63 protein-coding genes and 1 pseudogene (1 of these 64 cut by a window edge) are annotated in these 53,820 nt (G+C 75.9%); 47 read left to right on the top strand and 17 right to left on the bottom strand.

Annotated elements, in window-relative coordinates; all coding sequences use genetic code 11:
* The 6 genes from ygfZ to ACI8AP_RS09885 form a co-directional block, all read left to right on the top strand.
* Positions 1–737, top strand: the 3' portion of a protein-coding gene (ygfZ, locus tag ACI8AP_RS09910) for a CAF17-like 4Fe-4S cluster assembly/insertion protein YgfZ (protein WP_456589170.1). 373 nt of this gene lie to the left of the window's left edge; only the last 737 of its 1,110 coding nucleotides appear in the window; its start codon lies beyond the left edge, outside the window; the stop codon is at positions 735–737.
* A gap of 127 nt (positions 738–864) precedes the next feature.
* On the top strand, positions 865–1,425 hold the full coding sequence (locus tag ACI8AP_RS09905; protein WP_456589169.1) for an RsiG family protein: 561 nt from the start codon (positions 865–867) through the stop codon (positions 1,423–1,425).
* A gap of 130 nt (positions 1,426–1,555) precedes the next feature.
* Positions 1,556–2,500, top strand: a complete 945-nt coding sequence (locus tag ACI8AP_RS09900; protein WP_456589168.1) for an asparaginase — start codon at positions 1,556–1,558, stop codon at positions 2,498–2,500.
* Between the two features lie 89 nt (positions 2,501–2,589).
* Entirely contained in the window at positions 2,590–3,054 is a 465-nt protein-coding gene (locus ACI8AP_RS09895) for a helix-turn-helix domain-containing protein (RefSeq protein ID WP_456589167.1), read from the top strand.
* Between the two features lie 30 nt (positions 3,055–3,084).
* Positions 3,085–3,858, top strand: coding sequence for a hypothetical protein (locus ACI8AP_RS09890; protein ID WP_456589166.1), 774 nt, complete (start codon positions 3,085–3,087; stop codon positions 3,856–3,858).
* A gap of 139 nt (positions 3,859–3,997) precedes the next feature.
* Positions 3,998–4,285 carry a DUF2516 family protein gene (locus ACI8AP_RS09885; protein WP_456589165.1) on the top strand — a complete coding sequence of 96 codons (288 nt, stop codon included), beginning with the start codon at positions 3,998–4,000 and terminating at the stop codon, positions 4,283–4,285.
* A 25-nt stretch (positions 4,286–4,310) separates the two neighbouring features.
* On the opposite strand, the gene ACI8AP_RS09880 is transcribed toward ACI8AP_RS09885, so the two are convergent.
* Both ACI8AP_RS09880 and ACI8AP_RS09875 read right to left on the bottom strand, forming a co-directional pair.
* Complete coding sequence (locus ACI8AP_RS09880) at positions 4,311–4,514, bottom strand: PspC domain-containing protein (RefSeq protein WP_456589164.1); 204 nt, start codon at positions 4,512–4,514, stop codon at positions 4,311–4,313.
* A gap of 74 nt (positions 4,515–4,588) precedes the next feature.
* Positions 4,589–5,428, bottom strand: a complete 840-nt coding sequence (locus tag ACI8AP_RS09875) for a spermidine synthase (RefSeq protein WP_456589163.1) — start codon at positions 5,426–5,428, stop codon at positions 4,589–4,591.
* Between the two features lie 111 nt (positions 5,429–5,539).
* On the opposite strand from ACI8AP_RS09875, the gene ACI8AP_RS09870 reads away from it, so the two are divergent.
* Entirely contained in the window at positions 5,540–5,887 is a 348-nt protein-coding gene (locus ACI8AP_RS09870) for a cupin domain-containing protein (RefSeq protein ID WP_456589162.1), read from the top strand.
* A 7-nt stretch (positions 5,888–5,894) separates the two neighbouring features.
* Here the strand turns inward: ACI8AP_RS09870 and ACI8AP_RS09865 are convergent, their stop codons facing one another.
* Positions 5,895–6,758, bottom strand: coding sequence for a class I SAM-dependent methyltransferase (locus ACI8AP_RS09865; RefSeq protein WP_456589161.1), 864 nt, complete (start codon positions 6,756–6,758; stop codon positions 5,895–5,897).
* Between ACI8AP_RS09865 and ACI8AP_RS09860 the strand changes: the two genes are divergently transcribed.
* A complete protein-coding gene (locus tag ACI8AP_RS09860) occupies positions 6,662–7,843 on the top strand; it encodes a UDP-N-acetylmuramate dehydrogenase (RefSeq protein WP_456589160.1) in 1,182 nt (393 codons plus the stop codon). The genes ACI8AP_RS09865 and ACI8AP_RS09860 overlap by 97 nt on opposite strands.
* A gap of 57 nt (positions 7,844–7,900) precedes the next feature.
* On the opposite strand, the gene ACI8AP_RS09855 is transcribed toward ACI8AP_RS09860, so the two are convergent.
* Both ACI8AP_RS09855 and ACI8AP_RS09850 read right to left on the bottom strand, forming a co-directional pair.
* Entirely contained in the window at positions 7,901–8,395 is a 495-nt protein-coding gene (locus tag ACI8AP_RS09855) for an N-acetyltransferase family protein (RefSeq protein ID WP_456589159.1), read from the bottom strand.
* 2 nt (positions 8,396–8,397) lie between these two features.
* On the bottom strand, positions 8,398–9,183 hold the full coding sequence (locus ACI8AP_RS09850; RefSeq protein WP_456589158.1) for an SDR family oxidoreductase: 786 nt from the start codon (positions 9,181–9,183) through the stop codon (positions 8,398–8,400).
* Positions 9,184–9,266: 83 nt separating this feature from the next.
* Between ACI8AP_RS09850 and mshA the strand changes: the two genes are divergently transcribed.
* From mshA to ACI8AP_RS09830, 4 genes are all read left to right on the top strand, one after another.
* A complete protein-coding gene (gene mshA / locus ACI8AP_RS09845; protein WP_456589157.1) occupies positions 9,267–10,604 on the top strand; it encodes a D-inositol-3-phosphate glycosyltransferase in 1,338 nt (445 codons plus the stop codon).
* A complete protein-coding gene (locus ACI8AP_RS09840) occupies positions 10,601–11,146 on the top strand; it encodes a YbjN domain-containing protein (protein WP_456589156.1) in 546 nt (181 codons plus the stop codon). The genes mshA and ACI8AP_RS09840 overlap by 4 nt, the downstream gene beginning before the upstream one ends.
* Positions 11,143–12,735 (top strand): MFS transporter, encoded by a 1,593-nt coding sequence (locus tag ACI8AP_RS09835; RefSeq protein ID WP_456589155.1) that lies wholly within the window; start codon positions 11,143–11,145, stop codon positions 12,733–12,735. Before ACI8AP_RS09840 ends, ACI8AP_RS09835 begins: the two co-directional genes overlap by 4 nt.
* A gap of 191 nt (positions 12,736–12,926) precedes the next feature.
* Positions 12,927–13,685, top strand: coding sequence for a phosphoglyceromutase (locus ACI8AP_RS09830; RefSeq protein ID WP_456589154.1), 759 nt, complete (start codon positions 12,927–12,929; stop codon positions 13,683–13,685).
* 148 nt (positions 13,686–13,833) lie between these two features.
* On the opposite strand, the gene phoU is transcribed toward ACI8AP_RS09830, so the two are convergent.
* A complete protein-coding gene (gene phoU, locus ACI8AP_RS09825) occupies positions 13,834–14,502 on the bottom strand; it encodes a phosphate signaling complex protein PhoU (RefSeq protein ID WP_456589153.1) in 669 nt (222 codons plus the stop codon).
* A 167-nt stretch (positions 14,503–14,669) separates the two neighbouring features.
* Between phoU and ACI8AP_RS09820 the strand changes: the two genes are divergently transcribed.
* Together ACI8AP_RS09820 and ACI8AP_RS09815 are read left to right on the top strand one after the other, a co-directional pair.
* Entirely contained in the window at positions 14,670–15,872 is a 1,203-nt protein-coding gene (locus tag ACI8AP_RS09820) for a sensor histidine kinase (RefSeq protein WP_456589152.1), read from the top strand.
* Positions 15,869–16,558 carry a winged helix-turn-helix domain-containing protein gene (locus ACI8AP_RS09815; protein ID WP_456589151.1) on the top strand — a complete coding sequence of 230 codons (690 nt, stop codon included), beginning with the start codon at positions 15,869–15,871 and terminating at the stop codon, positions 16,556–16,558. The genes ACI8AP_RS09820 and ACI8AP_RS09815 overlap by 4 nt, the downstream gene beginning before the upstream one ends.
* Before the next feature lie 65 nt (positions 16,559–16,623).
* Here the strand turns inward: ACI8AP_RS09815 and ACI8AP_RS09810 are convergent, their stop codons facing one another.
* On the bottom strand, positions 16,624–16,812 hold the full coding sequence (locus ACI8AP_RS09810) for a DUF3072 domain-containing protein (protein ID WP_456589150.1): 189 nt from the start codon (positions 16,810–16,812) through the stop codon (positions 16,624–16,626).
* A gap of 10 nt (positions 16,813–16,822) precedes the next feature.
* Positions 16,823–17,041 (bottom strand): hypothetical protein, encoded by a 219-nt coding sequence (locus ACI8AP_RS09805; RefSeq protein ID WP_456589149.1) that lies wholly within the window; start codon positions 17,039–17,041, stop codon positions 16,823–16,825.
* An 81-nt stretch (positions 17,042–17,122) separates the two neighbouring features.
* Between ACI8AP_RS09805 and ACI8AP_RS09800 the strand changes: the two genes are divergently transcribed.
* Positions 17,123–18,226, top strand: coding sequence for a GlxA family transcriptional regulator (locus ACI8AP_RS09800; protein ID WP_456589148.1), 1,104 nt, complete (start codon positions 17,123–17,125; stop codon positions 18,224–18,226).
* Here ACI8AP_RS09800 and ACI8AP_RS09795 read toward each other — a convergent pair.
* Positions 18,110–18,928 (bottom strand): hypothetical protein, encoded by an 819-nt coding sequence (locus ACI8AP_RS09795; RefSeq protein ID WP_456589147.1) that lies wholly within the window; start codon positions 18,926–18,928, stop codon positions 18,110–18,112. The two genes, ACI8AP_RS09800 and ACI8AP_RS09795, sit on opposite strands and share 117 nt — an antisense overlap.
* Positions 18,929–19,014: 86 nt before the next feature.
* Here ACI8AP_RS09795 and ACI8AP_RS09790 point away from each other — a divergent pair, with 86 nt between their 5' ends.
* Together ACI8AP_RS09790 and ACI8AP_RS09785 are read left to right on the top strand one after the other, a co-directional pair.
* A complete protein-coding gene (locus ACI8AP_RS09790; RefSeq protein WP_456589146.1) occupies positions 19,015–19,959 on the top strand; it encodes a Ppx/GppA phosphatase family protein in 945 nt (314 codons plus the stop codon).
* The gene (locus ACI8AP_RS09785) at positions 19,959–20,756 is read left to right on the top strand and encodes a hypothetical protein (protein ID WP_456589145.1); all 798 of its coding nucleotides are present in this window, start codon (positions 19,959–19,961) and stop codon (positions 20,754–20,756) included. Before ACI8AP_RS09790 ends, ACI8AP_RS09785 begins: the two co-directional genes overlap by 1 nt.
* A 7-nt stretch (positions 20,757–20,763) precedes the next feature.
* Here the strand turns inward: ACI8AP_RS09785 and ACI8AP_RS09780 are convergent, their stop codons facing one another.
* Positions 20,764–21,330, bottom strand: a complete 567-nt coding sequence (locus tag ACI8AP_RS09780; RefSeq protein ID WP_456589144.1) for a type 1 glutamine amidotransferase domain-containing protein — start codon at positions 21,328–21,330, stop codon at positions 20,764–20,766.
* Positions 21,331–21,389: 59 nt separating this feature from the next.
* On the opposite strand from ACI8AP_RS09780, the gene ACI8AP_RS09775 reads away from it, so the two are divergent.
* The 6 genes from ACI8AP_RS09775 to ACI8AP_RS09750 all read left to right on the top strand — a co-directional run bounded on the left by ACI8AP_RS09775 (position 21,390) and on the right by ACI8AP_RS09750 (position 25,568).
* Positions 21,390–21,653, top strand: a complete 264-nt coding sequence (locus tag ACI8AP_RS09775) for a hypothetical protein (RefSeq protein ID WP_456589143.1) — start codon at positions 21,390–21,392, stop codon at positions 21,651–21,653.
* The gene (gene proC, locus ACI8AP_RS09770) at positions 21,650–22,468 is read left to right on the top strand and encodes a pyrroline-5-carboxylate reductase (RefSeq protein WP_456589142.1); all 819 of its coding nucleotides are present in this window, start codon (positions 21,650–21,652) and stop codon (positions 22,466–22,468) included. Before ACI8AP_RS09775 ends, proC begins: the two co-directional genes overlap by 4 nt.
* Before the next feature lie 330 nt (positions 22,469–22,798).
* On the top strand, positions 22,799–23,152 hold the full coding sequence (locus ACI8AP_RS09765) for a helix-turn-helix domain-containing protein (protein ID WP_456589141.1): 354 nt from the start codon (positions 22,799–22,801) through the stop codon (positions 23,150–23,152).
* Positions 23,153–23,448: 296 nt separating this feature from the next.
* A complete protein-coding gene (locus tag ACI8AP_RS09760) occupies positions 23,449–23,547 on the top strand; it encodes a 30S ribosomal protein bS22 (protein WP_012854759.1) in 99 nt (32 codons plus the stop codon).
* A gap of 10 nt (positions 23,548–23,557) precedes the next feature.
* Positions 23,558–24,664, top strand: coding sequence for an NAD-dependent epimerase/dehydratase family protein (locus ACI8AP_RS09755; RefSeq protein ID WP_456589140.1), 1,107 nt, complete (start codon positions 23,558–23,560; stop codon positions 24,662–24,664).
* On the top strand, positions 24,657–25,568 hold the full coding sequence (locus tag ACI8AP_RS09750) for a lysophospholipid acyltransferase family protein (RefSeq protein ID WP_456589139.1): 912 nt from the start codon (positions 24,657–24,659) through the stop codon (positions 25,566–25,568). Before ACI8AP_RS09755 ends, ACI8AP_RS09750 begins: the two co-directional genes overlap by 8 nt.
* Before the next feature lie 181 nt (positions 25,569–25,749).
* On the opposite strand, the gene ACI8AP_RS09745 is transcribed toward ACI8AP_RS09750, so the two are convergent.
* The 3 genes from ACI8AP_RS09745 to ACI8AP_RS09735 all read right to left on the bottom strand — a co-directional run bounded on the left by ACI8AP_RS09745 (position 25,750) and on the right by ACI8AP_RS09735 (position 28,849).
* On the bottom strand, positions 25,750–26,652 hold the full coding sequence (locus ACI8AP_RS09745) for an HAD family hydrolase (RefSeq protein WP_456589138.1): 903 nt from the start codon (positions 26,650–26,652) through the stop codon (positions 25,750–25,752).
* Positions 26,653–26,763: 111 nt separating this feature from the next.
* On the bottom strand, positions 26,764–27,975 hold the full coding sequence (locus ACI8AP_RS09740) for a DUF5667 domain-containing protein (RefSeq protein WP_456589137.1): 1,212 nt from the start codon (positions 27,973–27,975) through the stop codon (positions 26,764–26,766).
* Between the two features lie 112 nt (positions 27,976–28,087).
* Positions 28,088–28,849 (bottom strand): sigma-70 family RNA polymerase sigma factor, encoded by a 762-nt coding sequence (locus tag ACI8AP_RS09735; RefSeq protein WP_456589136.1) that lies wholly within the window; start codon positions 28,847–28,849, stop codon positions 28,088–28,090.
* 196 nt (positions 28,850–29,045) lie between these two features.
* On the opposite strand from ACI8AP_RS09735, the gene ACI8AP_RS09730 reads away from it, so the two are divergent.
* The 15 genes from ACI8AP_RS09730 (at position 29,046) to ACI8AP_RS09660 (ending at position 43,691) form a co-directional block, all read left to right on the top strand.
* Positions 29,046–30,659, top strand: a complete 1,614-nt coding sequence (locus ACI8AP_RS09730; protein ID WP_456589135.1) for an AMP-binding protein — start codon at positions 29,046–29,048, stop codon at positions 30,657–30,659.
* Positions 30,652–30,894, top strand: a complete 243-nt coding sequence (locus tag ACI8AP_RS09725; RefSeq protein WP_456589134.1) for a glutaredoxin family protein — start codon at positions 30,652–30,654, stop codon at positions 30,892–30,894. Before ACI8AP_RS09730 ends, ACI8AP_RS09725 begins: the two co-directional genes overlap by 8 nt.
* 276 nt (positions 30,895–31,170) lie before the next feature.
* Positions 31,171–31,833, top strand: coding sequence for a redox-sensing transcriptional repressor Rex (locus tag ACI8AP_RS09720; protein WP_456589133.1), 663 nt, complete (start codon positions 31,171–31,173; stop codon positions 31,831–31,833).
* A complete protein-coding gene (locus ACI8AP_RS09715) occupies positions 31,830–33,209 on the top strand; it encodes a glutamyl-tRNA reductase (protein ID WP_456589132.1) in 1,380 nt (459 codons plus the stop codon). The genes ACI8AP_RS09720 and ACI8AP_RS09715 overlap by 4 nt, the downstream gene beginning before the upstream one ends.
* Positions 33,206–34,192: a hydroxymethylbilane synthase gene (hemC, locus tag ACI8AP_RS09710; protein ID WP_456589131.1), complete on the top strand. Its 987-nt coding sequence runs from the start codon at positions 33,206–33,208 to the stop codon at positions 34,190–34,192. The genes ACI8AP_RS09715 and hemC overlap by 4 nt, the downstream gene beginning before the upstream one ends.
* A 91-nt stretch (positions 34,193–34,283) precedes the next feature.
* Positions 34,284–35,828, top strand: coding sequence for a uroporphyrinogen-III synthase (locus ACI8AP_RS09705; protein ID WP_456589130.1), 1,545 nt, complete (start codon positions 34,284–34,286; stop codon positions 35,826–35,828).
* Positions 35,825–36,823, top strand: a complete 999-nt coding sequence (hemB, locus tag ACI8AP_RS09700; RefSeq protein ID WP_456589129.1) for a porphobilinogen synthase — start codon at positions 35,825–35,827, stop codon at positions 36,821–36,823. Before ACI8AP_RS09705 ends, hemB begins: the two co-directional genes overlap by 4 nt.
* A gap of 19 nt (positions 36,824–36,842) precedes the next feature.
* Positions 36,843–37,322: a hypothetical protein gene (locus ACI8AP_RS09695; protein ID WP_456589128.1), complete on the top strand. Its 480-nt coding sequence runs from the start codon at positions 36,843–36,845 to the stop codon at positions 37,320–37,322.
* Positions 37,319–38,686 (top strand): glutamate-1-semialdehyde 2,1-aminomutase, encoded by a 1,368-nt coding sequence (gene hemL / locus ACI8AP_RS09690; protein ID WP_456589127.1) that lies wholly within the window; start codon positions 37,319–37,321, stop codon positions 38,684–38,686. The genes ACI8AP_RS09695 and hemL overlap by 4 nt, the downstream gene beginning before the upstream one ends.
* Entirely contained in the window at positions 38,683–39,315 is a 633-nt protein-coding gene (locus ACI8AP_RS09685; RefSeq protein ID WP_456589126.1) for a histidine phosphatase family protein, read from the top strand. The genes hemL and ACI8AP_RS09685 overlap by 4 nt, the downstream gene beginning before the upstream one ends.
* Entirely contained in the window at positions 39,312–39,887 is a 576-nt protein-coding gene (locus ACI8AP_RS09680) for a TlpA family protein disulfide reductase (protein ID WP_456589125.1), read from the top strand. The genes ACI8AP_RS09685 and ACI8AP_RS09680 overlap by 4 nt, the downstream gene beginning before the upstream one ends.
* Position 39,888: 1 nt before the next feature.
* Entirely contained in the window at positions 39,889–40,728 is an 840-nt protein-coding gene (locus ACI8AP_RS09675; RefSeq protein WP_456589124.1) for a cytochrome c biogenesis CcdA family protein, read from the top strand.
* Positions 40,725–42,341: a cytochrome c biogenesis protein ResB gene (gene resB / locus ACI8AP_RS09670; protein ID WP_456589123.1), complete on the top strand. Its 1,617-nt coding sequence runs from the start codon at positions 40,725–40,727 to the stop codon at positions 42,339–42,341. The genes ACI8AP_RS09675 and resB overlap by 4 nt, the downstream gene beginning before the upstream one ends.
* Positions 42,334–43,296, top strand: a complete 963-nt coding sequence (ccsB, locus tag ACI8AP_RS09665) for a c-type cytochrome biogenesis protein CcsB (RefSeq protein ID WP_456589122.1) — start codon at positions 42,334–42,336, stop codon at positions 43,294–43,296. The genes resB and ccsB overlap by 8 nt, the downstream gene beginning before the upstream one ends.
* Positions 43,297–43,412: 116 nt before the next feature.
* Entirely contained in the window at positions 43,413–43,691 is a 279-nt protein-coding gene (locus ACI8AP_RS09660) for a hypothetical protein (protein ID WP_456589121.1), read from the top strand.
* 50 nt (positions 43,692–43,741) lie between these two features.
* On the opposite strand, the gene ACI8AP_RS09655 is transcribed toward ACI8AP_RS09660, so the two are convergent.
* The gene (locus ACI8AP_RS09655) at positions 43,742–43,954 is read right to left on the bottom strand and encodes a hypothetical protein (RefSeq protein WP_456589120.1); all 213 of its coding nucleotides are present in this window, start codon (positions 43,952–43,954) and stop codon (positions 43,742–43,744) included.
* A 104-nt stretch (positions 43,955–44,058) separates the two neighbouring features.
* Between ACI8AP_RS09655 and ACI8AP_RS09650 the strand changes: the two genes are divergently transcribed.
* Both ACI8AP_RS09650 and ACI8AP_RS09645 read left to right on the top strand, forming a co-directional pair.
* The gene (locus ACI8AP_RS09650) at positions 44,059–44,487 is read left to right on the top strand and encodes an Lrp/AsnC family transcriptional regulator (RefSeq protein ID WP_456589119.1); all 429 of its coding nucleotides are present in this window, start codon (positions 44,059–44,061) and stop codon (positions 44,485–44,487) included.
* Positions 44,480–44,806 (top strand): DUF4229 domain-containing protein, encoded by a 327-nt coding sequence (locus ACI8AP_RS09645; RefSeq protein ID WP_456589118.1) that lies wholly within the window; start codon positions 44,480–44,482, stop codon positions 44,804–44,806. The genes ACI8AP_RS09650 and ACI8AP_RS09645 overlap by 8 nt, the downstream gene beginning before the upstream one ends.
* A gap of 6 nt (positions 44,807–44,812) precedes the next feature.
* Here ACI8AP_RS09645 and ACI8AP_RS09640 read toward each other — a convergent pair whose 3' ends face one another.
* Together ACI8AP_RS09640 and menE are read right to left on the bottom strand one after the other, a co-directional pair.
* Complete coding sequence (locus ACI8AP_RS09640; RefSeq protein ID WP_456589117.1) at positions 44,813–45,682, bottom strand: 1,4-dihydroxy-2-naphthoate polyprenyltransferase; 870 nt, start codon at positions 45,680–45,682, stop codon at positions 44,813–44,815.
* Positions 45,682–46,800 (bottom strand): o-succinylbenzoate--CoA ligase, encoded by a 1,119-nt coding sequence (gene menE / locus ACI8AP_RS09635; RefSeq protein ID WP_456589116.1) that lies wholly within the window; start codon positions 46,798–46,800, stop codon positions 45,682–45,684. The genes ACI8AP_RS09640 and menE overlap by 1 nt, the downstream gene beginning before the upstream one ends.
* Positions 46,801–46,890: 90 nt before the next feature.
* On the opposite strand from menE, the gene ACI8AP_RS09630 reads away from it, so the two are divergent.
* Positions 46,891–47,859, top strand: a complete 969-nt coding sequence (locus ACI8AP_RS09630) for an o-succinylbenzoate synthase (RefSeq protein WP_456589115.1) — start codon at positions 46,891–46,893, stop codon at positions 47,857–47,859.
* Entirely contained in the window at positions 47,856–49,544 is a 1,689-nt protein-coding gene (gene menD / locus ACI8AP_RS09625) for a 2-succinyl-5-enolpyruvyl-6-hydroxy-3-cyclohexene-1-carboxylic-acid synthase (protein ID WP_456589114.1), read from the top strand. The genes ACI8AP_RS09630 and menD overlap by 4 nt, the downstream gene beginning before the upstream one ends.
* Before the next feature lie 85 nt (positions 49,545–49,629).
* Here menD and ACI8AP_RS09620 read toward each other — a convergent pair whose 3' ends face one another.
* Positions 49,630–50,874: an isochorismate synthase gene (locus tag ACI8AP_RS09620; RefSeq protein ID WP_456589113.1), complete on the bottom strand. Its 1,245-nt coding sequence runs from the start codon at positions 50,872–50,874 to the stop codon at positions 49,630–49,632.
* 35 nt (positions 50,875–50,909) lie between these two features.
* Between ACI8AP_RS09620 and ACI8AP_RS09615 the strand changes: the two genes are divergently transcribed.
* The 5 genes and pseudogenes from ACI8AP_RS09615 (at position 50,910) to ACI8AP_RS09595 (ending at position 53,797) form a co-directional block, all read left to right on the top strand.
* A complete protein-coding gene (locus tag ACI8AP_RS09615; RefSeq protein ID WP_456589112.1) occupies positions 50,910–51,629 on the top strand; it encodes a demethylmenaquinone methyltransferase in 720 nt (239 codons plus the stop codon).
* Positions 51,630–51,755: 126 nt separating this feature from the next.
* A complete protein-coding gene (locus ACI8AP_RS09610) occupies positions 51,756–52,460 on the top strand; it encodes a phosphoribosyltransferase (RefSeq protein ID WP_456589111.1) in 705 nt (234 codons plus the stop codon).
* Complete coding sequence (locus ACI8AP_RS09605) at positions 52,450–53,127, top strand: dienelactone hydrolase family protein (RefSeq protein WP_456589110.1); 678 nt, start codon at positions 52,450–52,452, stop codon at positions 53,125–53,127. Before ACI8AP_RS09610 ends, ACI8AP_RS09605 begins: the two co-directional genes overlap by 11 nt.
* Positions 53,128–53,292: 165 nt before the next feature.
* Positions 53,293–53,427, top strand: a pseudogene (locus tag ACI8AP_RS09600) (NAD(P)/FAD-dependent oxidoreductase); the annotation flags it as partial.
* A gap of 235 nt (positions 53,428–53,662) precedes the next feature.
* A complete protein-coding gene (locus ACI8AP_RS09595; RefSeq protein WP_456589197.1) occupies positions 53,663–53,797 on the top strand; it encodes a hypothetical protein in 135 nt (44 codons plus the stop codon).
* The last annotated feature ends 23 nt before the right edge of the window (positions 53,798–53,820 follow it).

The raw sequence follows: 53,820 nt of genomic DNA, 5'->3' as shown, positions 1-53,820 counted from the left end.
GGATGCGGTTCATGCTCCGCGTGGAGCCGGGGCTGGTCACCGACGACTGGGCGGTGCTGTCCCTCGTCGGCCCCGGCGCCGACGAGGTGCTGGCGACGGCGGGGCTGCCCGTGCCCAGCGCGCCGTACGCGGTGGAGCCGGCCGGTGCCGGGTGGGTGCGCCGCATGCCGCCGGTCGGCGACGGGTCGGCCGCCGTCCACGACCTGCTGGTCCCGCGGGCGGACCTCGGGGCCATGGCCGACCGCCTGGGCGCTCCCCTGGCGGGTGCTGCGGCCCACGAGGCGCTGCGCGTCGAGGCCCGGCGGCCGCGGTTCGGCCTCGACAACGACCACCGGACCATCCCGAACGAGCTGGAGTGGCTGAGCACCGCCGTCCACCTCGACAAGGGCTGCTACCGGGGGCAGGAGACGGTCGCCCGCGTGCACAACCTCGGCCGCCCGCCCCGCCGGCTGGTGCTGCTCCACCTCGACGGGGTCAGCGAGGACCTGCCGGGCCCCGGCGAGCCGGTGCTGGCGGGCACGCGGACGGTCGGCCGGGTGGGCAGCGTCGTCCGGCACCACGAGCTGGGTGTGATCGCCCTGGCGCTGGTCAAGCAGTCGGTGGCCCAGGACACCGCGCTGACCGTGGGTGGTTCGACGGCCGCGATCGACCCCGACGACGCCGCGCCGGCGCTCGACGACACCCAGGTGGCGGCGCGGAACCGGGTCCGGGCCGTCCGGTCTGGGACGATCGGCTGAGCGCGCCGCGGCCGTCCGCCTGACGGGTGGGCAGGTCGGGGGCGCTGACCTACGCTCCGGCCAGCGCCCGCCGCTGACCACCGCCGATGCCCGTGCGCCGGGCGTCCCGCACCTGGAGGCCACCCCCGTGAGTCCGAAGCCGTCCCCCGCCGGGGGTGCCGCCGTCGACGCGCTGCTGGACCCGGCGTTCCTGGAGAGCGCCGTGAGCCGGCCCATGGGCGACGTGCGCCGGCTGCGCCGGGAGGCGGAGCAGCAGGAGGTCAACCTCTCCTACACCCGCCGGCTGCTGCAGGGGCGCCTGGACATCGTGCGGCGCGAGCTGCAGCGGCGGGCCGAGCACGACGGGCGCTCGCTGGTCGACCTGCTGCCCGAGATCCTCGCCGAGAAGGGGCGCGGCCCCGCCCACGGCCTCGGCCGCCACCAGACGGTGCAGCCGGCGGACCCGCAGGAGTACGAGTCCTGGGTGCACGCGCTCACCCCGGGCGCCGACCTCTCGGCGATCACCGAGCTCTCCGACGCGAAGCTCGAGGCGGCCGCGCGGGCGCTCGCCGACGCCGAGAAGGGGCTGTCGGAGCGTCGCCGCGGCGTGCAGCAGGTCATGGACGGCCTGGCCGCGGAGCTCGGCCGTCGGTACCGCGACGGCGAGGCCGACGTCGCGGCCCTGCTCGCCGACGAGGGACGCCACTAGGAGGACCACTAGGAGGACCACGCCTCCCCCCATGCCTCGCACGCTCCGCATGGGACCCTGAGGCGTGACCGTTCCAGCCCCTCAGCGCGCTCGCGGCGGTTCCTCCGCCTCACCGTGGCCGGAGAACCCCGTGCTGGTCGAGGTCCGGCGGTCGGGGTTCCTCGAGTCGGTGCACCGGGGAGCGCTGGTGGTGCTGGGCGCCGACGGGGACGTGCGGTTCGCCGCCGGCGACGTCGACCGGCCGGTGCTGCCCCGGTCGGCGAACAAGCCGGTGCAGGCGACCGCGATGCTGGCGGCGGGCTGGACGCCGCGCTCGGCCGAGGAGCTGGCCATCGGTGCCGGTTCCCACAGCGGCGAGGACGGGCACCGGGAGCTGGTCGCCGGCATGCTCGCCGCCGTCGGGCTGGGGTCCGACGACCTGGGCTGCCCGCCGTCCCTGCCGCAGCACGAGGCGACGAAGGCGACCTGGCTCGTCCCCGGGCGCGCCCCCGAACGCCTGGCCATGAACTGCTCGGGCAAGCACGCCGCGATGCTGTCGGCCTGCGTCGCCGCCGGCTGGCCGACGGCGGGCTACCTGGAGCGGAAGCACCCGCTGCAGCAGGCGATCGAGGCGCGGCTGGGCGAGGCGGCCGGTGTGCCGGTCGCGGCCGTCGTCGTCGACGGGTGCGGTGCGCCGCAGCACGCCCTGCCGCTCACCGGGCTGGCGCGCGGGGTCCTCTCGCTGGTGCAGGCGGCCGACGGCTCGCGGGAGCGGGCGGTCGCCGACGCGATGCGTGCCCAGCCCTGGTTCGTGGCCGGCTCGGGCCGCGAGGACACCGACCTGATGCGTGCGGTCCCCGGCCTCCTGGTGAAGGGCGGCGCCGACGGGGTGCACGTGGCGGCGGTGCCGGGTGCGGGAGCGGTGGCGCTGAAGCTGGACGACGGCGGGGACCGCGGGCGGACGCCGGCGCTCGCGGCCGGGCTGCGCCGGCTCGGGGTCCCCGCCGAGGTGCTTGCCCCGTGGGCGCGGACACCCGTCTCCGGCGGGACCGGTGTCGTCGGCGAGGTCCGGGAGTCCGCTGCGCTGGACGCCTGACCGGTCGCCGGCCGGGTGTGGCTGGTATCACCCACGGGTGCTAGCCGCTCCGCTTGCAAGAGCTAGCACTCGGGGTTAGCGTCGAAGGTGTGCAGACCCCTGGTGACTTCGTCCGCGACCAGGTGACCACGGTCCGCGAGAGGGTGGACCGGGTCGCCGGCAGCGTGGCCGACACCGTCGCCGACGCACCGAGCGTCTCGGCGGTCGGCTCGTCGGTGGGTGACTTCATCCGTGAGCAGCGCAGCGCCGCGCGCGTCTCGCTGCGCGAGCTGGCCCGCACCGCCGGGGTCAGCAACCCCTACCTGTCCCAGGTGGAGCGGGGCCTCCGCAAGCCGTCGGCGGAGATCCTCGCGTCGATCGCCCGGGGCCTGAAGATCTCGGCCGAGACGCTCTACGAGCAGGCGGGGATCCTCGACCGGCGTTCCGGGAACCCGGACACCGTGGCGGCGATCCGCAACGACGACGCGCTCTCCGAGCGGCACAAGGCCGTCCTGCTCGAGCTCTACGAGACCTACGTCCGCGAGCACCGGGCCTCGTCCCCGGCCGCCGGCTGACCCCCTCCCCCCACTCCTGAGGAGTTCCGCATGACCCCCACGCAGACCGTGAAGCAGTACGGCGAGTTCGCCGTGACCCAGGGCCGCACGCTCGCCGAGCAGGCCCGCACCCCGCTGCTGGCCTTCGTCGGCGCCGGTGACCTGGCCGTCGAGCGGGCCCGCACCGTCGTCGCGCAGTTCCGCAGCACCGCCGAGGCGCTGCCGGGCGAGGCGCAGGTCCAGGCCGACCTGGCCGTCAAGGAGGCCCGCACCCGGGCCGCCGAGGCCGCCGGCACCGCCCGCACCACCGCCCAGCAGCTGGCCGACGCCGTCCGTCCCGAGGTGCTGGCCAGCACCGTCGCCGGGCTGGTCGAGACCGCCCGCACCCAGGCCGCCGCCACGGTGGAGACCCTGGCCGAGCGCGGCGCGGTCGTCGTCGAGGACCTGCGCCGCCAGCCCGGTGTCCGCCGCGTCGTCCGTCGCGCCGAGCGGGCCGTCGACACCGTCGAGGACGCTCTCGAGGACGCGCTCGAGGACGGCGCGGAGGCCGTGGTCGAGGCCTCCAACGAGGTGACCTCGGTCGCGCAGAAGACCGCGGCGAAGGCCACCAAGGCTGCGGCCAAGGCCGAGGACAAGCTCGAGGACGCCGCCGACGCGACCAAGGACGTCGCCGAGGAGGCCGTCGCGGCACCCAAGGCCAAGCCCGCCAAGAAGGGCACCTCGGCCGCCCGCAAGTCCCCGGCCAAGGCCACCTCGGCCCGCGTGACCCGGGCCCGCGCCGCCAAGCCGGCGGACCCGACCGCGGTGCCCACCAAGAAGAACTGACGCCACGGCGCCACCGACCAGGGCCCCGGAGCCGCGATCAGCGCTCCGGGGCCCTGTCGCGTCCGGCGAGCCCCTCCCTTCGGGCGAGTCTGCCGGTTCGCTGGTCCGGCGGACGGCGGGGCGCGGGTAGGCTCGGGGCATGGGCGTGTTCGACGGATGGCTGCTGCTCATCCTGTACTGGGCGTCCCTGGGGCTGACCGCCTGGGCGTTCGTGGACGCCCTCATCCGGCCGGCCGCCGGGTACGTCGCCGCCGGCAAGCTGACCAAGCCGGCCTGGGCGGCGATCACCGGCCTGGCCCTGCTGGTCATCTTCTGGCTGAAGACCCCGCTGTCGCTGCTCGGGCTGCCCGCGGTCATCGCGGCGATCGTCTACCTGGTCGACGTGCGTCCCGCCGTCGGCGGGATGCGCCGCGACAACACCTGGTAGCAGGCGGCCGCCCCGTCGTCCCGGCTCAGGGCCGGTCGTCGGCCGGGATGATGATCCAGAGCAGCAGGTACGCCACGAACTGCGGGCCCGGGAGCACGCAGGAGAGCACGAAGGCCACGCGCAGGCCGCTGCGCGAGAGCCCGAAACGTCGGGCGATGCCGGCGCAGACGCCGGCGACCATCTTGTGGCGGGTGTCCCGGCGCAGCCGGTACGGCGCAGGTGTCGTCACGCGGCCAGCCTAGGTCCGTGCGACGAGTTCGTCTCGTCCTTGTGGCCTCGGGTTCCGCGCAGACGGTCGGGTGGTCAGCGGCCGAACACGCCGGCGGGTGGCTCGGGCGAGGGCTGCGCATCGGCGTCGAGGACCGGCCGGGCGTTGCCCGTGAACCGGTCCAGCTCGATGCCGTCGACCACGCGCGACGGCATCGGGTCGCGGGTGCACGCGCGGCTGAGCTCCGCGAGCGGCAGCTCGGCGTCGGAGGCGACGGCGACCAGGTTGCCGAAGCGCCGGCCTCGCAGGATGCCCGGCTCGGCGAGCAGGCAGACGTGCCGGAAGGCGGTGCGGAGCGTGGCGACCTGGCCGCGTGCGAAGCGCAGCGGCGGCCCGTCGGCCACGTTGGCGGCGTAGACGCCCCCGGGCCGGAGCGCCCGCGCGACCTGGCCGGCGAACTCGACGGTGGTGAGGTGGGCGGGCGTGCGGGCGCCGGCGAAGACATCGGTGACGACGACGTCGGCGCTGTCCGCATGCAGCGCGGCGAGGGCCTCGCGGGCGTCGGCGGCCCGCACCCGCACCCGGGCGGCGCGCGGCAGCGGCAGGAACTCGCGCACCAGATCGGTGAGGGGCTGGTCGATCTCGGCGACCCGCTGGCGCGACCCGGGGCGCGTGGTGGCCACGTAGCGGGGGAGCGTCAGCGCGCCACCGCCGAGGTGGACCACGTCGAGCGGGGCGCCGGGCTCGGCGGCCAGGTCCAGCACGTGGCCGATCCGCCGGACGTACTCGAACTCCAGGTGGGTGGGGTCGGCGAGGTCCACGTGGGACTGCGGGGTGCCGTTCACCATCAGCACCCACGAGCCGTCGCGGTCGGCGTCGGCGAGCAGCTCTGCGGTGCCGCCGTCGACGGGGACCGGCCCCGGGGGAGTCCTCACCGGTGCGCCGTCCCCATCCGGCGCTCCGCCGTCCCCGCTGACATCGCAGGCCATGGTCCCACCTGCGTTCCCGGGGGGGCCCTCGGCGCTCGGGCGGCTACCGTCCCCGACGTGCGCCGGGTCGAGCTGCCGCCGCGGGAGATCACCGCCTTCGGCAGCCGTGGGGTGTCCATGGTCTCGCCGGCCCGGGTGCCGGAGCCGGTGCCCGGTTTCGCGGTGCACCTGGTGACCTTCGCGGCCGGCGCGGTCCTGGGCCGGCACGAGACGCGCCTCTGGCAGTTGTTCGCGGTGGTCTCCGGGGAGGGCTGGGCGGCCGGCGCCGACGGTGTCCGGGTGGCGCTGGCGGCGGGGGACGCCGTCCTCTGGGAGCCCGGCGAGCTGCACGACAGCGGATCGGGCACCGGGATGGCCGCCGTGGTGGTCGAGTGCCCGGTGACGCCGGTGCCGGACCAGGGCTGAGGCCCGCTCAGACTGGGGCGACCGCCGACCACCGCACGGTGATCTCGCCGTGCCGCCAGCGCCGGCTGGAGCCCACCAGCGGCCACCCCTGCGCGCCCAGCGCCTCCACCGCCGTCGTCCAGCGCTGGCGGGGGCCGAAGGCGCTCATCCCGGCGGCGGCGGCCCAGGCGGCGTCGAAGGCGCGCAGGAACTCGTGGACCGGCTGGCCGGGCACGTTGTGGTGGATGAGCGCCTTGGGCAACCGCTCGGCGAGATCGAACGGCGTCGCGATGTCGGAGACGCGCGCCGCGAGCGTCAGGGTCAGGGGGCCGTCGGCGTCCAGCGCCACCCAGGCCGAGCGCCGCCCCCACTCGTCGCAGGTGCCCTCGACGATCAACCCGCCGGGGGCGAGCGCGCCGCGCATGGTGTCCCAGGCGCGCGCCGCGGACTCCTCGTCGTACTGGCGCAGCACGTTGAAGGCCCGCACCAGGACCGGCCGCAGCCCGGCCAGCTCGAACCCGCCCACCCGGAAGTCCACCCGCGGCGGATCCCGGTCGGCGGCCACGGCCGCCACCCGCGCCGGGTCGATCTCCAGCCCGACGACCTCCAGGCCGGCGACCTCCGGGCCCAGCCGCTCGACCAGCTCCAGCGTCGTCACGGCGGAGGAGCCGTAGCCCAGGTCCACGACGAGCGGACGAGCGGCGTCACGCAGCCGCGGCACCTGCGTGGCCACCAGCCACCGGTCGACCCGGCGCAGCCGGTTGGCGTTGGTGGTCCCACGGGTGGGCAGGCCCAGTGCCCGCGCCCGCCCCGCGGCCAGCCGGGGCGCCTTGCGCTGCGGCTGAGGGGACAGCGAGGCCCGGCGCTTGTGGTCGTTGCCCGGCTCGCTCACCGGGTGCGAGCCTAGTCCGGGCTACCGTCGTCCCCGTGCAGGTGCGATCCGGGGTCCCGCTGGCGGAGCTGACCACCCTGGCCGTGGGCGGCCCCGCCGAGCGGCTGATCGAGGTGGAGACGGCCGCCGAGCTCGTGGCAGCGGTCCGCGACGCCGACGAGTCCGGCCGCCCGCTGCTGCTCATCGGCGGCGGCTCGAACCTCATCGTCCCGGACGAGGGGTGGCGGGGTGACGTGGTCGCCGTCCGCTCCCGCGGGATCGAGCGGACGGGCGATCGCCTCACCGTGCAGGCGGGGGAGGACTGGGACGCGCTGGTCGCCTACACGGTCGCCCACCGGCTGGCCGGCGTGGAGGCGCTGTCGGGGATCCCCGGGTCGACCGGGGCGACGCCGGTGCAGAACGTCGGCGCGTACGGCCAGGAGGTCGCGCAGACCATCACCGGCGTGCGCGTGTACGACCGCGCCGAGAAGGCCGAGCGCACGCTCGCGCCGGCCGAGTGCGGGTTCGCCTACCGGGACAGCCGGCTCAAGCGCGAGCCCGGCCGGTTCGTCGTCCTCGAGGTGGCCTTCGCGCTGCACCCCGGCGAGCTCTCCCGGCCGGTCGGCTACGCGGAGCTGGCCCGGTCCCTCGGCGTCGAGATCGGTGAGCGGGCGCCGCTGGCCGCCGTCCGCGACGCCGTCCTGGCGCTGCGCCGCGGCAAGGGGATGGTCTGGGACCCGGCCGACCCCGACTGCCGCAGCGCCGGGTCGTTCTTCACCAACCCGATCGTGCCGACCGGGCACGCCGTCGAGGGGTGCCCCAGCTGGCCGGCCGGCGACGGCCTGGTCAAGCTCAGCGCCGCGTGGCTGGTGCAGCACGCCGGCTTCGGCCGCGGCACCCGGGACGGGCGGGTGGGGACGTCGTCAAGGCACAGCCTGGCCCTCACCACCTCCGACGGCGCGACGGCGGCGGAGCTGCTGGCCTTCGCCGATCGGGTGGTCGGCACCGTGCGGGAGCGGTTCGGCGTCACCCTGGAGCGCGAGCCGACGACCCCGTCGCCCTACCGGGCGACACCGCCACCAGTTGCCGTCCCCCCATCGCGCTGAGCCGCTGAGTCGCGCCTGCGCGGGACCCTCCGGGCCCCACCCGGCGCGACCGTGCCGTCAGCCGCCGGTCAGGTCCAGGTGCATGACGTGGAGGCCGACGTAGCCGTGCTCGGGGTGCTCGAACGCCTCCGGCACGGTGCCGATGACGCGGAAGCCCAGTGACCGCCACAGGCGCACGGCCGCCGTGTTGGTCTCGACGACGGCGTTGAACTGCATCGCCCGGTAGCCGTCCGCGCGCGCCGCCGCGACCACGTGCTCGCCGAGGGCGCGGCCCACGCCGCGGCCCTGCGCCGCCGGGTCGACCATGAAGCTCGCCGTCGCCACGTGGGAGCCGCGACCCGGCCGGTTCGGGCCCGTCTTCGCGCTGCCCAGCACCCGGTCGCCGTCGACGGCGACGAACGTGCGTCCGGGCGGGGGCTCCATCCACAGCGCCCGCGCCTCCTCGGAGGAGAGCCCGGCGGGATAGGCGTAGGTCTCCCCGGCGTCGACGACCGCACGGAAGATCGGGTGGATCGCCGGCCAGTCGTCGCCGGTCGCCTCGCGGATCTGCATCGTCACTCCTCCCGGGCCACCTTGTGCTGTGCGGCCTGGGCGCGCGGCCGCACGACGAGCAGGTCGACGTTGACGTGGTGCGGGCGGGTGACCGCCCACGCGATGCAGTCGGCGACGTCCTCGGCCACCAGCGGCTCGCGCACCCCGCGGTAGACGGCGTCGGCCCGCTCCTGCGAGCCCGTCCGGTTGAGCGAGAACTCCTCCGTCTTCACCATGCCGGGGGCGATCTCGATCACCCGGACCGGCTCGCCGCACAGCTCCAGCCGCAGCGTCTCGGCCAGCGTGTGCACCCCGTGCTTGGCCGCCGTGTACGAGGCGCCGCCCTCGTAGGAGATCAGCCCCGCGGTGGAGCCGACGAACAGCACGTCCCCGGCGCCGCTGGCGCGCAGCGCCGGCAGCAGGGCCTTCGTGAGCCGCACGGTCCCGAGCACGTTGACCTCGTAGGTGCGCGCCCACGAGTCCAGGTCGGCCTCGGCCACCGGCGCGGTGTCGAACGCCCCGCCCGCGTTGTTGACCAGCACGTCGACGCGGTCGAGGGCCGCGGTGAACGCCTGCACCGAGCCGGGGTCGGTCACGTCGAGGGGGAGGGCCCGGGCCCCGATCGACGAGGCGAGCGCCTCGAGACGGTCGAGGCGGCGGGCGCCGACGACGACGTCGAAGCCCTCGGCGGCCAGCCGGCGGGCCGTGGCCGCGCCGATCCCGCTCGAGGCGCCGGTGACGACGGCGGTGCGGCCGGTACCGGGCAGGGCGCCGGCCCCCGCGGGGGCCGGGGGTGAGGAACCTGACATGTGCCCATCCTGGCGCTGTTGCAGGATGGAGCACCGACAGGGGTGCCGGTCGGGGCCCTCGCAGAGCAGAGCGGAGGTCCCTCGTGCCCGCTCGCCGCTTCCCCCGGGCCGGCCGCCCGGCGCGCGTGGCGACGCTGTCGGTGCACACCAGCCCGCTGGACCAGCCCGGTGCCGGTGATGCCGGCGGCATGAACGTCTACATCGTCGAGGTGTCGCGCCGGCTGGCCGCCCAGGGCATCGAGGTCGACGTCTTCACCCGCGCCACCTCCAGCGAGCTGCCCCCGGTGGTGGAGGTGACGCCCGGCGTCACCGTGCGGCACGTCAGCGCCGGGCCGTTCGAGGGCCTGGGCAAGGAGGAGCTGCCCGCCCAGCTCTGCGCGTTCACGGCCGCGGTGCTGCGCGCGGAGGCCCAGCACGAGCCGGGCCACTACGACGTCGTGCACTCGCACTACTGGCTCTCCGGGCAGGTCGGCTGGCTGGCCCGCGACCGCTGGGGGGTGCCGCTGGTGCACACCGCGCACACCCTGGCCAAGGTCAAGAACGAGGCGCTGGCCGCGGGCGACCGCCCCGAGCCCCGCGCCCGCGTGATCGGGGAGGAGCAGGTGGTGGCCGAGGCCGACCGGCTGATCGCCAACACCGACGAGGAGGCCCGCCAGCTGGTGCGCCTCTACGGCGCGGACCCCGCGCGCACCCTCGTCGTCCCGCCGGGGGTCGACCTCGACCGGTTCCGGCCGGGCAGCCGGGCGGCGGCCCGCCGCACGATCGGCGTCCCGGACGACGCCGTGGTGCTGCTGTTCGTCGGGCGCATCCAGCCGCTCAAGGCTCCCGACGTGCTGCTGCACACCGCGGCCCGCCTGCTGGCCGACGACCCGGCGCTGCGCTCCCGGCTGCAGGTGCACGTGGTCGGTGCGCCCAGCGGCACGGGCCTGGACGCTCCCCGGCAGCTCGAGCAGCTGGCCCGCTCGCTGGGCATCGGCGACGTCGTCCGCTTCCACGCGCCGCAGCCGCCCGCGCGGCTGGCCGAGTTCTACCGGGCCGCGGACGTGACGGTCGTCCCCAGCCACAACGAGTCCTTCGGCCTGGTGGCGCTGGAGTCGCAGGCCTGCGGCACCCCCGTCGTCGCGGCGGCCGTGGGCGGCCTGCCGACGGCGGTGCGCGACGGTGTCTCCGGTGTGCTGGTCGACGGCCACCGGGCCGGCGACTACGCCGCCGCGGTGCGCTCGGTCCTCGCCCGCCGGGAGCTGCTGGCCGCGGGCGCCGGCCGGCACGCGGCCGGCTTCTCCTGGGACCGCACCGCCGACGCGCTCGTCGACGCCTACGTCGCCGCGGCCGCCGACATGGCGGCGCCGCCGGCCCGCCCGGTGCGCGACCGCCGGGGTGGGCCGCTGCGGGCCCTGCCCGGGATGGGGGTCGCGCGGTGAACCGGACGATCGAGGAGCTCGACGCCGTCATCGACCGGACCCTGCGCGGCAGCGAGCTGGTGCACGAGCACCCGAGGCCGGGCACGTGGCTCGTGGAGCTGCCGGGGACGAAGAAGCTGAAGACGGTCTGCGGGCTCATCGTCGGGGACCACGCGCTGCGCGTGGAGGCGTTCGTCTGCCGCCAGCCCGACGAGAACCGCGAGCAGCTGTGGACCTACCTGCTGCAGCACAACGCCCGCATGTACGGCGTCTCGTACTCGATCGACTCCGTCGGCGACGTGTACCTGACCGGCCGGCTGCCGCACGCCGCCGTCACGCCCGAGGAGCTCGACCGGCTCCTCGGGGCGGTCCTCAGCTACGCCGACGACCACTTCAACACCATGCTCGAGATCGGGTTCGGCACGTCGATCCGCCGCGAGTGGGAGTGGCGGGTCAAGCGCGGGGAGTCGCTGCGCAACCTGGAGGCGTTCGCGGCCTTCGCCGACCCCTCGCGCCGCCCGGCCGCGGGAGGGCGGGGCGCCGACCCGGCGCCCGGGGCGTGACGGCGACGGACAGGTCGCAGCCGGGTGCCGAGGCACCCGGCGAGGGCGCGGGGCCCGGCTACGCCCGCCGGTGGTGGGTGCTGGCCACCATGACCGTCTGCCTGCTCGTGGTGATCATGGGCAACACGATCCTCAACGTCGCCCTCCCGACGCTGCAGCGGGAGCTGGAGGCCAGCCAGGGCGAGCTCCAGTGGGTCGTCGACGCCTACATCCTCGTGTTCGCCGGCCTGCTGTTCACCTGGGGCGTCATCGGCGACCGGATCGGCCGCCGGCGGGTGCTGCTGATCGGGCTGGGCATCTTCGCCGTGGGGTCGGTGTTCGCCGCGCTGAGCGACAGCCCCCTGGAGCTCATCGCCTGGCGGGCGGTGATGGGCATCGGCGGGGCGGCGGTCCAGCCGACGACGCTGGCGGTCATCACCAACGTCTTCCCGCCCCGCGAGCGCGGGCGCGCCATCGGCGTCTGGGCGGGGACGGCCGGGATCGCCGTCGCCGGCGGCCCGCTGGCCGGGGGCGCGGTCCTGGAGCACTTCTGGTGGGGCGCGGTCTTCCTCGTCGGCGTCCCCGTGGCGGCGCTGGGCATCGTCGCCGTGCTCGCCTTCGTCCCGGAGTCGAGGGACCCCAACCCCGGCCGGCTGGACGTGCCGGGCGTGCTGCTGTCGATCGTCGCGCTCGCCGGCCTCGTCTACGGCATCATCCACGGCGGCGGGGGAGCGGGGTGGACGACGCCGGGCGTCCTCGTACCCCTGCTCGGCGGTCTGGTCCTGCTGGCCGTCTTCGTCTGGCTGCAGCGCCGGTCGGCCCACCCCGCGCTCGACGTCTCATTGTTCCGCAACCCGGCCTTCTCCGCCGCCGCAGCAGCCCTCGGCCTGAACTTCTTCGCGCTCCTCGGCGCGACGTTCTACCTGGTGTTCTACCTGCAGGGCGCGCGCGGCTACTCGCCGTTGCAGAGCGGCGCGGCGCTGATCCCGGTCGCGCTCGGCATGGCGCTCATGGCGCCCCGCAGCTCCGGGCTGGCCGAGCGGTTCGGGGCCAAGGCCGTCTGCGCGACCGGCTTCCTGCTCATCACCCTGTCGTTCCTCGGGGTGCAGCTGCTCGACCTCACCTCTCCCGTCTGGCTGCTGCTGGTGGTGCTCTCCGTGCAGGGGCTCGGCATGGGCGCGGTCATGGCCCCCGCGACCGAGTCGATCATGTCCGTGGTGCCGCGGGAGAAGGCCGGCGCCGGTGCCGCGGTCAACAACTCGGTGCGGCAGGTGGGCGGCGCCCTGGGCGTCGCGATCCTGGGCTCCCTGCTGGCCGCCACCTACTCCGCACAGCTGGGGTCCGTGGCCGACGGGCTCCCGGCCGGTGCGCGCGACGACGCCCGGCAGTCGGTCGTCGCCACGCTGGACGCCGTGCGCCGGGCGCAGGCCGAGGGGACGCCGGAGGTCGCGCGGGCCGCGACCGCGGTGATCGAGCCCGCCCGGGAGGCGTTCGTCACGGCGATGCACCTGACGGCCATCGGGACGGCGGCCGCGACCCTCGTCGCGGCGGTGGTGGTGCTGCTCTGGCTGCCGGGCCGGCCGAGACGGGTGTCCTCGGCCACGCAGTGACCCGATAGCGCAACGGAGTGTTGACGAGGGTGCGCCGCACCGGTGCCCGGCCGCGGCGCGGCCCTCGCCGTGCCCACGGGCAGCGAGGAGGTCACCGCGGCGGTGTGCTGGGCGCGCGACGGCGAGCGGGAGCTGGCCCTGGCCTGACGGCCCTGCTGCCCGTGGCGGCGGCGTCGGGCAGGATGATCGCCGTGACGACCTCGACGGGAACCCTGGTGCTGCTCCGCCACGGCGAGAGCGAGTGGAACAAGGCCAACCTCTTCACCGGCTGGGTGGACGTGCCGCTCACGGAGAAGGGGCGCGAGGAGGCTGCCCGCGGCGGACGGCTGATGGCCGAGCACGGGCTGCTGCCCGACGTCTCGCACACCTCGCTGCTGCGCCGGGCGATCATGACCGCTGAGCTGGCGCTGCACGAGGCCGACCGGCAGTGGATCCCGGTGCAGCGCTCCTGGCGGCTGAACGAGCGGCACTACGGGGCGCTGCAGGGCAAGGACAAGGCCGCCACGCTCGCCGAGTACGGCGAGGAGCAGTTCATGACCTGGCGCCGCTCCTACGACACCCCGCCGCCGCCGATCGAGCCGGGCAGCGAGTACAGCCAGGACGGCGACGCCCGCTACTCGTTCCTCCCGCCGGAGGCGCGCCCGGCGACCGAGTGCCTGGCCGACGTCGTCGTCCGGATGCTGCCGTACTGGTACGACGCGATCGTGCCGGACCTGCGGCTGGGGAAGACCGTGCTGGTCGCCGCCCACGGCAACAGCCTGCGCGCGCTGGTGAAGCACCTCGACGACATGGGGAAGGACGAGGTCGTCGGCCTCAACATCCCGACCGGGGTGCCGCTCCGCTACGACCTCGACGACGACCTGCGGCCGGTGAAGCCGGGCGGCGAGTACCTCGACCCCGACGCCGCGGCGGCCGCCATCGAAGCCGTCAAGAACCAGGGCAAGCGCTGACGGGCCGGCCCCGCAGGGGTCGGTGAGGAAGCGCGGGAGCCGCCCCCTGCGGGCGCTGCGACGGAGGGGGACCCGGGGATTCCCCGGGAAAGTCGGCAGCGCCGGGCTCAGCCCAGCAGGGGACGGCTCCAGGCCGCGGTGCCGTCCGTCAGGACGACGATGCGGTCGCCTCGGACTCCCAGCGCTCGCCGGTGACCAGGTAGCAGACCCGCCGGGCCACGCTGACCGCGTGGTCGGCGAAGCGCTCGTAGTAGCGACCCAGCAGCGTGATGTCGATGGCCGACTCGATGCCGTGCGGCCAGGTCTCGCTCAGCAGCTGGCGGAACAGGCCGCGGTGGATCTGGTCCATCGCGTCGTCGTCGGTCTCCAGCTCCCGCGCCGCCTCGATGTCCCGCTTCGCGATCACCGTCGCCGTCTTCGCGATGAGCAGCTCGGCCACGTTGCCGGCCTCCAGGAAGGACGGGCGCACCTCCTGCGGCACCGCGTGGTCGGGGAACCGCATGCGCGCCACCTTGGCGATGTGCGCGGCGAGGTCGCCCATGCGCTCGAGGTCGGCGACGATCCGCATGGCCGCCGTGATGGTCCGCAGGTCGCCGGCCACCGGCTGCTGGCGGGCGAGCAGGGTGAACGTGCGCTGCTCGATGCTCTCCCGGGTGGCGTCGATCTGGTCGTCGCCGGCGATGACCCGGTCGGCCAGGGCGACGTCGGCGTCGAGGAGCGCCGTCGTGGCGGTGCTCATCTGCGAGCCCACGGAGTTGGCCATCTCCACCAGGCAGGTGTTGATGTCTTCGAGTTCCTCGTGGTAAGTGTCCCGCACGGTCGTCCTCTCGTCGTGATTCCCCGGCGACGGTAGGCGCGCCGGGGACCGTTCCGGCCGCTGAGGGGTGAACTCCGGCCCTATCGCCGGTGAACACTGACCCGTCCGAGCGGTGAACCTCTTGCCGGATCATGGTGCCCGGCCCCGGCACACCTAGCATCTGGGCCGTGAGTCCACTGGTCGCCCTGGTGGTCGGCCTCCTCCTGGGTGGGGTGGTGGCCGCCGCCATCATCCTCCGTTCCGGCCGCGAGCTGGGGCGCCGCCCCCTCGACGGGGCGGCCGTCGCGCTGCCCGAGGACGTGCTGGCTCGGCGGCTGGTGGAGCTGATGGATCCGGCGGTCGTGGTGGTCGGCATCGACGACGCCGTGCTCCTGGCCAACCCGGCGGCCCGGGCGCTGGGCATCGTGCGGGGCACCCGGCTGCTGGTGCCCGAGCTGCTGACGCTCGCCCGGGCGGTGCGCGGCGGGGGCTCCCGCCGCGTGGACGTCCGGCTGCCCGGTGACGTGGTCGGCGGGGGGCCGCGGCTGGTCGGTGTGCACGGCGTGCGCCTCGACGGCGGCACGTCCCCGCCGCCCGGCCCGGTCGCGCTGGTGCTCCAGGACGTCACCGAGGCGCGGCGGGTGGAGGCGGTGCGCCGCGACTTCGTCGCGAACGTGGGGCACGAGCTCAAGACGCCGGTGGGGGCGCTGGCCCTCCTCGCCGAGGCCATCGAGGGGGCGGCCGACGACCCCGAGGCGGTGCAGCGCTTCGCGGCCCGGATCACCCACGAGGCCGACCGGCTGGGTCGGCTGGTGCGGGAGCTGATCGACCTCTCCCGGCTGCAGGGCGGCGAGCCGCTGCCCGACCTGGTGCCCGTGGAGGTCGACCGGGTGCTCGGCGAGGCGGTCGACCGCACACGCACCGCCGCCCGCGCCAAGGAGTTGGAGATCGTGGTCGGCGGGCAGCATGGGCTGGTGGTGCGCGGGGTGGAGAGCCAGCTGGTCACGGCGGTGACCAACCTGCTGGCCAACGCGGTTGCCTACAGCGAGGGCAGGAGCCGGGTCGCGGTCGCCGCCCGGGCGCGGTCGGGGTTCGCGGAGATCGCCGTCACCGACAGCGGCATCGGCATCCCACGCGCGGACCGGCACCGGGTGTTCGAGCGCTTCTACCGGGTGGACCAGTCCCGCGCCAGCAGCACCGGGGGAACCGGGCTGGGGCTGGCCATCGTCAAGCACGTCGCCAGCAACCATGGTGGTTCGGTGACCGTCTGGAGCGAGGAAGGGCTGGGCTCGACGTTCACCCTGCGCATCCCGCTCGCCGGCCCCGCCGAGAACCCGGCGGCGGAGTCGTCCGTCCCCGCAACGCAGAAACTGGAGAGCGAGACCCCATGAGCCGAGTCCTGGTCGTCGAGGACGAGGAGTCCTTCTCCGACGCCCTGTCCTACATGCTGCGGCGGGAGGGCTTCGAGACCGTCGTGGCCGCCACCGGGCCCGATGCGCTGGAGGAGTACGACCGCGGCGGCGCCGACATCGTGCTGCTCGACCTGATGCTCCCCGGCCTGCCGGGCACCGAGGTCTGCCGGGCGCTGCGGTCCCGCGGCAACGTGCCGATCATCATGCTCACCGCGAAGGACGCCGAGATCGACAAAGTCGTCGGCCTCGAGCTCGGTGCCGACGACTACGTGACCAAGCCGTACTCGGCGCGCGAACTGGTCGCGCGCATCCGCGCGGTGCTGCGCCGCCGGGGCGAGGCCGCGGAGGCGGCGCCCGTCGAGGGCGGGGTGCTGACCGCCGGGCCGGTCCGGATGGACGTCGAGCGGCACGTCGTCGCGGTCGACGGGGAACAGGTCGCCCTCCCGCTGAAGGAGTTCGACCTGCTGGAGTTCCTGCTCCGCAACGCCGGCCGGGTGCTCACGCGGGCCCAGCTCATCGACCGGGTGTGGGGATCGGACTACGTCGGCGACACCAAGACCCTCGACGTCCACGTGAAGCGGCTGCGGGCCAAGCTCGAGCCCGACCCCGCGAACCCGAAGTACCTGCTGACGGTGCGGGGTCTGGGCTACAAGCTGGAGGCCTGAGGAAGGACACCCGTCCTCCCCACCCCTCGCACGCTCGGGGTGGGACCCGGGACGGGGCCGGGGTCCTACGACTTCAGGTCGTCGATCTTCTTCGAGGCGTCGGCCTTCGAGATCTCCTCCGGGATCTCCTCGTCGGTGCCCCGGGCGAGCGTCTCGAGGTAGCTCTTCTGCGCACCCGTGGCGGGCTCGTCACCGGTGACCCACTCGTCCGGGTCCTTCTCGGTGGTCTGGTCCGCGGCGTTCGGTTCGCTCATGTGTTCGATCCTAGGCCGGGTGCAGCTCCCTCGCCTCCCGGGCGGGTGCGGCGGCGCGCGCGGCCCGGGCGGCCTCCCAGCGGCGGCCGGTCCGGTACGCGTGCACGGCGCCGCAGGCGGGGCACTCGACGTGCAGCGCGATGTGCGTCGGGTGGTTGGTGACCGACCGGATCCGCCGGTCGGCGACCAGCTCGTCGGAGCGGGTGACGGGGCAGGTGATCAGCAGCATGCCGGCAGCCTGCGCCGGTCGGGCCGGCGGGACGAGTGGCAGGAACGACCGACATCGCATGGTTTCTGCCATCATCTGCACATGCCCAGCACCGCGCCCGGCACCGGCGCCGCTCCCGTCGTCGTCAGCGCCGTCGTGGCCGACGGTCTCGTCGGCAGCTTCGGGGTGGGGGTCGCCGCCGAGGTGTTCGGCTACGACCGCCGCGCCCTCGGCCTGCCCGTCTTCGACTTCGGGCTGGTCACCGAGCGGCCCGGCGTGCTCCGTACCGACACCGGCATCCCGATCGTCGTCGAGCAGGGCCTCGACCGCCTGGCGCGCTCCGGCATCGTGCTGATCACCGCCTGGGAGGTGTTCGAGGAGGACCCCTCGGCGGAGCTGCTGGACGCGCTGCGGGCCGCTGCTGCCCGCGGCGCGATCCTGGTGAGCCACTGCACCGGGGCCTTCGTGCTCGCCGCCGCCGGCCTGCTGGACGGGCGGCGGGTGACCACGCACTGGAAGTACGCCGGGGAGCTCGCCGCGCGGTTCCCCGCTCTCGACGTCGACCCTGCCGTCCTCTACGTCGACAACGGGCAGGTGATCACCGGTGCGGGGACGGCGGCCGGCGTCGACGCGCTGCTGCACCTGGTGCGCCGCGAGTGGGGCGCGACAGCGGCGAACGCGCTCGCCCGGGAGATGGTCGTCCCACCGCACCGCGACGGCGGTCAGGCGCAGTTCGTCGACGCCCCGGTCCCCGCCTGCTCCGACGACCTGCTGGGCGTCGTCCTGGAGTGGGCCGGTCGGCACCTCGCCGAGGACCTGTCGGTCGACGTCCTGGCGCGCCGGGCCCTGATGAGCCCGCGCAGCTTCGCCCGGCGGTTCAAGGCCACGACCGGGACGACGCCGCACGCCTGGGTGCTCGCGCAGCGGCTGGCGGCGGCCGAGGAGCTGCTGGAGAACAGCGATGCGCCCGTCGAGGAGATCGCCCGGCTGGTGGGCTTCGGGACCGCCGCCGGGCTCCGCGAGCAGTTCGCCCGCCGGCGCGGGGTCTCCCCGCGCTCCTACCGGCAGACCTTCCGGACCGGCGGGGCGTCACGCGTCGGGGCGCCGCCGGTGCAGCTGGAGGGGTACCGGCCCGGCGAGCGCCGGGCTGGCGGGGTGCGGGGCGATCAGGCCCAGGTCGAGCCGGAGCTCGGCCAGCCGGCGTAGCTCCTCGTAGGCCGGCGCCCCGAGCAGCGCGACCAGCTCCGCGGCGTAGGTCTCGACCAGCGGCTCGGGGGAGACGTGCGCCGTCGGGGAGCCGGTGCACCACCAGTGCAGGTCGGCACCGCCGGGCCCCCACCCGCGCCGGTCGAACTCACCGATCGTCGAGACCAGCACCCGCGTGCCGTCGGGGCGGTCCACGTGCTCCTGCTCGCGGCGGACCGGCAGCTGCCAGCACACGTCCGGCTTGGTGGTGAGGGGGTGCAGGCCGGTGCGCAGCGCCATCCGGTGCAGCGCGCACCCCGTGCCGCCGGAGAACCCCGGCCGGTTCAGGAAGACGCAGGCGCCGTCCACCACGCGGGTCCGGAGCGACCGGGTGGCGTCCTCGTCGTCGGCGCCGTCCTCCTCGGTCCACGCGCCGCGCCCGATCGGGGCGAGCTGCCAGTCCTCGCCGGTGAGGTCGGCCACCGCGGCGGTCACCCGGTGCAGGTCGTCCTCGTCGGTGAAGAAGGCCCCGTGGCTGCAGCAGCCGTCGTCCGCCCGGCCCTCGACGACGCCCGCGCAGCCCCGGCCGAAGACGCACGTCCACGCCGACGTCAGCCAGGTCAGGTCCGCCCGGACGACGTGCTCGGGGTCGGCGGGATCGGGGAACTCCACCCACTCGCGGGGGAAGTCCGGGTCGACCTCGTCGGGAGGCTCGTTTCGCACCGGGCCAGCCTAGAAGGCCCCCCGCGGCCGCACGCCTCGCTCCGCTCGGCGCGAGCCTCTGGAGGGGGCCAGGCAGAATCGCTCGCATGCGGTTGGGTGTGCTGGACGTCGGATCGAACACCGTGCATCTGCTGGTGGTGGACGCCCACCGCGGTGCGCACCCCACGCCGATGCACGACGACAGGTCGGTGCTCCGGCTGGCCGAGCACGTGGGGCCCGACGACGTGCTGTCCAAGGCGGGGGAGAAGGCGCTCCTCCAGGCGGTCCAGGACGCCCGCGCGCAGGCGGAGGCGCAGCGCTGCGACGAGTTCATGGCGCTGGTCACCTCGGCCATCCGCGAGGCGGCCAACGGCCTGGAGGTGCTGGACCGGGTCCAGCGGCGCACCGGTGTGGAGCTGCAGGTGCTCAGCGGCGAGGAGGAGGCGCGGCTGACCTTCCTCGCCGTCCGGCGCTGGTTCGGCTGGAGCGCCGGCCGGCTGCTGGTGCTCGACATCGGCGGGGGCTCCCTGGAGCTCGCCGCGGGCATCGACGAGGACCCCGAGGTGGCCCTCTCCCTCCCCCTGGGGGCGGGCCGGATGACGCGGCGGTTCCTGCCCCGGGCGGAGGAGGGTGGACGCCCCGACCTCGCAGCCCTGGACGAGCTCGCCGCGCACGCCGCCGACCTGCTCGGGCCGGCGGCGGAGAAGATCGCCGCGGCCGGTCCGCCGGACCTGGTGGCCGCCACGAGCAAGACCTTCCGCACCCTCGCCCGGCTCGCCGGGGCCGCGCCGTCGGGCGCCGGGCTGCGCGTCCCCCGGGAGCTGACCGCGACCGGGCTGGGTCAGCTGGTCGGCTTCGTCTCGCGCATCGGCTCGTCGGCGCTGGCCGAGCTGCCGGGCGTGTCCGCCGCGCGGGCGCACCAGGTTCCCGCCGGTGCGGTCGTGGCTGCCGCTACTCTGCGTGCGCTCGACGTACCGTCCGTGCGGATCTGTCCGTGGGCGCTGCGCGAGGGAGTCATCCTGCGCAGGCTGGACTCGTTGGGAGGCGCGTGATGGCCGAGCCGGACTGGAACCCGGACACGGGAGGTCGCTCGCTCGCCGAGATCCTGCGGGAGGCAGGCATCGAGTCCGCCGCCCGCACCGCCCGCCGTCGCCGGGTCGAGGACGAGGACGACACCGGGATCCGCCAGCGCCGCGCGGACGCCGGTGTCGACCGCTCCGGGTACGGCCGGCGGCGCAGCGACGCGCAGTTGCCGGAGCCGGCCCCGGCGCGCAGTCACGGGGCCCGGGCGTCGGGCCGGGCCGCCGACCCGGTGACCGCCGCGATCCCCGGCCTGCGGCCGGACCGCAAGCCCGGGGTGCCGCACCCCTCGGGTCCGGTGCCGCCGCTGCGGCGGCCCGCCGAGGCCGCCGGCGCGCAGCGCACGGCCACGCGCCGGCCCGCCCGCGAGGCATCGGTCACCGACGCGCCGGCCACCGAGAAGTCGTCCCGCGACGGCGTCCCCTCGACCGGGCCGATCCCGGTCGTGCGGGCCGGCGACCCGGACGCCGACCTGGACGTCACCCCGCGGGAGAGCGCGCTGGCCTGGCTCCGGTTCGCCGGCGAGCTGGTCATCGCCCTCGCGGCCGGGGTGGGCATCTACTTCGCGGCCACGGTGCTGTGGGAGATGATCCCGCACCTGGCGGTCTTCCTCGCCCCGCTCGCGGTCGCCGGCCTGGTGAGCGGGGTCAACGTGTGGCGGGAGCGCCAGGGCGCCGAGCCGGTCGGCGCCCGGCTGCTCGCCGTCCTGGTGTTCGCCGGGACCCTGCTGACCATCGCCCCGGCGGCCACCCTCCTCGCGACGTCCTGATCCGCCGTCAGGCGTCGGCCGGCTCGGCGTCGCGCGAGGCCGCGAACTCCTCGACGATCGCCGCCCCGAACGCGTCCAGGTCGTCGGGCTTGCGGCTGGTGATCAGGTTCCCGTCGACGACGACCTCCTCGTCCACCCAGTTCGCGCCCGCGTTGCGCAGGTCGGTCTGCAGTGACGGCCAGGAGGTCATGCGCCGGCCGCGGACCACGTCGGCCTCGATCAGCACCCAGGGCGCGTGGCAGATCGCCGCCACCGGCTTCCCCGCCTCGAAGAAGGCCTTGACGAAGGTCACCGCGTCGGCGTCGGCGCGCACGAAGTCGCCGTTGATCACGCCGCCCGGCAGGACCAGCGCCGCGTAGTCGTCCGGGTCCGCCGACCCGAGGTCGGTGTCCACCGTGCGGTGCTCGCCCTTGTCGATGTGGTCGTAAGCGGTGATCGTGCCGGTCGAGAACGACACCAGCTCCGGCTCGGCACCGGCCTCCTCGAGCGCCTGCCAGGGCCGGTCCAGCTCGACCTGCTCGACACCGTCGGTGGCCAGCACGGCCACCCTCATCCCGTCCAGTTCTCCTGCCATGACGGCGGCGCTACCCGGCGCCCTGAACCGGCACACGCCGGAGCACTACGGTTTCGGGCGTGCCCGTCCACCCGCGCCGCCGGTTCCCCGGTGGGCCCGCTCGCTGCCCGGTCGTCGTGGTGGCCGGCGACGGGGGACCGGCCGTCGCGTCCGTCCAGCCGCGACCGATCGCCATCACCGGAGAGCGCGCGGCCGGGAGCGGCCGCGCGCCCGAGAGCTGGGAGCACGTCATGCCCTGGGGAGAATCGACCGAGGACCGCCGCCTACCGGCCGCCGGCTGCGCCGTCCGCGCGCAGGTGCCCGTCGCGGGTGGGCGGTCGTGACGGCCACCGGCCGCCGCGGCCTGGCGATCATCGGCGGCGGCAAGATCGGTGAGGCGCTGCTCTCTGGCCTGGTCCGGCGCGGCGGGGCCGACGGGATCCTGGTCGTCGAGCGCAGCGCGGAGCGCGCCGCGGAGCTGGCCGGGCGCTACGGCGTGCCGGCGGTGTCGCTGGCCGACGCCGCGGCCCGGGCGCGCGTGCTCCTCCTCGCGGTGAAGCCGCAGGACATCGACACGCTCCTCGGCCTGGTCACCGAGCACGTCGACACCGGGCACCTGGTGGTCTCGGTCGCCGCGGGGGTGCCCACCGCGCGGCTCGAGGCCGCGCTTCCCCCCGGCGTCCCGGTGGTGCGGGTGATGCCGAACACCCCGGCGCTGGTGGACGAGGGCATGAGCGTGCTGTCGGCCGGTGCGCACGCGGGTGAGGAGCACCTGGACGAGGCGGAGGCCCTGCTGGCCGCCGTCGGGCAGGTCCGCCGGGTCCCGGAGTCGCAGCAGGACGCCGTCACCGCGCTGTCGGGCAGCGGGCCGGCGTACTTCTTCTACCTGGTCGAGGCGATGGTGGACGCCGGCATCCTGCTGGGCCTGCCCCGCGCGCTGGCCGCCGACCTCATCGTGCAGACGGCGCTGGGCGCGGCGGTGATGATGCGCGACTCGGGGGAGCACCCCGTCCAGCTGCGCGAGGCGGTGTCCAGCCCGGGCGGCACGACCATCGCCGCGATCCGGGAGCTGGAGAAGCACGGCGTCCGTGCGGCGCTGATGGCGGCCATCGAGGCGGCGCACGCCCGTTCTGTGGAGCTGGGTGCCGACAAGTCCTGACGTCGACCCGGTAGGACGCAGTGCCGGCGCCTTCCCGAGTCGACAGATCGACCGGACGGTGCGTGAGCGGGCGAACACGCTAGTGCACGGAGACGAGGAAATGGGCGACGCTGCGTCACCGAGTTCTCACCGTGTCGCGAAACGCGCCGAAACGCGTGTGCACCGTGTTGCATAGGTGTAGTTCTGCCTAGGACGGACCGGTCCGCCTGTTCGTTTCAACCATCGCTTCCGTCACGCACGCCCCCTTACTCTCAGTACCAGCGCGTGCGTGTTCAGTTGCCGGTGGGGAAGCCGGCGCCACGACACGAGCTAGGTTCCGGAGACGAAGACATGACCATGCCCCAGCGCCACGCCGCTCACGCTGCCGCCACCGTCGTCCGTCCGGGGATGCCCGTCCCCCGCCCGATGGGCCGTCCGATGACGGCCGCCGCCATGGGGCGCCCCGTCCCCGCGCAGCACCCGGCCGCCATGCCGATCGGTCGCCCGGCCGTCCCGGCCCCCCGCGCCGCCGTCACCTTCCTGACCGTCGCCGAGGTCGCCTCGATGATGCGCGTCTCCAAGATGACCGTGTACCGCCTGGTCCACGCCGGTGAGCTCGCCGCCGTGCGCGTCGGCCGCTCGTTCCGCGTGCCCGAGCGCGCCGTGCAGGACTACCTGCGCGACGCCTACACCGACATCGCCTGAGAGAGCGCCGGCGACAACGTCGTCGCCTGGGAGAGGGCCCCGTCCTCCTCACCCCTCGCGGGCTCGGGGTGAGTCTCCGGACGGGGCCGAGGGCCGGCTCTGCGCGACAGGGCCGGCAGCCGCCCGCGACGGCGCCCGGAGGATGACGGCGTCAGCCGCAGCGTCGCCCGGGGGTGACCGTGCTGCAGCGTCACCGCGGGGCGGCTCGGGTACGCTCGGTCGCCGGGCGACACCGGGATGCGGTCCCGCTGTCGCGTGCGAGCTGATCATCTAGCGACGAAGTCGGGAGCACACACGTGGGTTCGGTCATCAAGAAGCGGCGTAAGCGGATGGCTAAGAAGAAGCACCGCAAGCTGCTGAAGAAGACGCGCGTCCAGCGCCGCAACAAGAAGTGAGCTGAGGCTCGTGCCGCCCGCGGTCGTCCTCGTCACCGGCGTGAGCCGGTGGTTGGGCGGCGCGCTGGCGGCCGAGCTCGCCACCGATCCGCGCATCCAGCGGGTCATCGGCGTGGACACCGTCCCGCCCTCCCCGGCCATGCTGCGCCGGTTGGGCCGTACCGAGTTCGTGCGGGCCGACATCCGCAATCCGCTGATCGGCAAGGTCATCGCGACGGCGTCGGTCGACACCGTCGTGCACATGAACATCAGCTCGACGCCCGCCGGCTCCGGTGGACGGGTGCCGATGAAGGAGCTCAACGTCATCGGCACGATGCAGCTGCTCGCGGCCTGCCAGCGGGCGCCCTCGGTGCGCCGGTTCGTGCTGAAGTCGACCAGCGCCGTCTACGGCGCGTCCTCCCGCGACCCGGCCGTGTTCACCGAGGCGATGCAGGCCCGGCAGGTGCCCTCGGGCGGGTTCGCCAAGGACAGCGTCGACATCGAGGGCTACGTGCGCTCCTTCGGCCGCCGGCGTCCCGACGTCGACGTGGCCGTCCTGCGCTTCACCAACTTCATCGGTCCGCGCATCGACTCGCTGCTCACCGGGTTCCTGCGCATGCCGCTGGTCCCCACCGCCCTGGGCTACGACGCCCGCGTGCAGCTGCTGCACGAGGACGACGCGCTGGCGGTGCTCACCCGCGCCACCGCGGGCGACTTCGCCGGCACCGTCAACGTGGGCGGCGAGGGCACCCTGCTGCTCTCGCAGGCCATCCGCCGCCTCGGCCGTGTCGAGGTGCCGCTCCCCTCACCCGCGCTGGGGTCGGTCGGGCGCCTCTCGCGCCGGTTCGGTTTCGTCGACTACTCCCCGGAGCAGATGCGCTTCCTCAACTTCGGCCGGGTGGTGGACACCACGGTGCTGCGCACCTCCTTCGGCTACACCCCTCGCTACAGCACGGCAGCGGCGCTCGCCGACTACGCGCGCACGGTCACCCCGCTCCTGGACCCCGCTGCGGTCCGGGCGGTCGGCGGGGGGCTGCGCTCGGTGCTGGGCCGCCTCGGCGACACCGCCTCGGCCGTCGAGCAGCGGCTGCGCCCGGCCCCACCGGCGCCGGACCTCCGGGCGGTGCGCGATGCCTGAGGCCCGGGTCATCCGGCTGCGTCCCGACGAGGACGAGCCGCGCGTGGCCGCGCCGTCGGCACCGCCGGGCTGGGAGGAGCAGGTCGTCGGCGGGATCGACTTCCTGGAGCGGCGGCTCACCGGCGAGTACGAGACCGACGAGTTCGGCTTCGACCCCGACCTGGCCGATCACGTGCTGCTCCCCATGCTGCGCCCGCTGTTCCAGAAGTGGTTCCGCGCGGAGACCTTCGGCCTGGAGAACGTGCCGGCCGACAGCGGGGCGCTCGTGGTGGCCAACCACTCCGGCACGCTGCCGGTGGACGCGCTCATGACGACCGTGGCGCTGCACGACGAACACCCGGCGAACCGCCGGTTCCGGCTGCTCGGTGCCGACCTCGTGTTCGAGCTGCCGGTCGTGGGCGCGCTCGCCCGCAAGTTCGGCGCGACCCTGGCGTGCAACGAGGACGCCGAGCGGCTGCTCACCAGCGGCGAGCTGGTGGGCGTCTTCCCCGAGGGCTTCAAGGGCATCGGGAAGCCGTTCCGGGAGCGGTACACGCTGCAGCGGTTCGGCCGGGGTGGCTTCGTGTCCGCCGCACTGCGCACCGGGGCGCCGATCATCCCCTGCGCGATCGTGGGCGCCGAGGAGATCTACCCGATGATCGGGAACGCCCGGACCGCGGCGCGGCTGCTGGGCCTGCCGTACGTCCCGATCACCCCCACCTTCCCGCTGCTGGGCCCGCTGGGCCTGGTGCCGCTGCCCTCCAAGTGGCTGATCGCCTTCGGGGCGCCGATCGAGACGGCGTCCTACGGACCGGCCGCCGCGGAGGACCCGATGCTGGTGTTCAACCTGACCGACCAGGTGCGGGAGACCATCCAGCACTCGCTCTACCAGCTGCTCCTGCGCCGCAGGAGCGTCTTCAGCTGAAGGCCCTCGTCAGGGGCCCGCGCCGAGCGCGCGGGGCGTGCCCTGGGGTGAGGTGCTGGAACGGCCCTCGTCAGGGGCCCGCGCCGAGCGCGCGGGGCGTGCCCTGGGGTGAGGTGCTGGAACGGCCCTCGTCAGGGGCCCGCGCCGAGCCTGCGAGGCGTGGGAGGACGAGGGTCCTTTTTCACCAGGGCAGCTTGTTGCGGCGGCGCAGGGCGAGCGCGCCACCGACCAGCCCGCCGGAGAGCGCGGCGGCGGCCACCGTCGGCACGCCGATCTTCGCGGCCTTCCGCCCGGTGCGGAAGTCGCGGATGGTCCAGCCCCGGGCGCGGGCGACCGCCCGCAGCTCGGTGTCGGGGTTGACCGCCACTGCCGTGCCGGTGAGGGACAGCATGGGCAGGTCGTTGGCCGAGTCGCTGTAGGCGGTGCAGCGGGACAGGTCCAGGCCTTCCCGCTCGGCGAGGGCCAACACCGCCTCCGCCTTGGCCGGTCCGTGCATCAGCTCGCCGACCAGCCGCCCCGTGTAGCGGCCGTCGACGATCTCGGAGACGGTGCCCAGCGCCCCGGTCAGCCCGAGCCGGTGCGCGATGATCGACGCGAGCTCGACCGGCGTGGCCGTCACCAGCCACACCCGCTGACCGGCGTCGAGGTGCTTCTGCGCGAGGGCACGGGTGCCCGACCAGATGCGGTCGGCCATCAGCTCGTCGTAGATCTCCTCACCGGCCTGCATGATCTCCGAGACCTCGCGGCCGGCGACGAAGGCGAGCGCGTTCTCGCGGATGGTGAGCATGTCGTCGGCGCTCTCGTTGCCGGCGATGCGGAACTTCGCCTGCTGCCAGGCGAAGCGGGCGATGTCGCGGCTGGTGAGGTACTTGCGGGCAGCGAGGCCGCGGGCGAACCAGAACAGCGAGGCGCCGATCATCATCGTGTTGTCGACGTCGAAGAACGCCGCAGCGGTGAGGTCGGGCTCGACGGCCGTCGGGCTCGCCACCTCCGCCGCCGCCGCCGACGCGGCGCCGGCGACGTGGGCGCGGGTCTCCTCGGCGGACTGCGCGGCACGGCGACCGCGCACCGACAGTCGCGGCACGGCGACCTCCCTCACTCGATCCGGCCCGGTGCGCCGGGACTGCGCCTTGCGGCCGGCCCGGCACCGCCCTTGCGACCCTAGCCGGGCCGGTGGCCCGGGGTCAGGTCGTGGTCAGCACTCGCCGATCGTGATCAGCGGCGGCAGGCAGAGGTTCAGCGGACCGGGCAGTGGGACGTCGAGCACCGGTTGGGGCGCCGGCCGGGTCGTGCTGCTGACCGGTCCGGGCCCGCCGGGCACCGGCAGGGCCGGCACCGACGGGCGGGGGGCGCCGGGCGTGGCCGTGGCGCCACCGGTGGGCGCGCTGCCCGGCCCGGGCGCCTGCGGTGTGCCCGCAGGGGTGCTACCGGGCTCGGAGGGGGTGGGCGGTGCGGCGGGTGCGGCGGGTTCGGCGGGCCCGGCCGACGGCGGCACGGTGGTGTCGGTGTCGGTGTCGGTGTCGGTGTCGGTGTCGGTGTCGGTGCCGGTGCCGGTGTCGGGCGGAACCGCGGCCGGGGACTCGTCGACCACCGCGGGCGGGGCGGCGGTGAGGCAGAGGCCGGGGACCGGGCCGAGCGCGTCGTCCCCGACGACGGCGGGGCCCGCGGAGCACTGCAGCGCCGCGCGCAGCCCCTCGACCCGGGCGGTCAGTGCGCGGAGCAGGTCCGTGGAATCCCCGTAGGCCGGTGCGGCGGCCGCCGGGACGTCGTCCGACAGCGTCGCGAGCCCGCCCGAGTGCGCGGCGGCCCAGCGGGCCAGGGTGTCCAGCGGTGCGGCGTCGCGGAGCTCCACGGCGCGCCCGGTGAGCCAGGTGGCCCCCTGGGCGGTGTGCTCGTCCATGGCCCGCAGGGTGTGCTGGACGAGCGCCGGCTCCCCGGCGGCGGCGAGGAGGGCGAGCTCCTCCAGGCGCGTGCTGGCCAGCTCCAGCAGGGTCTGGCCGCGGCTGTCGCCGGCGAGCGCCAGCTGCGTCTGCTCGGTGCCGCGCTTGAGGTCGTAGAGGGGATCGCCCGGCTGCGCGCCGGCCGCCACGGCCACGAGCGCTGCCAGGCCGGTGACGCCGACCGCGGCGCCGGCGAGCCCGGCGGTCAGCCGTCCCCGCCACCGGGCCGGCGGGCGGTCCACCGCGCGAGCCGCGAGCAGCCGCCGGCGCAGCGAACGGCCGGCGGGCTCCGGGGTGCGGACGGCAGCCATCGCCACCAGCCGGGCGCGGGCGCGGGCCCGGTACCGCGGCTCGGGGTCGGTGTCGAGCTGAGCGGCGAGGCTCTCGAGGCGAGCGGCCAGCGCCGCCCCGGTGTCGGGTGCGGACGGGGGACCGGTCATGGTCGAGCCGTTCTCGGGCCGGATCACCCGCCACCTCCCGTCCTCGCCTCGGCGCTCGTCCGCATCCCGGCGAGGGTCCGCCGCCCCGTGTCCAACGATGGAGCGGACCGGCCGGTTACGGCCCGGCCCCTGGGTGCGGTCACCGCAGCCCGTCGGGGAGCAGGCTCGCCAGCCGCCGGACCGCCCGGTGCTGGAGCGCCTTGATCGCGCCGTCCTTCTTCCCCATGATCTCGGCAGTCTCGGAGACGGAGAGACCGTGCATGAAACGCAGCACGATGCACTCCTGCTGCTCGCCCCCCAGCTGCCTCACGCACGCCAGGAGCTCCTCGTTGGTCAGGTGCTGCAGCACGGCGTCCTCGGGCCCGTCGGTCGCCCGGTCGGCGTCCCGCATGTCCGCGGTGCTGACCTCCAGCCGGAAGCGGCTGCTCTTCACCTGGTCGCGGATGATGTTCCGGGCGATCGTCACCAGCCAGGCGCCGACGTCACGACCCTGGAACGACAGCGAGTCGATGCGCCGCAGCGCCCGCACGAACGTCTCGCTGGTGACGTCCTCGGCCGTCGCGCGGTCGCCGACCCGGTGGTAGGCGTACCGGTGCACCAGCGTCACGTAGCGGTCGTAGAGCCGCCCGAACGCCTCGGCGTCCCCGCCCTGGGCCCGGCGGACCAGCCCCCACACGTCGACGTCGCCGGCCGCCACGAGGCCCGCACCGGCGTCGGCGAGCTCCGCGGCGACCTCCACGGGGAGGGGATCGGCGTCGTCGTCCGGCGCGGCCGGAGGGCCGGTGAGCGAGGCGAGCGCTCCAGCGACCGGCAGCTCCTCCGCGCTCGCGCGGGGGAACGGCCTCGGACGCGGGCGGGGGCCGGCACCGGGCGGCCGCCCGGCGTCCAGGGGGTGCGGCATGCGGGCGTTCGACCTCCTCGTCGGCCCGCTGTGCCTGGACCGTCCTCGTTCGCCACGCGCGCCGTCACGGCGCGCATGGGCTGCGTCGCAGGCCCCATGGTGACAACATCGCCCCTGGCCGTCCACGGCAGCCCACCCGGGCGCGTCCCACGCGTCCCCCGACCGGGGCTGCGCCGCACCGACGACAGGAGAGTCTGTGTCCGAGGCAGGCACGTCGCTGGCCGCGCTGGTACGCGCCGCCGCGCAGCGCGACCCCGACGCCCCGGCGGTGGTGACCGGGGACCGCCGGCTCAGCTGGGGTGAGCTGGACGCGGCGGCGGACCGGGCGGCCGCGGGGTATGCCGACCGCGGGCTGACCGCCGGCGACCGCGTCGCCGTGCAGCTGCCGAACGGGCCGGACTGGCTGCGGGCGGTGCTGGGCGGTCTGCGCGCCGGGCTCGTCGTCGTCCCTGTGAACACCGCCTACACCGACCCGGAGCTCGAGCACGTCCTCACCGACTCCGGGGCTGCGCTCCTGGTGGCGCCCGGCGTCCGCGACCCGCTGGCCGGCGTGCCGGTCTGCCCCGGTCCGCCCGCGGCCGACGGCCCGGCGCCGACCGTGCCCGACGACCCCGCCGCGCTGGCCTTCCTCTGCTACACCAGCGGGACCACCGGCCGGCCGCGCGGCGCGATGCTCACCTCGGGGGCGCTGCGCGCCAACCAGCAGCAGTGCCTGGCCATGACCTCGCCGCCGGTCCGCCCCGACGACCGGGTGCTCCTGGTGCTGCCGCTCTTCCACGTGTACGGGCTCAACGCGGGCTTCGGGCTGGTCGCGGCCACCGGGGCCTGCGCCGTCCTGCAGGAGACCTTCGACCCGCGCGCGTCGCTGGCGGTGATGGCCGAGGAGGGCGTCACCGCCGTGCCGGGCGCCCCGCCGATGTACCAGGCCTGGCTGGCCGCGGCCGACGCGGGCAACCTCGAGGACCCCGCCCACCCGGACGCCGAGCTGCGCCGTGGCTTCGCGGCCGTGCGCGTGGCCTCTGCCGGAGCCGCGCCGCTGCCCGAGGAGGTCTGGACGGCGATGCGCGAGCGGGCCGGCGTCACCGTGTGGGAGGGCTACGGGCTCACCGAGGCGGCGCCCGTCGTGGCCAGCACCCTGGCCACCGGCCGGGCCAAGCCCGCGTGCATCGGTGGCCCGGTGCCGGGGCTGGAGCTGGAGCTGCGCGACACCGCGACCGTCGGCGCCCGCACCGTGGACCCGCCCGACGGCGGGGACGCGGACGCCGGTGCGGACGAGGACGCCGACGAGGCCGACGAGGGCCCGGGGGAGATCTGGGTGCGCGGTCGGAACCTCTTCTCCGGTTTCTGGCCCGACGGGGCCGACGGGCCGGACGCCGACGGCTGGCTCGGCACCGGTGACCTCGCCTACCGCGACGCCGACGGCGACCTGCACCTGGTCGACCGGCGCAGTGACCTGGTCCTCGTCAGCGGCTTCAACGTCTACCCGGCCGAGGTGGAGCGGGTCCTCGAGCAGCACCCGGCGGTGGCGGAGAGCGCGGTCATCGGCGTCCCCGACCCGCGCACCGGTGCGGCGGTGCGGGCCGTCGTCGTCCTCGAGCCGGGTGAGCGGCTGGCGGTGGAGGAGCTGCAGCGGCACGCTGCGGAGTCGCTCGCGCGGTACAAGGTCCCGACGTCGGTGCACTTCCTCCCGTCGCTGCCGCACTCGCTGACCGGCAAGGTCAGCCGTGCCCGCCTCCGCGAGCTCGGCCTCACCGGCACCGACGCCGCGGCACCGGTCGGCGCAGCGGCCGGCGAGGCCACCGATGGCTGAGCGGCTGCAGCTGCTGGTCCGCGACGGCTGCCACCTCTGCCTGACCGCCGCCGAGCAGCTGGCTCCGATCGCCGCCCGCGCCGGCCTGGAGCCGGTCCGGGTGGACGTCGACGCCGATCCCGAGCTGCAGGCGGAGTACGGCGACCGGGTGCCGGTGCTGCTGCTCGACGGCCGGGAGCACTCCTACTTCACGCTCGACGTGCCCCGCCTGCGACGGGACCTCGGGCTGGACTGAGGCGCGGCCCCGTCCGGCTGTCTCCCGGTTCCGGGGCGGGGCCGGACCCGGGCCCCCCGTACGGGTGGCGGGCGGCCAGCGGTTATCGTGCTCTCCACCACACCTGTGACCCGATCGGTCCAGGTCAACGGCCCGTCGCCGCGTCGGCAACTTTGTTCCTGCGTTCACAAGCGGTTACCGTGGCGGACGCGAGCGCGCCGAGCGCTCGCGTCCCCGATGTCGCAGCACCGCCCCCGGCGCCCGCCGGGTCCCGGGCGCGACCGCTGTGGAGAGCCCGTGATCCAGCCGCGGCCCCGGACCATCCCGGAGGCCACCGTCGCTCGTCTGGCCGTGTACCTGAGGGTGCTGACCAGCTTCGCCGACGGCGGCCGGACGACCGTCTCCTCCGGTGAGCTGGCGACGGCCGCGGGGGTCAACCCGGCGGGTCTGCGCAAGGACCTGTCCCACCTGGGCTCCTGCGGCGTCCGCGGCGTCGGCTACGACGTGCGCGCCCTGCAGGAGCGCATCGCCCGCGTGCTGGGGGCCGAGCAGTCCCGCGCCTGCGTGCTCGTGGGCATCGGCAACCTCGGGTCGGCGCTCGCCGACTACGCCGGGTTCGGCAGCCGGGGCTTCGAGTTCGTCGGCCTCTTCGACGCCGCGCCGGGCCGGGTGGGCCAGCGCATCGGCGGCCTGACCGTGCAGGACGTGGCCGGGCTGGAGGCCGCCGTGACGGCCGCGGGGGCCTCCATCGGGGTCATCGCGACGCCGGCCGAGGTCGCCCAGCAGGTCTGCGACCGGCTCGCCGCGGCCGGGGTGAGGAGCATCTTGAACTTCGCACCGGTGACGTTGTCGGCGCCCCCGGGCGTCGACGTCCGCCAGGTCGACCTGTCCGTCGAGCTGCAGGTGCTGGCCTTCCTCGGCCAGCAGCGGGCCGTGCCCGTGGGGGAGGAGTCGGCATGAGCATGCTCGCGGTGGGCGTGAGCCACCAGACCGCACCGGTCGCGCTGCTGGAGCAGTTCGCGATGGGGCCCGACGAGCGGGTCAAGGCGCTGCACGAGCTGGTCGACAGCGACCACGTGAGCGAGGCCCTCGTCCTCGCCACCTGCAACCGGGTCGAGGTGTTCGCCGAGGTCGAGCGCTTCCACGGCGGCGTCACCGACGTCAGCCGGGTGCTGGCCCGTCAGGCCGGGGCCACGGTGGAGGAGCTCTCCCCGTACGTGACCGTGCACTACGAGGACCAGGCCGTCGCCCACCTGTTCACCGTGGCCGCCGGGCTGGACTCGATGGTGGTCGGGGAGACGCAGGTGCTCGGGCAGCTGCGCGCCGCCTACGCCCTCGCCCGCGAGGAGGGCACCGTCGGCCGCGCCCTGCACCCGGTCGCCCAGCGCGCGCTGCGCGTGGGCAAGCGGGTGCACTCCGAGACCGGCATCGACCGGGCCGGCGCCTCGCTGGTGTCGGTGGCCCTCGACCGGGCCGAGGCCCGCATCGGCGCCCTCGCCGGCCGCCCCGTCCTCGTCGTCGGCGCCGGCTCCATGGGTGCGCTCGCCGCCACCACGCTGGCCCGCCGCGGTGCCTCCGTCGTCGTCAGCAGCCGCACCCCGGCCTCCGCCGAGCGGCTGGCCGAGGCCGTGGGCGGCCGCGCCGCCCCGCTGGACCACATGGGCGAGGAGCTCGCCGCCGCCGACGTCCTGCTCACCTGCACCGGTGCCACCGGCCTGGTCGTGGGCACCGAGGTCGTCGCCGCGGCGATGGCCGGCCGGCGCGACCGGCCGCTGGTGGTCATCGACCTCGCGCTGCCCCGGGACGTGGACCCCGGCGTGGCCGCGCTGCCCGGCGTGCACGTCGTCGACCTGGCCCTCCTGCAGGGCGAGCGGAACACGGCGCTGCTGCAGGGCGAGCAGCGCGACGGGGAGGCCACCGCGGGGCCCGTGGCGGCCGACGACATCAGCACCGCCCGCGCCATGATCGAGGCGGAGACGGCGCTGCTGCGCGCCGAGCGGCAGGCCGCCGAGGTGGGGCCCACCGTCTCCGCGCTGCGCAGCCAGGCCGCCGAGGTCGTCGACGCCGAGCTGCTGCGGCTGGCCGGCCGGTTGCCCGACCTGGACGCGCGGGCGCGTGCGGAGATCGCCCGCACCGTGCGCCGCGTCGTCGACAAGCTGCTGCACGAGCCCACCGTGCGGGTGAAGGAACTGGCCGCCACGCCGGGTGGCACGGACTACGCCGGCGCGCTGCGGGCACTGTTCGGCCTGGGCATCGACGCCGATGTCACCCCCGGCGCCGGCCGGCTGGCCGACGCCGTCACCGTCGACCCCGACCGTCCGGGAGGCCCGGCATGACCGCCGCCGACGTGCAGGACGCCGCCACCACGGTGGCGGGCACCGCTGTTCCGCTGCGGCTGGGCACCCGGGCCAGCGTGCTGGCGCAGACCCAGTCCCGGGCCGTCGCCGACGCCCTCACCGCCGCCACCGGTGTGCCGGTCGAGCTGGTGCTGATCAGCACCGAGGGCGACCGGTCCTCCGCGGCCATCGCCCAGCTCGGTGGGACCGGGGTGTTCGTCACCGCGATCCGCCGGGCCCTGCTCGCCGGCGAGGTCGACCTGGCGGTGCACAGCTACAAGGACCTGCCCACCGCGCCGGAGCCGGGGCTGAGCCTGGCCGCCGTCCCGGTGCGGGAGGACCCCCGGGACGCCCTGGTCGCCCGCGACGGGCTCACCCTCGGCGAGCTGCCGCCCGGTGCGCGGATCGGCACCGGCGCCCCCCGCCGCGTCGCCCAGCTGCGGGCCCTCGGGCTCGGGCTGGAGATCGTGCCGATCCGCGGCAACGTCGACAGCCGGCTCGCCCGGGTGGCCGGCGCCCCCGACGGCCCGGGTGACCTGGACGCCGTCGTCCTCGCCCGGGCCGGGCTGAGCCGCATCGGCCGCACCGACCGGATCACCGAGACCCTCGATCCGCTGCAGGTGCTCCCCGCTCCCGCCCAGGGAGCCCTCGCCGTGGAGTGCCGCACCAGCGACGCCCGCACCCGCGAGCTGCTGGGCCGGCTCGAGGACGCCGCCACGCGCGCCTGCGTGGTGGCCGAGCGGGCGACGCTCGCCACCCTCGAGGCGGGCTGCAGCGCACCGGTCGCCGCCTACGCGGAGGTGGCCGAGGGCGAGAGCGGCCCGGAGCTGTACCTGCGCGCCTCGGTGACCGCGCTCGACGGCAGCGACTCCGTGCGCGGTTCGCTCACGGGTCCGCTCGCCGACGCCGCCGCCCTCGGCCGCACCCTCGCCGCCGAGCTGCTCGACCGGGGCGCGGCCGCCCTGATGGCGGCCGGCGAGTGACCCCCTGCCCCACCCAGACCCCAGCAGACGCCCGAAGGACTCGGGCCACAACAGACGCCCGACGGAGTCGGGCCAGGATCAGGAGCACGGCATGACGCGCTTCCGCAAGACCGCAGGCCAGTCCGGCCGGGTCGTGTTCGTCGGCGCCGGCCCGGGCGACCCGGGCATGCTCACCGCCCGCGCCACCGCGGCGCTGGCCGAGGCGTCGGTGGTCCTCGTCGACCCCGACGTCGCCGCCGCCCTCCAGGACGCCGTCCGCGAGACCAACCCGGAGGCCGAACTGACGCCGGTGTCCGGTGAGCCCGTCGAGGTGGCCAAGGGCGCCGTCGCGGCGGCGAAGGGCGGCGCGGTCGTCGTCCGCCTCGTCACCGGTGACCCCTACACCTCCGACGACGTGGTCAAGGAGGTGCTCGCCGTCTGCCGCACCTCCGTGCCGTTCGACGTGGTGCCGGGTGTCGCGACCGCCACCGCCGTCCCCGCCTTCGCCGGCGTCGCGCCGGGCAGCACCGCGGTGACCGCGGACCTGCGCAGCGGCGTCGACGTCGCCGCGCTGGCCGGGGCCGCCGCCGCGACCGGCGGCACGCTGGTCCTCCAGGGCACCGCCGAGGCGCTGCCCGACGCGGCCGCACGCCTGGTGGAGGGCGGGCTCTCCGGCAGCACCCCGGTCGTGGTGACGACCGGCGGCTCCGGGACCGGCCAGAAGAGCCTGGTGAGCAAGCTGTCGGCCGTGGCGGAGAAGACCGCCGGCCTCGACCCGCTCAGCGGGCCCGTGGTGGCCACCGTCGGCGCCGCCGTCGACAAGCGCGCCAAGCTGTCCTGGTGGGAGAGCCGCCCGCTGTTCGGCTGGCGGGTGCTCGTGCCGCGGACCAAGGACCAGGCCGGGGACATGAGCGACCGGCTCCGGGCGTACGGGGCGGTGCCGGTCGAGGTGCCGACCATCGCCGTCGAGCCGCCGCGCAGCCCGGCCCAGATGGACCGCGCCGTCAAGGGCCTGGTCACCGGCCGCTACGGCTGGATCGTGTTCACCTCGGTCAACGCGGTGCGGGCCGTCCGGGAGAAGTTCGTCGAGCTGGGCCTCGACGCCCGCGCGTTCGCGGGCGTGAAGGTGGCCTGCGTCGGCGAGCAGACCGCCGAGGCCGTGCGGGACTTCGGCATCCAGCCGGAGCTGGTGCCCAGCGGCGAGCAGTCCAGCCAGGGCCTGCTGGCCGACTTCCCCGAGTACGACGACGTGCTCGACCCGATCGAGCGGGTGCTCCTGCCGCGCGCCGACATCGCCACCGAGACCCTGGCGGCCGGGCTGGTCGAGCGCGGCTGGGAGATCGACGACGTCACCGCCTACCGGACGGTGCGCGCCGCGCCGCCGGCCGCGTCGGTGCGCGAGGCGATCAAGGGCGGTGGCTTCGACGCCGTCTGCTTCACCTCCTCCAGCACGGTGCGCAACCTGGTCGGCATCGCCGGAAAGCCGCACGCCAAGACCGTCGTCGCGGTGATCGGCCCGGCGACGGCGGCCAGCGCCCAGGAGTTCGGGCTGCGGGTCGACGTGCAGCCGGAGACCGCGGCCGTGGCGCCGCTGGTGGACGCGCTGGCCGAGTACGCCCTGTCGCTGCGCGAGGCGGAGGACGGCGAGGGCAAGTGATCGAGGGTGGTGGGGCGAACCCGGGCTTCGCGCGCGGACGCCGGCTGCGGTCCACGCCGGCGCTGCGGCGGCTGACCGCGCAGACCAGGGTGGCCCCGGCCGACCTGGTGCTGCCGGTCTTCGTCAAGGAGGGCATCGACTCGCCGGTGCCCATCGGCTCGATGCCGGGCGTGGTCCAGCACACCCAGGACTCGCTGCGGAAGGCCGCGGCCGAGGCCGCCGAGGCGGGCATCGGCGGGCTCATGCTCTTCGGCATCCCGTCGGAGAAGGACCCGGTCGGGTCCGGGGCCGACGCCGCCGACGGCGTGGTCAACGTGGCGCTGCAGCACCTGCGGGCGGACCTCGGTGACGAGCTGGTCCTCATGGCCGACCTCTGCCTGTGCGAGTACACCGACCACGGGCACTGCGGCGTCGTCACCCCGGCCGGGGTCGTCGACAACGACCCGACCCTGGACCGGTACGCCGCGGTGGCGATCGCGCAGGCGCAGGCCGGCGCGCACCTGGTGGCGCCCAGCGGGATGATGGACGGGCAGGTCGCCGCCATCCGCGCCGGGCTGGACAGCGCCGCGTTCTCCGAGGTGCCGATCCTGGCCTACGCGGCCAAGTACGCCTCGGGCTTCTACGGCCCGTTCCGCGAGGCCGCCGAGGGTGCCCCGCAGTTCGGCGACCGGTCGACCTACCAGATGGACCCGCCGAACGCCGACGAGGCGCTGCGCGAGGTCGCGCAGGACCTCGCCGAGGGTGCCGACGCCGTCATGGTGAAGCCGGCGCTGCCCTACCTGGACATCGTCTCCAAGGTCGCCGACGCCGTGCAGGTGCCGGTGAGCGCCTACCAGGTCAGCGGCGAGTACGCGATGGTCGAGGCGGCCGCCGCCAACGGCTGGGTGGACCGCGAGCGGGCGATCCTCGAGACGCTGGTCGCCATCCGCCGCGCGGGCGCCGGCCAGGTGCTCACCTACTGGGCCGTCGAGGCGGCGCGGTTGCTGACCCGCTGACCCAGGGGTGGTCGGGGACGTGACGTACGTCGAGCCCGGGGGCTCCTGGCGGCCGTTCTGGCTGGTCGCCGGGGTCCTCGGGCTCTTCCTGCTCGGGGACCTGCTGCTGCCCGGGCCGGACGTCCCGCCGCTGGTCTGGGCGCTCACCCTGGTCGCGGTGCCCGGCGTGGTCGCGATCGGTTGCCTGTCCGCCCGCCGGGTGTGGACGGTCCGGGTGGACGCCGACGGCCTGGCGGTGGGCCGCGAGCAGGTGCCGCTGCGCGACGTCGACGCCGCCGCGCTGCGGGAGGCCGACGCCGGGGTGGATGCCGGTGCCCCCGTGCTCGGCGGGGGCTGGTCGCTGCCGCGGGGCCGCACCGGGCTGCCGCTGCGGCTGGCCGACGGTCGGACGGTGCTGGTCCCGACCCGCGACCCCGCGGCGCTGCGGGCCGCCCTGCTCGGGAGTGTGCGCGATGCCTCCGACCGCTCGCCGGGCGCAGAGGGGACACTGGGGACGTGACCTCGCTGGACAGCCCGCCCTACACCTACGAGGCCCCGGTTTCCGCCGGCCTCTTCGCCCGCGGTCAGGACGTCACCCCGGGCGGGGTGAACAGCCCGGTGCGCGCCTTCCGCGCCGTCGGCGGCACGCCGCGCTTCATGGCCGAGGCCTCCGGTCCCTGGATCACCGACGCGGACGGGCGGCGCTACGTCGACCTGGTCAGCTCGTGGGGGCCGATGATCCTTGGCCACGCGCACCCCGCCGTCGTCGAGGCGGTGACCGCGGCCGCGCGTCGCGGCCTGTCCTTCGGCGCCCCCACCGAGGGCGAGCTGGAGCTGGCCGAGGAGATCCGCAACCGCGTCGCGCCGGTCGAGCGCGTGCGGCTGGTCAACTCCGGCACCGAGGCGGTGCTCTCGGCCGTGCGGCTGGCGCGCGGGGTGACGGGCCGCCCGCTCCTGGTCAAGTTCGCCGGCAACTACCACGGCCACGTCGACGCGCTGCTGGCCTCGGCCGGCTCCGGGGTGGCCACGCTGGGCCTGCCCGACACCCCCGGGGTGACCACGGGGGCCGCCGCGGACACCATCGTGCTGCCCTACAACGACGTCGCCGCCGTCGAAGCGGTCTTCGCCGAGCGCGGCGACGCCATCGCGGCCGTGGTTAGCGAGGCCGCGCCCGGCAACATGGGCGTGGTGCCGCCGCTGGACGGCTTCAACACCGAGCTGCGGCGGATCACGGCGGCGCACGGTGCGCTGCTGGTGCTCGACGAGGTCATGACCGGCTTCCGGGTGTCGGCGTCGGGCTGGTACGGCCTCGACCCGGTCGACGCCGACCTGTTCACCTTCGGCAAGGTCATGGGCGGGGGGCTCCCGGCGGCGGCGTTCGGTGGCCGCGCCGATCTCATGGAGCACCTCGCGCCGAGCGGGCCGGTCTACCAGGCCGGCACCCTCTCGGGGAACCCGGTGGCGGTCGCGGCCGGCCTGGCCACCCTGCGGAACTGCACCGACGAGGTCTACGCGCAGTGCGACGAGGTCTCCGCCGTGCTGCGCGGGGCAGCGAGCGCGGCGCTGTTCGCCGCCGGTGTGCCGCACCGGGTGCAGCAGGCCGGCAACATGTTCTCGGTCTTCTTCGTGCCCGACGAGCGCCAGGTCCGGGACTACGACGACGCCCGCACCCAGGACGTCTCCCGCTACACCGCCTTCTTCCACGCCCTGCTGGCCCGCGGGGTGTACCTCCCGCCGTCGGCGTTCGAGGCGTGGTTCGTCAATGCGCAGCTTTCCGGCGAGGCCCTCGACCGGGTGCTCGAGGCGCTCCCGGCCGCGGCCCGGGCTGCCGCCGAGGCCGACGCCCACCGCACCGGCGCGATCGACAGCGAGCGCTCCTCGTGACCACCACCGTCGTCCACCTCCTCCGGCACGGCGAGGTGCACAACCCCGCCGGCGTGCTCTACGGCCGGCTGCCCGGCTACCGCCTCTCCACCGCCGGCGAGGCCATGGCCGTCGCGGCCGCGGAGTGGTTCAGCGGGCGGGACGTCGTCCACCTGGTGTCCAGCCCGCTGGAGCGGGCTCGGCAGACCATCCGCCCCCTGGCCGAGGCGACCGGGCTGGAGGTGCAGATCGACGAGCGGATCATCGAGGCCGGCAACGCGTTCGAGGGCCGGGTCGTCGGCGGGGGCGGCGGCGTCTTCCGGGCGCCCCGCAACTGGTGGAAGCTGCGCAACCCCTTCCAGCCCTCCTGGGGCGAGCCGTACGTGGAGATCGCCGCGCGCATGATCGCCGCGGTCGAGGCGGCCCGGGACGCCGCCCGCGGGCACGAGGCGGTGCTGGTCAGCCACCAGCTGCCCATCTGGGCCACCCGCCTGCACGTCGAGGGACGCCGGTTCGCCCACGACCCCCGCCGCCGGCAGTGCTCGCTGGCCAGCGTCACCTCGCTCACCTACGAGGACGACGACTTCGTGCGCGTCTCCTACGCCGAGCCGGCCGGCGCCACCGACCCCGACGCGGTGCCGGGCGCATGAGGCGGCTGCTGTCGGCCCTGCTGGCGGGCGCGATCCTCACCGGGTGCAGCACCGGCTCCGACGCGGTCGAGGTCAACAACGGCGGCGAGTTCCGGTTCGTCGAGGCCACCCCGGCCGGCGAGGTGATCCCGGCCGACGAGCGGGCGACCGCGCCGGAGTTCTCCGGCACCCTGCTGGGCGGCGGGGAGTTCTCGTCGGCGGCGCTGGCCGGGGACGTGGCCGTGCTGAACTTCTGGGGGTCCTGGTGCGGCCCGTGCCGGATCGAGACGCCCGAGTTCCAGGAGGTCTACGCCGAGGTGCGGGACGAGGGCGTGCAGTTCGTCGGGCTGAACGTGAAGGAGACCGACGAGCAGTTCGCGCTGGCCTTCGTCGAGCGCTTCGGCATCGAGTTCCCCTCGCTCTACGACCCGCGCGGCGAGGTGGCGCTGGCCTTCCGCGACTACCCGGCCAACGCCGTCCCCTCCACCATCGTGCTGGACCGCCAGGGCCGGGTCGCCGCCGTGTACACCGGGGCGGTGGCGCAGGACGACCTGCGCGCGGTGCTGGACCAGGTGCAGGCGGAGGAGGTCTGACGTGGGGGAGACCTTCGCCGGCCTGGTCACCGACGGGCCGCTGCTGGTGGCGGCGGCCGTCGCGGCGCTCGTCGGCCTGATCAGCTTCGCCTCGCCCTGCGTGCTGCCGCTCGTGCCCGGTTACCTCTCCTACGTCACCGGGCTGGTGGGCAGCGCCGCGACCACGGCCCCGGCTCCGGCTGCGTCCGCGCCCGCCGGGGGCAGCACGGCGGCCACCGCCACGGCGGTGCTCCCGGCGGCCGATCTGCGCCCGCCGCGGGGGCGGATGGTGCTCGGTGCCCTGCTGTTCGTGCTCGGCTTCACCGCGGTGTTCGTGACCATCAGCACGGCGTTCGGCGGACTCGGCCGGCTGCTCCTGGTGCACAACGAGCTCATCACCCGGGTGATGGGCGGCATCACGGTCCTCATCGGGCTGGCGTTCCTCGGCCGGGTGCCGTTCCTCCAGCGCACCGCGCGCCTGTCGACCCGGCCGGCGGCCGGGCTGGCCGGGGCCCCGCTGCTCGGGGTCGTCTTCGGGCTCGGGTGGACCCCCTGCATGGGGCCCACGCTGGCCGCCGTCCAGAACCTGGCCTTCGCCGAGGCCACCGCAGGCCGCGGGGCGCTGCTGGGGCTGGCCTACTGCCTGGGGCTGGGCGTGCCGTTCGTGCTCGTCGCCCTCGGTGCCCGCTGGGCCGTGGGGGCCACGACGTTCCTCCGCCGGCACGCGCAGGCGGTGACCCGCTTCGGCGGGGCCGTGCTGGTGGTGGTCGGGCTGCTCCTGGTGACCGGTGCGTGGACCGAGATGATGGGCTGGCTGCGCTCCTGGCTGGCCGCCACCGGGTTCGGGGAGTCGGCGCTGTGAGCATCGAGGCGCCCCCGCGCCCGGCCACCCCGACCCCGCCCGCCGGGCCCCCGGCCGGCCGTCGGCTGGGCGGCCTGCTGCTGCGCTGGTGGCGGCGGCTCACCGCGATGCGCACGGCGATCGTGCTGCTGTTCCTCCTGGCGCTGGCGGCCGTCCCGGGCTCGCTGCTGCCGCAGCGGTCGCTGTCCCAGAACAACGTCCGGCAGTACTTCGCCGACCACCCCGACCTGGCCCCGGTGCTGGACCGGCTCTACCTGTTCGACGTCTTCAGCTCGCCGTGGTTCGCCGCGGTCTACCTGCTGCTGTTCCTCTCGCTCATCGGCTGCGTCCTGCCGCGGGCCCGGGAGCACGCCCGCGCACTGCGCACCCCGCCGCCACCGGCTCCGCGGAACCTGCTCCGGCTCCCCGACGCCGATCGGTGGCCCGTGGCGCACGCCCCGGGGGCCGCGCTCGACGGCGTCGAGGAGGAGCTGCGGGTGCGGCGCTACCGGGTCGTGCGCCGCGAGACCGCGCGCGGCCCGGAGCTCTCGGCCGAGAAGGGCCACTTGAAGGAGACCGGGAACCTGGTCTTCCACCTCTCGCTGCTGGCCCTCCTGCTGAGCCTCGCGGGTGGGAAGCTGTGGGGCTACGAGGGCAGCATCCTGGTCACCGAGGGACAGGGGTTCTGCAACTCCTTCCAGCAGTACGACACCTACTCCGCGGGCCCGCTGGTCGACAGCGGCGACCTCAGCCCGCTCTGCGTCGACCTCGAGCAGTTCACCGCCGAGTACGAGGAGAACCTCACCGCCGCCTCGTTCACCGCGGACATCCGCTACGGCGAGCCCTCCGCCGAGGGGCGGCCGACCACCATCGGGGTCAACGACCCCCTCCGGGTCGACGGCGACCGGGTCTACGTGACCGGTCACGGCTTCAGCCCGACGTTCACCGTGACCGTGCCGGACGGGACGACCTTCACCGACCTCACCGTGCCCTTCCTGCCCAGCGACCAGCAGACGCTGGCCAGCGAGGGCGCGCTCAAGCTGCCCGACATCCCCGGCCGGGAGGAGCAGCTGGCACTGAAGGGCTTCTTCGCGCCCACGGGTCTGGTGCAGGGCGGCGTGCTGACCTCCGTCGACCCGCGGCCGCTGGCCCCGCAGGTCGCGCTGATCGCCTTCTCCGGCTACCTCGGCCTCGATTCCGGGCTGCCGCAGTCGGTGTACTCCCTCGACGAGAGCCAGATCGAGCGCGGCCGGCTGACCGAGGTGGGCTCGGCGAACCTCTCGGTGGGCGAGTCCCTGGACCTGCCCGACGGCACCCGCGTCACCTTCAGCGGGGTCAAGGAGTTCGCCGCCCTGCAGTTCTCCCACGACCCCGGCCAGGTGTGGGTGCTGGGCTCGGCGATCACCCTGCTGGCCGGCCTGCTGGGCATGCTCCTGCTGCGCCGGGAGCGCGTCTTCGCCCGGGCCGAGCCCGCCCCCGACGGCGGCGGTACCGTGCTCACGCTCGCCTCGCTGACGCGGGGTGGCGGCGAGAACGGCTCCCGGTTCGCCACGCTGTCCCACGACCTGCGGGACGCGCTGAGCGCCGCACCCGCCCGCACCGCACCTGAACCGGAGGTCCCCCCGCGTGACTGACTCCTCGCTGGCCGAGCTGTCCGACACCCTCTTCTCCGTGAGCGTCGCGCTCTACTCCGTCGCGCTGCTGGCCTTCTGCGCCCAGCTCGCGTTCGGCCGGCGGACGGTGCGCAGCCGCGAGCTCGCCGGTGTCGGCGCCGGGCCGGTCGCCCCCGAGCCCCCCGCCGCCCCGGCCGGGCAGGAGGCGCCGGAGACGGCGCAGGGCACCCGCTGGGGGCTCCTCGGCATGGCGCTGACCCCGCTGGGCGCGCTGGCCCACGCCGGCGTCCTCGTCGCCCGCGGCATGGCCACCGACCGGCTGCCCTTCGGCAACATGTACGAGTTCGCCACGGCCGTCGTGCTGGTCGCGGTGGTCGCCTACTTCGTGCTGGCGCTGCGCCAGCCCTCGCTGCGGCACATCGGCGTCTTCGTCCTCGGCCCGGTGATCCTCGCGATGGTGGGCATCGGCCTGTTCCTCTACGCCGAGGCGGGGCCGCTGGTCGCCGCGCTGCGGTCGAGCTGGCTGGGCATCCACGTGACGAGCGCGATCCTGGGCTCCGGCATCTTCCTGGTGAGCGGCATCGCCAGCGTCCTGTACCTGGTCCGCACCCGCCGCAGCGCCGCCGCGCCCGGCGCGGCTGGGGGGCTGCTCGACCGGCTGCCGTCCGCCGCGGGGTTGGACCGGGTGGCGCACCGCACCGCGGTGTTCGGCTTCCCGATCTACACGTTCGCGATGATCGCCGGCGCGATCTGGGCGGAGAGCGCCTGGGGCCGGTTCTGGGGCTGGGACCCCAAGGAGACCTGGATGTTCATCTCCTGGGTCGTCTACGCCGGCTACCTGCACGCCCGCACCACCCCCGGCTGGCGCGGCCGTCCCGCCGCCTGGACCAACGTGCTGGGGTTCGCCGTGGTGCTGTTCAACCTGCTGTACGTGAACATGGTCTCGACCGGCCTGCACAGCTACGGCGGGGTCTGAGCGCTCCCCCGTCCGGGGAGCAGTGCGGCGCGGGGCGGTGACCGATGTCGGACCTGCGTGCTTCCATGCCCTCATGGAGCTGATCAGCAGCGCACGGGCCCGCCGGGAGGTGCGGCGTGGGTAGGCACGCGGCGGCCGACGGGGAGGCGTCGCACCCGCTCGTCGCGGCCGCGCTCGCCGGCCGGGAGGCCGACGGTCCGGGCGCGCACCGCGGGAGCCCGCGGGGCGCGGCGGAGGAGGGCGACCTGGGCTGGCCGGGCGGCCCCACCCGCCAGGGCGGCGGCGGTCTCGGCTGGCCGGGGGACGCCGACGGCTCGGCGCCGGACGCGGGCACGTCTGAGGCGGGCCCGCGGCGCGGCTGGCGCCGCTTCTTCGGGACGACCCCGGCCGCCTGAGAGGGCCGCTCGCACGCTCGGCTCAGGCCCCGGGAAGGGCCCGGACGGCGTTACGTGGGGGAGCCGTCGTCCCGGCGCGCGCGGCGCTCGAGCTCCCGGAGGAACTCCGGGTCGTCATCGGGGGCCACGAATCGGACCGGTCCCCGGGGCCGCTGCGGCCGGCGCTCCGGGCGCGCGCTCCCCTCGGGGCCTGCGTTCGCCGCGGCGCGCACCACCAGTGCGACGACCACGACCGCCATCACGAGAACCACCAGGAACACCACGGGCCCACCCCCTCGTCGACCGCCAGCGTACGTCGGCGGCGATACTCGGTGCCGCGCAACGCAGATCCCATACCCGGGCAGGACGGAGAACCACCATCGACGCCGTGGACCAGCAGCTGATCGAGCTGCTGCGCGCCAACGGCCGGGCCAGCTACGCCGAGCTCGCGCGGCAGGTGGGGCTCTCCTCGCCCGCCGTGCACGAGCGGGTGGGCAAGCTGGAGGCGGCCGGGGTGATCACCGGGTACCGCGCCGTCGTCGACCCGGCGGCGGTGGGCCTGCACGTCACCGCGCTGGTCAGCGTCATCGAGAGCGACGCGGTCGACGACACCGGCGTCGAGGCGGGCCTGCGGGAGATCCCCGAGGTGGAGGACTGCTGGCGGGTCGCCGGCAGCGAGGGGTACGTGCTGAAGGTGCGCGTGACCGACATCCCGGCACTCGAGGCGGCCATCGACGCGTTGAACCGGATCAGAGGGGTCGCACGCACGAGGACGACGGTCGTTCTCTCGACCAAGTGGGAGGGCCGTCATGGCTGAGAACAACCCGAGCGCCGCCGGTGCACCGGTGAGCCCGGCCGGTGGCGCCGCGACGCCGCCGAAGGTCCTGCCGTGGCTGGTGATCTACACGGTCGGCCGCTTCGCGATCGCCGCGGCGCTCGTCCTGGTCCTCTGGTGGGCCGGGCTGGGCAGCTTCCCCGGCCTGCTGTTCGGGCTGCTGCTGTCGATGCCGGTCTCCTACGTGCTGCTGCGGCCCTCCCGCGACCGGCTCACCGAGGCGCTGGCGGCGCGCAGCATCGCGCGGCGCACGGCCAAGGAGGACCTGCGCGCTCGGCTCAGCGGGGACGCTCCGCAGTAGCAGCGCTCAGGAGAGGGCGAGGCCCGCGCCGAGCAGCACGCCGGTGACCAGGGTCAGCAGCCCGGTCGAGGCCAGGGCCCCGATGAGCGCCGGCCCGCGGCCGCCTCCCAGCACGGTCCGCACCGGGGCGAGCGCGAGCGGCGCGGCGGCCAGGGCCAGCAGCGCCCACGGCCGCGCGAGCCCCACCGCGGCGACGGCGGCGAACGGCACGACCAGCAGCGCGGCGTAGAGCACTCGGGTGCCCCGGTCGCCGAGCAGGACGGCGAGCGTGCGCTTGCCCACCCGGGCGTCGCCCTCGATGTCGCGCAGGTTGTTCACCACGAGGATCGCCACGATCAGCAGGCCGATGGGTACGGAGACGGCGAACGCCAGGCCGGGCAGGGTGCGGGTCTGCACGTACGTGGTGCCGACGACGGCGACCGGGCCGAAGAAGACGAAGACGAAGACCTCGCCCAGCGCCCGGTAGCCGTAGGGCAGCGGGCCGCCGGTGTAGGTCCAGGCCGCGGCGATGCAGACCGCCCCCACCGCGACCAGCCACCAGCTCGACAGCGCCGCCAGGGCCAGCCCGGCGACCCCGGCGACCGCGAAGGAGGCCAGCGCCGCCCCGAGCACCTGCCCGGATGGAGCTGCGCCGGAACCGACCAGCCGCATCGGACCGACCCGCTCGGCGTCGGTGCCGCGCCGGCCGTCGGAGTAGTCGTTGGCGTAGTTGACCCCCACCTGCAGCGCGAGGGCCACGACCAGCGCGAGCAGCGCGGGGCCGAGCCGGAAGCCGTCGAGCGCGACCGCGGCACCGGTGCCGACCAGCACCGGCGAGACCGCCGCCGGCAGGGTGCGGGGGCGGGCGCCGGCCAGCCACTGGGCAGGGGTGGCCATCAGACCTCCGGGGTGCGGGCCGCGACGGCGCGGCGGTCGGGCTTGCCCGTGTGCAGGGTGGGGATCGAGGCGATGAGCCGTAGCTCCCGGGGCGCGGCGGGGGCGCCCAGCCGCTCGGTCACCCACGGTCGCAGCTCGGCCAGGGTCGGTGCGCCGCCGGGCGCCGGGACGACGGCGGCGACGACCCGCTGACCCCACTCCGGGTCGGGTCGGCCGAAGACGACGGCGTCGGCGACGGCGGGGTGCTCGCGCAGCGCGGCCTCCACCGCTGCGGGCGGCACGTTGACGCCGCCGGAGATGACGACCTCGTCCAGCCGGCCGTGCACGGTGAGGCGGCCGTCGGGGCCGAGCGTGCCCGCGTCCCGGGTGCGGAACCAGCCGTCCGCGAACGCGGCCGCGGTCGCCTGCGGATCACCGCGGTAGCCGTGCGCCAGCACCGGGCCGGCCAGCTCGATCCCGTCGGTCACCCGCACGGTCACGCCGGCCAGCGGCAGGCCGTCGTAGACGCAGCCACCGGCGGTCTCGGTCATCCCGTAGGTGGTCACGACGGCGACGCCCGCGGCCCGGGCGCGGGCCAGCAGGGTCGGGTCGGTGGCCGCGCCGCCCACGAGCACCGCGTCGAAGGCGCGCAGCGCATCCGGTTCGGCGTCCAGCGCGCGGCGCAGCTGGGTGGGGACGAGGGAGGTGTACCGGCGGTCGCCGGCCGGCATGCGGGCGACGGCGTCGGTCAGCGGCTCCCCGGCACCGAGGCGGGTGGCGCTGCGCCCGCCGAGCAGGCCGCGACAGAGGACCTGCAGCCCGGCGATCGCCGACACGGGCAGGCTGAGCAGCCAGCTGCCCGGGCCGCCGAGCCGGTCGAGGGTCGCGGCCGCGGACGCCCGCAGCGCGGCGGCCGACAGCAGCACCCCGCGACCGTTCCCGGTGGAGCCGGAGGTCACGACGACGAGGTCGGTGCCCGGCTCGAGCGGCTCGTCGGGGCGAAGCGCGGCGCGGGCGGCGTCGACGACGGCCGGGGGACCGGCGGGCAGCACGGCCAGCGGGCGCTCGCCGTCCAGCGCCGCGCGGACGTCGTCGTCGGAGAGCTCGGCCGCGGGCACGAGGGTGAGGTGCCGAGCCACGAGGGACGAGCCTATGCGGCCCCCTGCAGGGGCCCGCCACGAGCCTGCGAGTGGTGGGGGGCAGGGGGTCCTTCTCCTAGGCTGATCGCCATGACCGCCGCCGCCGCGCCCGCGCTCCCGGCGGAGATCACCGAGCTGGCCGTCTACGAGGTGCCGCTGCGCAGCCGCTTCCGGGGCATCGACGTGCGCGACGGCGTGCTGCTGCGCGGCCCGGCCGGCTGGGGCGAGTTCTCCCCGTTCTGGGACTACGACGCCACCGAGAGCCGCCGCTGGTGGGCCGCCGCGGTGGAGGGCGCGGTCAAGGGCTTCCCCGCGCCGGTGCGCGCGTCGGTGCCGGTGAACGTGACCGTGCCGGCGGTCGGCGCGCAGCGGGCGCACGCGATCGCGGCGGCGTCCGGCTGCCGCACCGCCAAGGTGAAGGTCGCCGAGCCGGGGCAGACCGCCGCCGACGACCGCGCCCGCGTCGAGGCCGTGCGCGACGCGCTCGGTCCCGGTGGCGCGATCCGGGTGGACGCGAACGCCGCCTGGGACGTCGACACCGCCGTGCGGCGGATCCGCGAGCTCGACGCCGCCGTCGGGCTGGAGTACGTCGAGCAGCCGTGCGCCACCCTCGCCGAGCTGGCCGCGCTGCGCCGGCGGATCGACGTGCGCGTCGCCGTGGACGAGGGCGTGCGCCGGGCGGCCGACCCGCTGGCGGTCGACCTGCGCGAGGCCGGCGACGTCGTCGTCCTGAAGGTGCAGCCGCTGGGCGGTGTGCGGGCGGCGCTGCGCGTCGCGGAGACCCACGGCCTGCCCTGCGTCGTCTCCTCGGCGCTGGAGTCCTCGGTCGGCATCGCCGCCGGGGTGGCGCTCGCCGCCACGCTGCCGGAGCTGCCCTTCGCCTGCGGCCTGGCGACCGTCGCGCTCTTCACCGGAGACGTCTGCTCGTCCCCGCTGCTGCCCGTGGACGGCGCGCTGCCGGTGGCCCGGCCCGAGCCGGACCGGCGCGCCGTCGTGGCGGGCGGCGAGGGCACCGCCGCCCGCTGGCGGGCCCGGATCGACGAGGTGCTCGCCGCGTGAACCCCGCCACCGCCTTCGCCCGCGTGCTGGTCGACGAGTTGGTGCGCGGCGGCGTCACCGACGCCGTGCTGGCGCCCGGCTCGCGGTCGGCGCCGGTGGCCCTGGCCCTCGCGGCGGCCGAAAGGGACGGCCGGCTGCGGATGCACGTGCGCCTCGACGAGCGGACGGCGGCGTTCCTCGCCCTCGGCCTGGCCAAGGGCTCCGGCCGCCCGGTGCCGGTGCTCACCACGTCCGGGACGGCGACCGCACACCTGCACGCCGCGGTGCTGGAGGCCGACGCGAGCGGGGTGCCGCTGCTGGCGCTGACCGCCGACCGCCCGCCGGAGCTGCGGGCCACCGGCGCCAACCAGACGATCGAGCAGGCCGGCCTGTACGGGGCGGCGGTGCGCTGGGCGGCCGACGTCGGCGTCCCCGAGGCCGGCCGGGAGGCCGAGCAGAACCGCTACTGGCGGTCCGTGGTGGCCAAGGCGCTCACCGTCGCCGCCGGCACGCTGTCGGCCGACGCCGGTCCGGTGCAGCTGAACCTCGCGCTGCGCGAGCCGCTGCTGCCCGACGAGGAACCCCCGGCCGAACTCGCGGCCCCGTGGGCCGGCCGGCCGGGAGGTGCGCCGTGGACGGTGGCCGAGCCGTCGGCCGGCTGGGCGGCGCGGGCCCGCCGGCTGCCCCCGCGGACGCTGGTGATCGCCGGTGACGGGCCTCTGCACGCCGCCCCGGGCCTCGCCGAGGGCTCGGCGTGGCCCGTCGTGGCCGAGCCGAGCAGCGGGCTCTGGGGGCGCCCGGGGAGCGTGCGCGGTGGCGTGCTGGCGCTCGGTGCGCCCGGCTGGCTGGCCGCGCACCGGCCCGAGCGGGTGCTGGTGGTGGGGCGGCCGACGCTCTCCCGCCCGGTCGGCGCCCTGCTGGCCGACCCCGCCGTCACCGTCGAGACGGTGAGCGCCTCGCCGCGGTGGGCCGACGCCGGCAGGTCGAGCAGCCACGTGGCCCGGCTGTTCGCCGGCGCCGATCCCGACGACCCGGTCGACGCCGACTGGGCGGCCGCCTGGCAGGCCGCCGCCGCCCGGGTCGGGGCCGCCGTCGACGCGGTGCTCGACGGCGCCCCGGCGCTGACCGCCGCCCGGCTGGCCCGCGACGTCGTCGCCGCCCTGCCCGCGGGCGCGCTGCTGGTGCTCGGGTCGTCCACGCCGGTGCGCGACGTCGACCGGCTGGCCGTGCCCCGGGACGACGTGACGGTGCTGGCCAACCGCGGGGTCGCGGGCATCGACGGGACGATCTCGACCGCCGTGGGCGCGGCGCTCGTCCACGCCGGTCCCGCGTACGCGCTGATGGGCGACCTGACGTTCCTCCACGACCTGACCGGGCTGCTGCTCGGCGAGGGCGAGCGCCGCCCGGACCTGACGGTCGTCGTGCCGGACAACGACGGCGGCGGCATCTTCGCCCAGCTGGAGCCGGGGCAGGACCGGTTCGCCGCGGACTACCGGCGGGTCTTCGGCACCCCGCACGGGCGCGACCTGGTGGCGGTGGCGGAGTCGCTGGGCTGGCCGGCGACACGGGTGTCCACGCCGGCGGAGCTCACGGCGGTGCTCGGCCTGGGGGGTCCGCAGGTCGTCGTCGTCGGCACCGACCAGCGCGCCGAGGCGGCGCTGGCCCAGGACCTGCGGCGCGCCGCTGCGGCGGCGCTGGGGGAGTAGCCCCCGCCGCTCTGGGGGTGCTCCTCCTGCTGGAGGAGTCCTGCAAACCGCCCAGAGCGTGTGCAGCAGCCCCAGAGCGCGCGGCTCAGCCCTCGAGCGCGGCCTGGAACGCGGCGAACTTCGACTGGGTCTCGGCCAGCTCCGCGGCCGGGTCGGAGCCGGCGACGATGCCGCAGCCGGCGAAAAGCCGCGCCCCGTCGTCGCCGACCAGCTCGGCGCAGCGCAGCGCGAGGCCGAACTCGCCGTCGCCGGTCGAGTCCAGCCAGCCGACCGGTCCGGCGTACCGGCCGCGGTCCATGCCCTCGAGCTCGCCGATGAGCGCGGCGGCGTCCGGCGTGGGGGTGCCGCAGACGGCCGCCGTCGGGTGCACCGCGCCGACCAGCTCCAGCAGCCCGGCCGAGCCGCGCTGGGTGCCGACGACGTCGGTGGCCAGGTGCCGCACGTTGGCCAGCGTGAGCAGCTCCGGCTCCGGCGGTGCCGTCAACTCGTGGCAGTACGGCTGCAGTGCCCGCACCAGGGAGTCGACGGCGAGGCCGTGCTCCGCGCGGTCCTTCCCCGAGTCCATCAGGGCCGCGGCCAGCCGCTCGTCCTCGGCGCCGGCCCCGCGCGGCGCGGTCCCGGCCAGCACGCGCGAGGAGAGCCGCCGGCCGGTGCGGCGCAGCAGCAGCTCCGGCGTGGCGCCCAGCAGGCCGTCGACGGCGAAGGTCCAGCACCCCGGGAACCGGGCGGCCAGCCGGCGCAGCATTCGCCGGGGGTCGAGCGGGACGTCGGAGGAGACGAGCAGGTCGCGGGCGAGCACGACCTTCTCCAGCTCGCCGGCGTCGATGCGGGTGACGGCGGCGGCCACCGCGGCGCACCAGCTCGCGGGGTCCAGCGCCCCGTCGGCGTAGCGCAGCCGGGGCGCCGGGCCGTCGTCGGCAGGGGTCGGGTCCGGCAGCTCCGGTGCGGCCCCGACGGCGGTGATCCAGCCGACGCCGTCCCGCCGCCCGACGACGACCTCGGGGACGACGAAGACCGACGTCCCCGCGACCGGGTCGAAGGCGATGCTCGCGAACAGCACCGGGCCCGAGCCGGGGACGCGCAGCTCGTCGGCGACGTCGAGGCCGGCGGTGAACCGGTCCCACCACTCGGCGGCCTCGGCCAGCGCGCGCGGGCCCGAGACCTCCAGCCGCGCCGCCTCGCCCCAGCCGACCAGGCCCTCACCGTGGCGCACCCAGGAGAGGCCGCCGCGGACCGGGAGCAGGTCGAGCAGTTCGCCGGCCGCGTCGGAGCGGACCGTGGTGACGGTGCGCGACGCCGCCGCCGGGGAGGTCAGGGCGGCGGCAGTCACGTGATCAGAGTAGGAGGCCTTGTAGCGTCGATGCCGTGGCAGACCGGCGAGAGAACCCGCACACCGCCGGCCTGCGGGCCGGGCTGGACAAGCGACCGGCCGAGGTCGCGGCGATGTTCGACCGGGTCGCGCAGCGCTACGACGTCACCAACACCGTCCTCTCCGCGGGGCTGGACGCCTCCTGGCGACGGGCCACCCGCGAGGCGCTGGGGGCCCGGCCGGGCCAGACGGTGCTGGACGTCGCGGCCGGGACGGCGGTCTCCACCGTCGAGCTCGCCGCCGGCGGAGTGACGGCGATCGCCTGCGACTTCTCCCAGGGCATGCTGCGCGCCGGGGCCGCGCGACCGGTGCCCAAGGTGGCCGGTGACGCGATGGCGCTGCCGCTGGCCGCCGAGAGCGTGGACGGCGTGGTCATCTCCTTCGGCCTGCGCAACGTGGCCGACCCCGACGCCGCGCTGCGGGAGTTCGCCCGGGTGACCAAGCCCGGCGGGACGCTGGTGGTCTGCGAGTTCTCCAGCCCCACCTGGTCGCCGTTCCGCACCGTCTACACCGAGTACCTGATGAAGGCGCTGCCCCGCATCGCCCGGGCGGTGAGCAGCAACCCCGAGGCCTACGTCTACCTGGCCGAGTCGATCCGCGCCTGGCCCGACCAGGCGGCGCTCGCCGGCCGGCTGCAGGACGCCGGCTGGGCCGACGTCGCCTGGCAGAACCTCACCGGGGGGATCGTCGCGCTGCACCGTGCCCGCAAGCCCTGAGGGCCTCCGGGGGTGCAGCGGCGGGACGGCCTCGGCGGGACGAGCGCCGGTGCCCGACGACCCCGCGCGCCCCCTTCCCAGCCGCTCCGGCCGTTAGCCGCCCGGCGGGCCGGGTAGCCGGACCACATGGCTGGAGACCGGAGACCTTTCGCAGATCGCCGGGAGGCGGGCCGGGCGCTCGCCGCGCGGCTGGTCGACGACGACCTGGTCACCCCCGGGCACGGCGACGTGGTCGTACTCGGCCTGCCGCGGGGCGGGGTCGTCGTGGGGGCGGAGGTGGCCGCCGCCCTCGACGCAGCGCTCGACATCGTCGTCGTCCGCAAGGTCGGCCTGCCCTGGCAGCCGGAGCTCGCCATGGGCGCGATCGCGGCCGTGGGGGACGAGATCGAGACCGTCCGGCAGGAGAGCGTCATCGACCGCGCCGGGGTGGGCGCGGCCACCTTCGAGGACGTCCGCACCCAGGAGGTGTCCGAGCTGCGCCGGCGCACCGAGGCCTATCGCGGCGACCGCCCGCCGCCGGTCCTGGCCGGCCGCCGCGTCGTCCTGGTCGACGACGGGTTGGCCACCGGCTCGACCATGCGCGCCGCGGTCGCCGCCGTCCGCCGCCAGGACCCCGCGCACCTGACCGTCGCCGTCCCCGTGGCCTCGCCGAACGCCTGCCGGCAGATCACACCGGACGTCGACGAACTGCTCTGCCTCTGGGCCCCCGCGGACTTCTCCGCCGTCGGCCAGGGCTACGCCGACTTCCGACCGACCGAGGACGACGAGGTGCGCGCGGCCCTCGCGCAGGCCCGCCCCGGTGAGCCGGAGGAGCGCGACGGTGCCGGCTGACGAGGGCGCGCCCGGCTTCCAGGAGGACGTCGTCGTCGACGTGCCCGGGGCGGCGTTGCGCGCCGACCTCGTCGGCCCCGCCGATCCGCGCGGTGTGGTGGTCTTCGCCCACGGCAGCGGGAGCAGCCGGCGAAGCCCGCGCAACCAGCAGGTCGCCGAGGGGCTGCACGCCGCCGGGTACGCCACCGTGCTGCTGGACCTGCTGACCCTCGCCGAGGAGGAGGTCGACGCGCGCACGCGCGAGCACCGGTTCGACATCCCGCTGCTGGCCGGGCGGCTCACCGGCGCCGTCGACTGGCTGCTCGGCCGGCCCGGCCTCGCGACCCTGCCGGTCGCCACCTTCGGTGCCAGCACCGGTGCGGCGGCCGCCCTGATCACCGCCGCCGAGCGACCGGAGAGGGTCCGGGCGGTGATCTCCCGCGGTGGCCGTCCCGATCTGGCCGGCAGCGCGCTCGACCAGGTGCGGGCGCCCGTGCTGCTGGTCGTCGGGGGCGCGGACGCCCAGGTCGTCGAGCTCAACCGGCAGGCCGCCGCCCGGCTCACCGTCGACCACGAGGTCGCGATCATCCCCGGCGCCACGCACCTGTTCCCCGAGCCCGGCGCGCTCGAGCAGGTGATCGACCGCTCCGCGGCCTGGCTGAGCACCTGGTTGCCGGCGCCTTCCTGATGCCCGGACCGGCCGCCCGGTGCGGGGCCGCGCTGAGGTCGCCGGGGCCCTGCGCCGAGGGGGGGTCTGTCGGCTAGATCACATCGCGGCCTAGACTCGGGACCGAGCGGTTTGTGAACTCTTTCACAAGCTGCACCGGGCTCGACGACGGACCGGAGGGGTGGCATGACGCGGACCGCAGCGGCGCACGCCGCCGACGTCGTGGTCGTCGGTGCCGGGCCGGCCGGCTCCAGCGCGGCCTGGCACCTCGTCCGCGCGGGCCTGGATGTCGCGCTGCTGGAGAAGGCCGACTTCCCGCGGGAGAAGGTCTGCGGTGACGGGCTGACGCCGCTGAGCCGGGGTCCGGCGTACACCCGGGGGCTGCTGCTGCTTGCCGGGGACGCCGCCGGCACGGTGAACCCCTGCAACCGGGACGGCGCGGGAGGCGGTCCTGCGGCGGTACCCCGGCCGGCTGCGCGCCGAGCTGGGCCGCCTCCACCGGCTCGGCCTGGGCTTCCTGGCGCTGCTGGCCCGGCCAGCAGTGGTCCGGCTCGCCATGGCCCGGGGGCTGCGCCGCCCCGCGCTCACCGACGCCGCGCTGCGGGTGATGGGCAACCTGACCGACGGCCGCGACGGCGACGCGATCGACCGCGCGCTGGCCGTGCTCCTGCGACTCACCCCGGCGACGTGAGGGAGCTGCCATGACGACCGGCC

The sequence above is a fragment of the Blastococcus sp. SYSU DS1021 genome, assembly GCF_054050995.1.
This window is presented reverse-complemented; position numbering and strand designations above follow the sequence as displayed.

What these genes read in the sequence shown, in the direction of transcription:
- ACI8AP_RS09890 (WP_456589166.1), top strand. Translation starts at nt 3,085, where the DNA reads ATGACCCCCACGCAGACCGTGAAGCAGTACGGCGAGTTCGCCGTGACC.
- ACI8AP_RS09885 (WP_456589165.1), top strand. Translation starts at nt 3,998, where the DNA reads ATGGGCGTGTTCGACGGATGGCTGCTGCTCATCCTGTACTGGGCGTCC.
- ACI8AP_RS09855 (WP_456589159.1), bottom strand. Translation starts at nt 8,395, where the DNA reads ATGCAGATCCGCGAGGCGACCGGCGACGACTGGCCGGCGATCCACCCG.
- ACI8AP_RS09850 (WP_456589158.1), bottom strand. Translation starts at nt 9,183, where the DNA reads ATGTCAGGTTCCTCACCCCCGGCCCCCGCGGGGGCCGGCGCCCTGCCC.
- ACI8AP_RS09815 (WP_456589151.1), top strand. Translation starts at nt 15,869, where the DNA reads ATGAGCCGAGTCCTGGTCGTCGAGGACGAGGAGTCCTTCTCCGACGCC.
- ACI8AP_RS09810 (WP_456589150.1), bottom strand. Translation starts at nt 16,812, where the DNA reads ATGAGCGAACCGAACGCCGCGGACCAGACCACCGAGAAGGACCCGGAC.
- ACI8AP_RS09805 (WP_456589149.1), bottom strand. Translation starts at nt 17,041, where the DNA reads ATGCTGCTGATCACCTGCCCCGTCACCCGCTCCGACGAGCTGGTCGCC.
- ACI8AP_RS09800 (WP_456589148.1), top strand. Translation starts at nt 17,123, where the DNA reads ATGCCCAGCACCGCGCCCGGCACCGGCGCCGCTCCCGTCGTCGTCAGC.
- ACI8AP_RS09790 (WP_456589146.1), top strand. Translation starts at nt 19,015, where the DNA reads ATGCGGTTGGGTGTGCTGGACGTCGGATCGAACACCGTGCATCTGCTG.
- ACI8AP_RS09785 (WP_456589145.1), top strand. Translation starts at nt 19,959, where the DNA reads ATGGCCGAGCCGGACTGGAACCCGGACACGGGAGGTCGCTCGCTCGCC.
- ACI8AP_RS09780 (WP_456589144.1), bottom strand. Translation starts at nt 21,330, where the DNA reads ATGGCAGGAGAACTGGACGGGATGAGGGTGGCCGTGCTGGCCACCGAC.
- ACI8AP_RS09765 (WP_456589141.1), top strand. Translation starts at nt 22,799, where the DNA reads ATGACCATGCCCCAGCGCCACGCCGCTCACGCTGCCGCCACCGTCGTC.
- ACI8AP_RS09750 (WP_456589139.1), top strand. Translation starts at nt 24,657, where the DNA reads ATGCCTGAGGCCCGGGTCATCCGGCTGCGTCCCGACGAGGACGAGCCG.
- ACI8AP_RS09735 (WP_456589136.1), bottom strand. Translation starts at nt 28,849, where the DNA reads ATGCCGCACCCCCTGGACGCCGGGCGGCCGCCCGGTGCCGGCCCCCGC.
- ACI8AP_RS09725 (WP_456589134.1), top strand. Translation starts at nt 30,652, where the DNA reads ATGGCTGAGCGGCTGCAGCTGCTGGTCCGCGACGGCTGCCACCTCTGC.
- ACI8AP_RS09715 (WP_456589132.1), top strand. Translation starts at nt 31,830, where the DNA reads ATGAGCATGCTCGCGGTGGGCGTGAGCCACCAGACCGCACCGGTCGCG.
- hemC (WP_456589131.1), top strand. Translation starts at nt 33,206, where the DNA reads ATGACCGCCGCCGACGTGCAGGACGCCGCCACCACGGTGGCGGGCACC.
- ACI8AP_RS09705 (WP_456589130.1), top strand. Translation starts at nt 34,284, where the DNA reads ATGACGCGCTTCCGCAAGACCGCAGGCCAGTCCGGCCGGGTCGTGTTC.
- ACI8AP_RS09680 (WP_456589125.1), top strand. Translation starts at nt 39,312, where the DNA reads ATGAGGCGGCTGCTGTCGGCCCTGCTGGCGGGCGCGATCCTCACCGGG.
- ACI8AP_RS09645 (WP_456589118.1), top strand. Translation starts at nt 44,480, where the DNA reads ATGGCTGAGAACAACCCGAGCGCCGCCGGTGCACCGGTGAGCCCGGCC.
- ACI8AP_RS09640 (WP_456589117.1), bottom strand. Translation starts at nt 45,682, where the DNA reads ATGGCCACCCCTGCCCAGTGGCTGGCCGGCGCCCGCCCCCGCACCCTG.
- ACI8AP_RS09630 (WP_456589115.1), top strand. Translation starts at nt 46,891, where the DNA reads ATGACCGCCGCCGCCGCGCCCGCGCTCCCGGCGGAGATCACCGAGCTG.
- ACI8AP_RS09610 (WP_456589111.1), top strand. Translation starts at nt 51,756, where the DNA reads ATGGCTGGAGACCGGAGACCTTTCGCAGATCGCCGGGAGGCGGGCCGG.
- ACI8AP_RS09595 (WP_456589197.1), top strand. Translation starts at nt 53,663, where the DNA reads ATGGCCCGGGGGCTGCGCCGCCCCGCGCTCACCGACGCCGCGCTGCGG.